A 57671-nucleotide genomic window follows, 5' to 3' on the forward strand; every position below is an offset into this window, starting at 1 on the left:
TCGGCAGGCGGCATGTTGTGGCCGAGCAGCCTTAGCAGGTCTGCGGCTGCTTCCACCACGTTGGTGCCGGGGCCGTAGATACCCTGCACGCCGGCCTTTTTCAGGATGTCGTAGTCCGTCTGCGGGATTACGCCGCCTGCCACCACCTTGATATCGGCGCGGCCTGCATCCTTCAGGTGTTCGATCAGTTCCGGGATCAGCGTCTTGTGACCGGCGGCCAGCGATGATGCGCCCACGGCGTCCACCTCGTGCTCCAGCGCCATCTTCGCCGTTTCCTCGGGCGTCTGGAACAGCGGGCCGCTGATCACCTCGAACCCCATGTCGGCAAAGGCAGATGCGATCACGTTGGCGCCGCGATCGTGCCCGTCCTGACCCATCTTGGCGACGAGGATACGGGGCTTGTGATCAAGGCGGCGGCCCACGGCCTCCACCCCCTCCACCACCTGCGCGTAACGCGCGTCGCCTTCGTAGGCGCTGGAATAGACGCCCTTCACCGGCGTGGGGATCGTGTCGTAGCGACCGAAGGCCTTCTCCATCGCGGCGGAGATTTCGCCCAGTGTCGCATCGTGGCGCGCGGCTTCCACGGCCAGCGCAAGCAGGTTGTCGTTGCTTCGAGCACCTTCGACCAGCGCCTCGAGCGCCGCCTGGCAAGCGGCTTCGTCGCGGCCTTGGCGCACCTTCTCGATGCGGGCGACCTGCGATGCGCGGACCTTGTGGTTGTCGATATCGAGCGTATCGATCGGGTCTTCCTCGGCCTTGCGGTACTTGTTGACGCCGACGATCACCGTCTCGCCCTTGTCGACCTTGGCCTGCTTCTCGGCAGCGGCGGATTCGATCGCCGCCTTGGGCGCGCCGCTGGCGACGTAGGCGGTCATGCCGCCAGCCTCGTCGACTTCGGCCAGCAGTTCGCGGGCCTTGTCGGCGATCTGTTTCGTCAGCGCCTCGATATAGTAGCTGCCACCCAGCGGATCGGCGACGTTGCAGATGCCCGTCTCTTCCTGGATCACGAGCTGCGTGTTGCGCGCGATCCGGGCTGAGAAGTCGGTCGGCAGCGCAATGGCTTCGTCCAGCGCATTGGTGTGCAGCGACTGCGTGCCGCCCAGCACGGCAGAGAGCGCCTCCAGCGTCGTGCGGATCACGTTGTTGTAGGGGTCCTGCTCCTGCAGCGATACGCCCGAAGTCTGGCAGTGCGTGCGCAGCATCTTGGACTTCTCGTTCTTCGCGCCAAGCTCGGTCATCACCTCGTGCCACAGCAGGCGCGCGGCGCGCATCTTGGCGATCTCCATGAAGAAGTTCATGCCGATGCCCCAGAAGAACGACAGGCGCGGCGCAAAGGCGTCGATATCGAGCCCCGTTTCCATCGCGCGCTTGGCGTATTCCTTGCCGTCGGCAATGGTGAAGGCGAGTTCCTGCACCGCCGTCGCCCCTGCCTCGTGCATGTGATAGCCGCTGATCGAGATCGAGTTGAAGCGCGGCATGTGCGCAGATGTGTAGGCGATGATGTCCGACACGATCCGCATCGATGGCGCTGGCGGATAGATGTAGGTGTTGCGGACCATGAACTCCTTCAGGATGTCGTTCTGGATGGTGCCGCTGAGCTTTTCCTGGCTGACCCCCTGCCGCTCTGCCGCCACGATGTAAAACGCCATGACCGGGATCACTGCCCCGTTCATGGTCATCGATACGCTCATTTCTTCCAATGGGATCTGATCGAACAGGATCTCCATGTCGCGCACGGTATCGATGGCGACACCCGCCTTGCCCACGTCGCCGCGCACGCGCGGGTGATCCGAATCGTAACCGCGATGCGTGGCAAGGTCGAAAGCGACCGAGAGGCCTTTCTGACCCATCGCCAGGTTACGGCGATAAAAGGCGTTCGATTCCTCCGCCGTCGAAAAGCCCGCATACTGCCGGATCGTCCACGGGCGGCCTGTGTACATGCTGGCATAGGGCCCGCGCGTATAAGGCGCGAAACCGGGCAGGCCAGGGTCCAGTCCCTCCGCATCGTGCGCCGTGTACAGCGGCTGCACGTCGATCCCCTCAGGCGTGTGCCACGTCAGGTCGCGGCCCGCGACTTCCTTGTCGGCCTTTGCTTGCCAGTCGGATTTGGAAATATCGTCACTCATGAAACCAGTCTCATACAGACGCGGGGCATTGTTTCAACGCGGCGCGGCATCAAGAAGTTGCATCGAATGCAAAAGTGACCTGCACGGACCCTGCGAGGTTCTCCGCGCTGGTGCCCGTGCCGACCGAGAATGCGTTGCGATCGATAGTCGCGCTGCCTTGCACGGAACGGCGGTTGCCGCTGCCCTGAAGCGTGAAGGTGATGCGCTGCGAACGACTGATTCCCTTAAGCGACAAGGTCCCGTCAGCTTCGTAGCGGTTGCCCGACACCCGGCGTACGGCCGTGCTGCGCCACACGCCCTGCGGGAATGACGCGGTATCGAAGAAATCCCCGCCGCGCAGCATGTTGTCCTGCGTCGCGTCGCCGAGACTAGCACTGGCGAGGTCGACGCGGATGGTGATCTGAGCGCTCTGCGGCGCCTCGGGGTCCATCACGATATTACCGGACCACTTACCAAAGCTGCCGTTCAGGGCCGCGCCCGAGTTCGTGGCGGTGAACCGCAGTGATCCGCCAGGCTGGATGGTCCAGTTCGGCGGCGGTCCTGAAGGTTCTTGCGCGGCCGCTTCCGGTTCCGCTTCCGCCTCCTCTACATCTTGCGCCTGCGTCGTCTCCTCTTCGATGGGTGCTTCGGCTTCGCTTTCATCATCGGCCACTTCGCCGGGCAATTCCTCCAAGGCTCCGGCATCGGCCTGCGCCACTTCGGCCTGATCCGGCGTGGCGGTATCCTCCGGCGTATCGCCGCCGACCGAAAACAGCGTGATCAGGCCCACGGCAACAACGGCGCCGCCGGTGCCCAGCGCCCGGTCGGCTTTGCCGTCGAACGTCATGCGCGCCAGCAGGTCGTCGTGAAGCAGGAAGTGATGGCGAAAGGCACCCGCCACGTGCAGCACGAACAGCGCCACGCCGCCCCAGGCAAGCCATTCGTGCGCGCCTTTCGCCAGGTCGTTCAATCCCTCGCTCAGCGGCAGATGTGGCAGGGGCACCACGCCATACAGGATAGTCGGCACATCCAGCGGATCGGTCGATACCAGAGCCCAGCCCGTTAGCGGCATGGCGATCATGAAGACATAAAAACCCACATGGACCGCGCTCGCGAGAACGCCGGTCGCGCCGCCCTCCAACGAGGCTGGCCTGGGGTGGGTGAAGCGCCAACCCAGACGCACCAGACTGAGCGCGAGGATGGTGATGCCGATGCTCTTGTGCAGCTGGTATTCGGCAAAGCCGCTGGCATCTTTCGGCATGGCAAAGCCCAGCGCGATCTCGCCCGCCAGCAGCAAGGCGATCAGCCAGTGCAGTATGATCGCACCGGTAGAGTATCGTTCAACAGCCTGCACTACAGTCTCCCATCTTGGCCGCCCCACTCTTGCCGATCCGGCCATCCCGATCAATCCACCGTGAAAGGAAGTCCTTTCCTACGCAGTTCGACCGGGTGCAGGCCCACCGGCGACTCAAACAGCCAACGGAATCAGATACATGGCCATAATCGAATCGCTCATCGGCCCCATTGCCTCGATCATCGACAAGGTGATCCCCGACAAGGAAGCGCGAGAGCGAGCCAAGATCGAACTCATCAAGCTCGAAGGCACGCAGGAGATGCAGCAGATCGAGGCGCGCCTTTCCGCCATCGTGGCAGAAGCCAGTTCCAGCGACCCGTGGACAAGCCGCGCCCGGCCAAGCTTCCTCTATGTCATGTACATCCTGCTGCTCACCGCTCTGCCGATGGGCGTGCTTTCGGCTTTTTCCCCCATCACGGCTCGGGAAATCGCGCAGGGCATGAATGCCTATCTCGGCGGGCTGCCCGAACCGCTCTACGCACTCTTCGGCACCGGCTACCTCGGCTACACAGCCGCCCGCCAGTGGGGCAAGGTGAAGGGCGTGGAGAAGTAGACCGGCTTTCCTGCCGCTTTCGTGCAATCAGCCCTTGGCCCGCCCCCGTCCAAGCGTCTAAGGGCTGATGCATGACTGATACCATTTACGTACTCAACGGACCGAACCTCAACCTCCTTGGCGTGCGCGAGCCCGACATCTACGGGGCCGATACGCTGGACGATATCGCCTCCCGCCTCGAGGACCGCGCCAAGCCGCTGGGCATCGAGATCGACATGCGCCAGTCCAATCACGAGGGCCACCTGTGCGACTGGATGCAGGAAGCCCAGACCGAGGGCGCGAAGGCCATCATCCTGAATGCAGGCGCTCTCACCCACACTTCCCTGGCGATCTACGACACGATCAAGGGCATCAAGACCCCGGTGATCGAAGTGCATATCTCCAATCCCGCCGCGCGCGAGGCCTATCGCCACAAGAGCTATGTCGGCATGGCCGCCCTCGGCTCCATCGCCGGCTTCGGTGCGTATGGATACGAGCTGGCGCTGGATGCCGCTTCCAAGCTTTAACAAATCTGTCAGACTTGCCTTGCGGCGCGACTAGGGTTAGCGCCGTGGCAATCCAGACAACGGTCGCAGAAACGGGGATTACATGCCTGAACGCAAGGGCGACGCCGCCCGCAAGGGTGGACTTAACGTAGACACCGCGCTGGTGCGCGAACTGGCCGATATCCTGGCCGAAACCGGCCTTACAGAAATCGAGGTTGAGGACGACGACCGCAAGATCCGAGTCTCGCGCGCCGCAATTGCTGCTCCCGCAGCAGCCGCACCCTCACCGGTATCCGTGGCGGCTCCCCCTCCGGTTCCTGCGGAACAGCCCGCAGCCGGTGGCGCTGCCACAGAAGCGGCTCCGGTCGACATGGCCAACGCCGTGAAATCGCCGATGGTTGGCACCGCCTACCTCGCACCCGATCCCGGTTCGGCCAATTACGTCAGTGTCGGCGACAGTGTGAAGAAGGGCGACACCCTGCTGATTGTTGAAGCCATGAAAGTGATGAACCCGATCACTGCGCCCAAGGATGGCACGGTGAAGGACCTGATGATCGGCAACGGCGAACCGGTGGAATTCGACCAGCCGCTCGTCATCGTTGCATAAGGGGGCGCTGGGCAATGGGCATCTCCCGCATCCTGATCGCCAACCGGGGCGAAATCGCGCTGCGCATCCACCGCGCCGCGCACGAAATGGGTATTGAGACGGTGGCGGTGCACTCCACCGCCGATGCCGATGCCATGCACGTGCGCCTCGCCGATGCGGCCGTGTGCATCGGTCCGCCCTCGGCCACGGATAGCTATCTGAACCACGCCGCGATCATTTCCGCTGCCGAGATCACCGGGGCGGACGCCATCCATCCCGGCTATGGCTTCCTGTCGGAGAATGCCAAGTTCGCCGACATCGTGGAAGCGCACGACATCGCCTGGATCGGGCCGAAGCCCGAACATATCCGCACCATGGGCGACAAGGTGCAGGCGAAGAAAACCGCCGGTGCCCTGGGTCTGCCGCTCGTTCCCGGCAGCGATGGTGCCGTCTCCGACTTCGACGAGATGCGCCGCGTCGCCAAGGAGATTGGCTACCCCGTGCTGGCCAAGGCTGCTGCCGGCGGCGGCGGTCGCGGGATGAAGGTGGTTCCCAGCGAGGACCAGCTCGAAGGTCTGGTGAAGCAGGCGATGAACGAAGCCAAGGCCGCGTTCGGCGACGACACCATGTACCTCGAGAAATACCTCGGCAATCCGCGCCATATCGAATTCCAGGTGTTCGGCGACGGGCGCGGCAACGCCATCCATCTGGGTGAACGCGATTGCAGCCTGCAGCGCCGCCACCAGAAGGTTTTCGAGGAAGCCCCCTCCCCCGTCATCACGCATGAAGAGCGGATGCGCATGGGCGGAATCGTGGCGGACGCGATGGCGGCGATGCAATATCGCGGCGCGGGCACGATCGAATTCCTGTGGGAGAACGGCGAGTTCTATTTCATCGAGATGAACACCCGCCTGCAGGTGGAGCATCCCGTGACCGAGGCAATCACCGGCGTCGACCTGGTGCGCGAACAGATCCGCATTGCCGACGGCAAGGATCTGTCGGTCAAACAGGAAGACATCGCTTTCACCGGCCACGCGATCGAATGCCGCATCAATGCGGAGGACCCGTTTACCTTCGCGCCCAGCCCCGGCAAGATCGATTATTACCACGCGGCGGGTGGCATGCACGTTCGCGTCGATAGCGGTCTCTACGCGGGCTATACCATCCCGCCCTATTACGATTCCATGATCGCCAAGCTGATCGTCTACGGTCGCACCCGCGAAGGGTGCCTGATGCGCTTGCGCCGTGCGCTCGAAGAAATGGTGATCTCTGGCGTGAAGACCTCGATCCCGCTGCACCAGGAACTGGTGAAGCAGCCAGACGTCATCAGCGGCGATTATACGATCAAGTGGCTCGAGGAATGGCTTGCCGAACGAGAGGCCGCCGCAGACTAGGTCTGCCCTTCAGACCCGCCCTGTCAACCGGAGTGCCACCCTTGCGTTGGATCACCGTCCCACTCGCCCTTTTCTCACTCTCCGGTCCCGCGCTGGCGCAAGACGTTGCCGAGCAGGCGGTGGAGAAACCCGTCGCAGTTGTGGCTGACGGCATTCCCCCGATCCCGCAATCTCTGGCGGACGAGACGCGTCCCTATTTCGAATACCGTACTGCGGGCTTCATCGGGTGGAATGCAGCCGATCGTTCGATGCTCGTGCAGACGCGCTTCGCCGACACCGCGCAGGTCCACCGCGTGGCCTCGCCGGGTGCAGCCCGCATGCAGATGACCTTCGAGGAAGAGCCGGTCGGCGGGGCCAGCTATTCACCCGATGGCAGCGTCCTGCTGATCTCCAAGGATATCGGCGGCAACGAGTTCGACCAGATTTTTCGCTACGAGAACGGCCGACTTGTCTTGCTGACGGATGGTACGAGCCGCAACGGACTTGGCGCGTGGAGCAACGACGGTTCGCTCGTAAGCTTCAGCTCCACCCAGCGTAACGGGCGCGACACCGACCTCTATGTGATGGATCCGCGCGACGCCTCGACCACGCGGATGCTGGCGGAGCGACAGGGTGGCGGCTGGTTCGCCGTCGACTTCACGCCCGACGACAGCGCCCTGTTGGTCATCAACTATATTTCCGTGCAGAACATGGAACTGTACCTGATCGACCTCGCCACCGGCGCGGAGACACGCATAACCGATCCTGACAACCCGATTGCCTTCAGCGGGATCCAGTATGCGGCGGATGGCCGCCTCTGGGTCTCGACAGACCAAGGTTCGGATTTCAAGCGACTGGGCACGCTCGATCCCGCCACCGGCGCCTTCACGCCGGTGATCGAGGAGGAATGGGATATTGCCGGTTTCGACATTTCCGAGGAAGGTAGCTTCATCGCCTACGAGGTGAATGCGGCGGGCCGCTCGCAGCTAAAAATTTACGACGTGGCAAACGGTGAGACTCGCACCGCTGATCTTCCGCCCGGCGTTATCGGTGGGTTCGAAATCGCGCCCTGGGGCGAGATCGGTTTCACCTTCAGTTCCAACCAGGCATCATCAGATGCCTACAGTCTCGACCCCGAAACGCTCGAATTGACCCGCTGGACCACCAGCGAAACCGGCGGGCTCGATCCCACTGATAATGTGCTCCCCGAACTGGTCGAAATCGAGAGCTTCGATGGCGAGCCCATGTCCGGCTTCCTCTACCGCCCGGACCCGGCGCGCTTCCCCGGCCCGCGCCCGTTGATCGTCGACATACACGGCGGCCCCGAGGGCCAGTCTACGGCGAGTTTCCAGGGACGCGCCAATTACCTCCTCAACGAGTGGGGCGTGGCGATCTTCGAACCGAACGTGCGCGGCTCCACCGGTTATGGCAAGCGCTTCGTTAGCCTCGATAACGGCCCCTTCCAGCGCGAAGATTCGGTGCTTGATATCGGCGCATTTCTCGATGTTCTGGAGGTCGACACCGCCATCGATGAAGGCCGCATGATGGTGACCGGCGGCAGCTACGGCGGCTACATGTGCTACGCCAGCGCCCTGCGCTATGGCGACCGTTTCGATGCCGCCGCATGCGTAGTGGCCATCTCCAACTTCGTGACCTTCCTCGAAAATACCGAGGATTACCGCCGGGATCTTCGCCGTGTGGAATACGGTGACGAGCGCGATCCGGAGCAGCGCGCCAAGCTGATCGAGATCAGCCCGCTTACCCGCATCGACGAACTCGACATTCCGCTGCTGGTGGCGACAGGTGCCAACGATCCGCGCGTGCCCGCGTCCGAAGCCGATCAGGTTATCGAGGCCGTGCGAGCGAACGGCAGGGAAGCGTGGCACTTCTTGGCCGAAAACGAAGGCCACGGTTTTGCGCGCAAGGAGAACGCCGATTACTACTACTGGACGTTCCTGACTTTCGTGCGCCAAAACCTGCTCGGCAACGACTGAGTTATTCAAGAAAGCCCCGATGCCCAACATTACCGATATCGGAATCCTGCTCGCAGGCCTTATCTTGCTGATGATCGGCGGCGACGTCATGGTCCGCGGCGCAGTCGGCATTGCCGAGCGTTTGCGCCTGTCGCCGATGCTGATCGGGTTGGTGGTGGTGGGCCTCGGCACATCCAGCCCGGAACTGGCGGCCAGCGTCCAGGCTGCGCTTGCCGGATCGCCGGGCCTGGCAATCGGCAATATCGTCGGCTCGAACCTTGCCAACCTGCTGCTGGTGCTGGGTGCCGCCGCGCTAATCGCGCCGATGGCGGTAGACCGGTCAGCATTGTGGCGCGATGGCGGCGTAGGACTTGCCGCGTCCCTGGCGCTCGTGGCTGCCAGCTTCACGCTGGGGCTGGACCGGATCGCAGCCTTCACCTTCCTCATCGGACTGATCGCCTACATCTGGTATGCTTACCAGCAAGAGAGGCTTGCGCCCGTAGATCAACCCTACGATCACACGGCCGCGTTCGACAGGGCTGCGGCCTCGGAAGGCTTCGACCCCGCTCTGCACCCGCACGACGAACCTGCACAAAGCCTCGGGAAGGCGCTGGCGTTCTTCATCATCGGCCTCGGCCTGATCGTTGGCGGCGGCACCCTGCTGGTGAACGGCGCGGTGTCGATAGCCTCTGCCATGGGGGTGAGCGAGGAAGTGATCGGCCTCACTATCGTCGCCATCGGCACGTCCGCACCTGAACTGGTGACATCGGTCATCGCTGCATTCCGCGGGCAAAGCGATATTGCGCTGGGCAACGTGCTCGGCTCCAATATCTACAACATCCTGTTTATCGGCGGCGTGACGGGTCTGGTCGCACCCGGCCCGATCCCTGTAAAGATCATCGAATTCGACTTGCCACTCGCGACACTGGCGGCCTTCGTGGTCATGGTCTTCGCCTTCACCGGCGGGCGCCTTTCACGGCGCGAGGGCGGCGTTTTGCTGGCGGCTTACATAGCCTACACGCTCTTCACGGCTGATCTGATCTAGGCCAGCGACATCGCGGCACGTTGAAAGATGGCCGCTTCAGCTTCGAGTGTAGCGGCTGACCGCAGCGGCGTCAGTCTTCCAGCGGAACGCCCGGCATGTGCTTGGAAGTGCGGATGGTGAGCGAGGTCTTTACGCTCGCCACGTTGGGAGCGGGCGTCAGCTTGCTGGTGAGAAACTCCTGGAAGCTCTGCAGGTCCTTGCTGACGATCTTCAGGATGAAATCGATTTCGCCGTTCAGCATGTGGCACTCGCGCACTTCGTCCAGCTTGGCGATGTGATCCTCGAATGCCTTGAGATCCTCTTCCGCCTGGCTGCGAAGCGAAACCATGGCGAACACGGTGATCGCGAAACCCAGTTTCGAAGCGTCGAGATCAGCGTGATACCCGCGGATCACGCCCTCTTCTTCCAGGGTTCGCACGCGGCGCAGGCACGGTGGTGCGGTGAGACCGACGCGGCGTGCAAGATCGACGTTCGTCACGCGCCCCTCTGCCTGCAATTCCGCCAGCAGGCGGCGATCGATCTTGTCGAGTGTGGACATGCAAAAGCCCCCTAGCCCTTTTCCGCAATCTCTAACGTGGACCGCGCAACATCTACCACGCCGGAACGCATCCCTGCAAAATAAAGTTCCTTATGATGGCAATTGTCCCCTTTTGCAACGCATCGGTCCTTAACCATGCTTGCCTGTCGGGACCCGGCTATTGCGAAACTTGGTGATTTTTTAACCTCGTTTTCAGTCGGAGCCCGCCCTAGTGTTCGATGACCGCCTAGCCACCGTGCTGCGCATGCGCGTCGGCAGCAGCGAGGCGGGATTGCGCACACAATTCAGGCAGTTGCTGGACCTTCTGGGCACGCGCGAAATGCCGATGTCCGGCAAGGCCATGGCACGGCTTGCCCGGTCCGCCAATGCGCTCTCTCCTTTGGATCTGAACCGCATCCTCGTCCGTCCCGCGCTCGAGAAAGCCGACAGGCGTTTCGCCACGATCGCGGGTTTCGTACGCCTGAACCATTTGCAGACGACTATTCCGCAGGAAGACCAGTCCGCTATCCTGCGCGAGCCGGGCCTGCGCCTGCGCAATCCCGAATTCGTCGCCTTCCTTGCCGAAGGGGACCCGAAACCCGCCGCTGCGGCGGTTGCCACCGCTCGGCTTACGGAAGACGAATGGCTTGACCTGATCCCGCGCCTTCCGATGACAGCGCGTGGATTCCTCCGGCACCGGCGCGACCTTACTCCCGCGGTCGAACGCCTGCTCGAAAGTCTCGGCGTTCAAGACCTCGTGTTGCCGACCGGTCAGATCGCTGGAGAAGAAGAAGAAGAAGAACCGCCACCGCCGTCCACCGCACCTGCCGCGGCAGAACCCGGAACCGACACGAAATCCTTAGCTCCCCCGCCTCCTCTCGAAGGCATTGGCGAATTGCGGCGAAGGATCACCGCCTTCCAGGAAGGCCGCCGCCAGGGCCGGGCTTCACCGCGCCTGCCACTGGACGACCGCTCCACCCAGGACGATCCCTTCAATCGTGGGGTGATCGATCTCGTCACTGATGCGAGCGGAACTGTCGTGCGCGCAGATGGCGCGGCAGGCCCCATGCTGGCGGGTCTCAAACTGGCCGCGCCGGTGCCGGGTGATCTGGTCAATTTCGACGAGAAGACCTCCAGAAGCCTGCGTCGTCGGCTGCCCCTGCACGGAGCACTGGTTACGATCAGCGCCGCGCCCGAAGTCAGCGGTGAATGGCGGATGCACGGCGCTCCGCTGTTCGCACGCCAGACCGGTGATTTCGAAGGCTATTCGCTGCGCCTCTACAGGCGCAACCGCCCGCCGATGGAAGAACACATGGACACGCCGGGCGATGCCATGCGGCAGGTGTTGCATGAACTGCGGACCCCCGTGAACGCCATCCAGGGGTTTGCCGAGATCATCCAGCAGCAGATCTTCGGCCCGGCCCCGCACGAATACCGCGCTCACGCCGCCAGCATCGCGGGTGATGCAGCGACCTTGCTGGCTGGGTTCGACGAGGTTGACCGACTGGTGAAGCTGGATAGCGGAGCGATGCGACTCGACGAAGGCGCAACCGATCTTCGCGAGGCCCTGGCCGACACGGTGGAACGGCTGGACCGTGTGCTGCGGGCTCGCAGCGCAGGGTTCTCCCTGATGGTATCGGGCTCGCCGTTTCAAGTCGCGCTGGAACGTAGTGAAGCGATGGCACTGTGCTGGCGGTTGCTGGCAACGGCGGCAGGTGCGCTCGGCCCCGGCGAGGAAGCGCAACTGGATCTTTCCGGCGACGGCAAGAGCGTTTGCCTGAGGCTCGACATTCCGCAAGGCCTGAGGGGCGACGCGCCCGATATATCTCGCGATGGCCAGCGCCGACGCGCCATCAGTGCCGGCATGTTCGGACCGAGATTTACGTTCCGACTTGCCGAGGTTGAAGCACGCGCAGCAGGGGGATCACTGGATTGCGAGGAAGACCGCGTCACCTTGCAACTTCCCTCCTTGACCTCGCCAGGCACGGCCCATAGCAGCAGCGAGAACGGGACCGGGGGCTAGCGTGTCCCGCAAACAGGAGAAACCGACGTGGCGATGGGCAACCTGCTCGACCCGCCAACCGCGAGCGCAAGGGCACGCTTTGCGGACGATACGCTGCGTTTCATCCTGACAGTCGATACCGAGGAAGATTTCGACTGGGACCAACCCCTCTCTCGCGACAGCCATGATACCCGTCACGTGCCGAGGCTGCGCAAGTTCCAGCAGTTCTGCGAGAACGAGGCAATCGTCCCCATCTACCTTGTCGACTGGCCCATCGCCACGTCGCGCACCGCGCGCGAAATCTTGCGCGAACCTGTGCTGGCAGGCCGCGCGGAGATCGGCGTTCAGTTGCACCCATGGGTCAATCCGCCGTTCCAGGAAGAGGTGACGCAGCACAACTCATTTGCCGGCAACCTGCCTCCGGAGCTGGAGGAGGAAAAGCTGGTGGCGCTGCGCGATGCGATCGAGGAGAATTTCGGTCTCGCTCCGCTCATCTACCGCGCGGGACGTTACGGCCTTGGTCCGAACACGGCGCAATTGCTGGCAAACCAGGGCATCGCCGTCGATACCTCGGTGCGCCCGCTATTCGACTATTCCAGCGCAGGCGGCCCCGACTACCGCGGCCATCCGCTGCATCCGTACTGGGTTGACGCGGAGAAGTCGCTGCTGGAGCTGCCGCTGACGAGCACATTCTGGGGCATGCTGCGCCGACAGGGCGACATGATCTACCCGCGCCTGTGGCGTATGCCGTCCATGCGCGGTGTTCTGGCGCGGCTGGGCCTGCTGGAGAGGGTGCCCCTTACGCCGGAGGGCGTGAGCGTGGAGGAAGCCATCCGGTGCATCGACATGGCACTGGACGACGGTTTGCCATTGCTAGTGCTGTCATTCCACAGTCCCTCGCTGCGGCCCGGCTCTACACCCTACGTGCGCGACGAGGATGACCTCGATGCACTCTACGACTGGTGGCGCCGAATCTTCGCCTATCTGGAGCAGCGCGGGGTCAGGCCCAGTTGCGTGCGCGACGTGATGGCATCGGTGAAGCGATAGCTCCGGGACCCGCGAAGGCGGAAAAGGTCGGGAAGACAGGATTGGCTTCGCCGATCCTTCTCAACATTCAGATGACTTGCCTTGCAAGATTGGTCGGGGAGACAGGATTCGAACCTGCGACCCTCTGTTCCCAAAACAGATGCGCTACCAGGCTGCGCCACTCCCCGGACCGCGAACGCCCTTAGGTTTTGCGCGGAAACGGTGCAAGCGCGAATGCATGAATGCGTCATTTAAATACCCTTGCCCCACGAGGACACAGGCGTCGCGAACCACTCTTGCACTACGCAGAAACGCGTGGCCTTACCAATCCAGATCGGAACCATCACCGCGCGGAAACATCGGCGAACGCGTCCTAGGCAAGCCGAATGCTTGCACTCACCACCGCTATCGCCCTCACTCTCACCTGCTCTGTCACCGATGGGGATACCATCCGCTGCGGCGACGAGCGTATCCGCATCACCGGGATCGACGCGCCGGAGACGCGCGCGTGCAGACAAGGTCGCCAATGCGTTCCCGGCGACGGCAAGGCCTCCACCCGCACGATGGAGGCGGTTGTCGAAGGTCGGCAACTTACCATCGTCAGACTCGGGCGGGATCGCTACGGTCGCACGCTGGGCGTCGTCTATGCCGATGGCGAGAATATCGCCTGCGCCCAGCTTGCCGCTGGCCAGGCCTATTATGTGGAGCGTTGGGACGACGACGGCCTCGTCGCCGCCGATTGCCCCGACCTCGCCGCACGGCGCACCGTATAGGAAGAAACACGCAAGGTGGTGGGCCCGGCAGGAGCAAAACCCAGCGATATACGTGCTTTTTATTTCAACAGCTTATCATCCTGTGACGGCATATCTGTGTCACATCCTTGTGTCACACTCAACAACAAAGCCGAGAGCCACCCAGTCTCCCAAGGAGCCGAATGACCGTTTTCGGCCAACGGTTGCAGATACCCTCACGGCTAGGATTTGGTGTATAGAGGACGGTAACAGCAAAGTACGCTTTGACCGTTTGTGGGCCGTTTGCCGACAGTCTGCTTTTGGCTTTTCGACACGGATAGCTGACCACCGAATACTCTTAGCGGTTAAACTCAAAATTGGGCAAAAAGACGCTTCCACGCAGCTTTCTAGAGTGCGTGGAGGATTTCTGCTGGTTCTGCCCGGAAGGTTGTAGCCGCCTTCGTCGCGCTTCGAGACTGCAATGATGGACAACGTTGTCACAGCCCGCTAGAGCACGTTGTTGACTGCTAAAATGCAAGCATATGGTTGAGATCTAAAATGAGAATCCTTGCTTCTATATGGCTATTCCTTTCAGCGGCTTTGCTGAGCTCTTGTATCAGCCATTCTCAGCAGACTGTCGCTGAGACACCACGCGAAAGACCTAACGTACTCTTCATCGTCTCGGATGATCTAAACGCCCGTTTGGGAACTTATGGTGCGCAGGTCATCACACCGCATATCGACGAACTCGCCAGCAAAGGTGTGCGTTTCGACCGCGCCTATTCCCAGTATCCCTGGTGCGCGCCCAGCCGGGCCTCTTTCATGACCGGGCTGCGACCTGACACCGTCGGTGTCACCGATCTTTCCACGCCCCTTCGCGCCAAGCACCCGGACCTTGTGACAATCCCTGAACTGTTTCGGCAGAACGGCTACTTCACTGGCCGGGTCGGAAAGATCTTCCATCAGGGTGTACCGGGCGGTGTTGGCCGCCCCGGTCCTGACGATCCGCAAAGCTGGGATATCGCGATAGACCCTGCAGGTCACGATCTCGAGGTACTCGATCGTCTCGAGAACATGACGCCCGGCAATCATATTGGGTCGGCTCTTGCGTTTTACCGAGATGAAGTTGGGGATCTTGAACAGACCGACGGGATGGTCGCTTCAGAAGTTATCGATCTGATCGAGAAACACCGGGATGAACCGTTCTTCATCGCGGCTGGGTTTTACCGTCCGCACGTGCCCGAGGTTGCTCCAGCACCCTATTTCGACCTTTACGATCTAGTCGACATACCGGCTTGGTCGGTCACCGATCACACGACGCCGCCCGAGGCCAGCGCGCTGTTCATTCCGGATGACATGGGCATGACCGAACTGGAGCAACGTCGGTTCATCCAGTCCTATTACGCCGCCACAAGTTTCGTCGACGCGCAGGTCGGCCGGCTACTTGCGGCATTGGAAGAGAACGGTCTGGCAGACAATACCATCGTCGTGTTCGTCAGCGATCACGGTTTCCTTCTGGGTGAGCATGATCAATGGGCAAAGCGCCTGCTGTGGGAGCCATCTGCGCGCGTTCCGCTGGTGATCTATGCACCGGAATCGACAGGTAACGGCAGTGCATCATCGCGCCTTGTCGAACTGGTCGACCTTTTTCCCACGCTTGCCCACTTGGCCGGCTTGTCCGCTCCAGACACACTTGAGGGCCGCAGCCTGGTGCCGTTGCTGAACAAACCGACGCTGGAAGGCTGGGATCGCCCTGTCTACACGCAGATCGCAGGTGGACGCAGCGTGCGCACCGCACGGTGGCATTACGCGGAATTTGAAGCGGGTCGCAAAGGCACGCAGCTTTTCGACCATTCCGTTGACCCCCATGAGACCCGCAATCTGGCCGGCGATCCGCGCTATGCGGATGTCGTGGGACGGCTGAGCGCTCTCCTGCCTGACGATGTTGAGGAGCGCCCAGATCCGCTGCGTTATGACCCGGAAAATGATTGTTTGCACCAGCCCGAAAGAGCCTCGATCACGCTCGGCACCCCGTGTGCCAGGTACATCGATCCGTAAGAGTCACCGAGACAAACTGCAGCACCCTCGCTAGTGCCCGATCGGGCGGGGTTGAAATACGGGCGAGGAACGCAAGCAATGTATTCTGCTGGCTGGAAAGCGGTTGCACTACTGGCGTCAGTGCAAACGCTCGCCTTTTTCCACCGCACCCTCGCAACACTCCTGGCGGAGCCGATCCGACTTGAATTCGGGGTCAGCGATACGCTGATCGGGATGTTCATCGGCGCCGCATTCTCGATCAGCTTCGTGATCGCCGCTCTGCCCTTGGGACATCTGGCGGATCACGAGGACCGGTTCCGCTTGCTCGGCATTTTTGTCGCGACCTGGAGCCTGCTGACCAGTCTTGCGGCTGCTGCGTCCAGCTTCGCCGCCCTGCTACTGCTGAGGGTCGGTTCGGCAGCCGCCATGTCCGGGATAACGCCCGCAGCCGGCTCGCTCATTGCCGAACGCTACGCAGGTCCGAAGCTTGCCAAACCGATGGGAATCTACGCCAGCGGCATATATTTCGGTGTGGGAAGTTCGATGCTGATAGGCGGCGCCCTTGCCGCCGTTTTCGATCCCTTCGGCAGTTTTGCGATCGGGCCCCTGCCATCGCTAAGCGGTTGGAAAATCATCTATCTGCTCGCAGGGTTGCCGGGGCTCATTCTCGCCGCGGTGCTGCTCAGGCAGACCGACCATGGCCGCAGGGAAAATCGCCCTTTCTCTCGCAAGCCCCTCAAACCGGTGTTCGCCTTCCTCTTTGCGCGACCATCCAATTATCTGCGCGTGATGCTGGCTTTGACGATGCTTGTCTTCGTGGCGACCGCGGTCGGAGCCTGGCTGCCAGCACTTTTCCTGCGCAAGCATGGTTGGGCCATAGAGGACATCGGGTTCTGGGCAGGCGCGATCACGATTGCAGCCGGACTGCTTGGCACTCTTGGTAGCGGCTACCTCGTCGAATTCATCGAGCGGATCGTGCGAACCGGCAAGCCACAGGTTCTCCTGTTGATCGTGGCGGCCACAGTTTCGGCACCGCTCGCCATCGCCTTGCCCCTCGTCGCCTCGCCATACGTGTGCCTGGCCCTGTTCTTCTGCAGATCGTTACTGGGCGGTATCATCGTCTCGCTTGGATATGCGATCATGCTCAGTCTCGCGCCGGAGGACCAGAGGGCACGCCTTACCGCGGTGGCAGGCATTACCCTGAACCTGGTTGGCGGGGCGCTGGCACCCGTCGCAGTGGCTCTGACGACAGACTTCGGTTTTGCCGATCCGGGCAGGCTGGCGGATTCGCTGGCTATCGTCACCGCCGTCGGCTCGATTGCGGCGCTGGCCGTCCTGCTGACAGGTATCCGGAGCCTCTTCTATCCGGACATCCAGCTTGGCAGGAACGCCCGCTAACCGAGCTGCGGGTTCAATCGGCCCTGTTGCCCGGAGCGGTGCCGCAGCCCACGACCAGCGGATCGCCACCCTCAACGCTGGGCTCCAGCCCCGCACACCAGGGATAACGTTCCGGATCGAGTGGAACCGTATCGGCATCAAGAATAGCCTGGAACCGCGCCAGCCGTGCCCGATCTTCATCGGTGAGGGATTGCCGGTCCAGCTCGCGCTCTTCGCCAAGCGAAAGGTCGAGCGCAACGAAGCGGCCATCTTCGTAGAGCTTGCGCTCGAGGTCGAAGACGAAGCGGGTCGACGGCCATCTCCACACAGGGGCGTAGTGCTGGAAGATCGTCTCGCGTGCCGACTGCGATCTGCCTTGCGCCACGGCCAGTTGGCTTACACCGTCAACATCAGCGGCCACAGGCAGAGATGCTGCGTCGGCAATGGTGGGCAGCACGTCGGTAAAGTCGAAAAGTGCGCTGCGTCGTTCGCCTGCGGGAATTCGGCCCGGCCAGCGCATCATCAGGGGAACGTGGGTACCTGTCAGCGTGGGCAGACCCTTGCCGCCCCTGATCCGCTCGCCATTACGCACCGAATGGATGCGCCGGTTGGTGCCGTTGTCGGCGGTGAAAATCACCAGCGTGTCCTCTGTCAGGTCGAGCGCATCCAACCGGTCGAGCAGGCGCCCCACCATTCGATCCATGTATTGCATCAGCAGGCCGAAGTTGTGCTGCTCGTTCCCACCCACGCGCTCTGCCGGCGTCGCGACGAAAGGATCGTGCACCAGCACCATCGGATAGTAGAGGAAGAAAGGACGGTCGGCGTGCTCGTCCAGGAACGACAGCGCGTAGTCACTCAGGTAGTCGGGACCAAACCCCTCTTCGGGGATCAGCCAGCTACCGTCTCGCCACAGCGTCGGCCCCCAGTATCGGGAGCCCTTCTGCGGGCCGGGCTCCAGTTGCCAGAGCAGAGACTGGCCAAACCCCGCCTGTGTTGGACTGATACCGGTGCGTCCATCGAACCCATTGCCACTAAGTTGCCACTTGCCCACGATGCCGGTGGCGTAGCCGGCATCGCTGAAAAGATTGCCGAATGTCCGCTCATCAGGACCGAGGTATCCGAACGCCTCGTAATTGCTGGCGTTCTCTTTCCCGGTCATCAGGCGCGTGCGGCTGGGCGAGCACAGAGGCGTGGAGAACGCATGGTCGAACGTTACGCCCTCGCGGACGAGACGATCGATATTGGGCGTGTCGTGTTCCCCGCCATAGGCGCGGAACGCCTCGACGCCGACATCGTCGGCAAGGATTACGACAACGTTCGGCCGCTCGCGTGAAGAACTTTCCTGAGCGGAAGACGTGGCTGGGGCAAGCGCCGTGACGATCATCAGGACTGTCAGCGCAATGGTGCGCAGATGGGAATTGCGGATCATCATCACTCCAGCCCCTCACTGGCCCCTTCCACGCTGTTGCTGCCGGTGCCCAGCACTGGAAATTCGGAAAGGGCTTCCCCTCGTGCATGCGCGGCTGCCTTGGCTGGGCTGTCAGGGAAAATATCGTCGAGGCGGTCCAGGCGGTTCGGCTCGACGTACCAGTCAGCAGGGAAATCGGCGGCACGGGTGCCGCCTTCCATGCGTCGCACGCTGCCGCGCGAGTGCCGCCGTGTGTAGGGAATGACGTGACGACCGTCGCGGTCGGCCAGCTGTTCGAACAAGGCCTGACGCAGTTCGATCTTGGCGTCGAGGTAGTCCGGATCGTCGATGAGGTTGTTCATCTCCTCCGGGTCTTCCGACAGGTCGTACAACTCCTCGATATCGTAGACGCCGTAGTACTGGATATACTTCAGGTTGTCGCGCACGATGGCGAAAGTTCCCGGTGTCATCGGGAAGGTCCATTCCCAGTAGTATTCGTAGATGAAGTCGTCGGGCTGCCACTCGGCTGTTGTCGTCGCGCCGGTCATCAGCGGCCAGGCATTGTGCCCCTCGAACTGTGGCGGCAATTCCAGGCCTGCGAGGGATAGGAACGTGGGCGCAAAGTCGAGATTGCGGATGCGGCCGGGGTTCACCACACCTGCTGGCACCGCGCCCGGAGCGTAGACGAGCATCGGGACCTGAACCGACGGCTGGTAGGCGTTGCGCTTGTCGATCAGGCCGTGATCGCCGATCAGATAGCCATTGTCCGAGGTAAAGACGATCAAGGTGTCGTCTTCCAGATCGTTCGCCTCCAGATAGGCGAGGATTCGCGCCACACTGTCGTCCACGGAAGACAGGGTCGAATAATAGTAACGCAGGTACTCCTGCATCGACATGTCGGAATTGTAGAAGAAGTCGAGACCGTGCCAGGTGTTGCGCTGGTTATAGACCCAAAGTGGCTTGCCTTCGTAATTCTCGGGCGTGTTGGCGGCACTGTCGGGAAGGTCGAAGACGACGTTATCATACTGTCCCGCATGACGCGGAGCCGGCAACGGATCGGAATGGACGGCCTTGTGGCTGAGATAGAGCATGAACGGTCGGTCGGGGTCGCGCTCGCTCTCAAGCCAGTTCATCGCATAGTCGGTCAGCTCATCGGTGATGTAGCCGCGCTGCGGGACCACCTCTCCATCGACGTTGTACGTCGTTTCGCGTCCTGGTGGGGCATCGGGATCGGGGTAGTAGCTTCCCTGCCCCTTGAAGCTGACCCACTTGTCAAACCCGGCCCGCGGTTCGTCAGAGGCCGCGCCCATGTGCCACTTGCCGATAAAGGCCGTGCTGTAGCCCGCCTGTTGCAGGTAGGCCGGGAAAAATGTCAGGCCTTCCTCGCTGGAATCGTTGTTGTCCACGATACCGTGATTGCGCGCTGTCATTCCGGTTAGGATCGTTGCGCGACTGGGGCTGCAAAGCGATGACGTGACCAGCGTATTGGGCATGTAGGTGCCGCCGCGCGCCAGGCGATCCAGTGCCGGCGTCTGCAGTTCCGGCTGAAGGAAACCCATCCCGTCGAAACGCAAGTCGTCGACAAGGATGAAGATGATGTTGCGCGGCTGGTTCTGGGCGACGGAAACATCTGCGGGCCCTGCCTGCTCGGCAGAGAGCGGATGGGCACACGCGCCTGTTAGCAGCGCCAGCCCTGTGAAAAGGGCCTTGGCTCTCGGTGCAAATTTCATGACGTCCTCTAGTATTCCTGTGTTGGGCTGGCCGCCGCGTTCAGATCGCCGCAAAGGAAGCGCGTTCGACGAAGCGATAGGGATGGTTCACAACCTTGCCTTCGGCCATGTCGCGCATGGCCACCGAGTTGATAAGCTCGGTGGCGGCGTCCCGGCTGATCTCGATCGTCGGTTGCCGGATGGTGGTCAGGCGCGGGAAGCACTGGGACGCGACAGCAAGGTCGCCGAAGCCAATCACGCTGAGGTCCCCCGGAATATCGAGGCCGATACTCTTGGCATAGGCGATGACACCGGCGGCCATCTCGTCGTTGGCGGCGAATATTGCGGTCGGTCGCCAGTCGGAACTCTCATTCAGGAATTGCGCTGCAGCTGCCCATCCGCTGTCGAAGGTGAAGTTCCCGTCAAGGTCACGCAGTTCGACTTCTGGCTCCTCGGAAAGCGTACGCGAAAAGCTTTGCCGGCGCAGGTGGTGAGAACCGTGGTTAGGAGGCCCTGCGATATACCCCACCTTGCGATGATTGTGCCGCAGGATGTAACTGGCCACGTCTGCGCCTGCCGCCTCGTTGTCGAAGCCGATGGAAATCGTCCGCTCGTGCGCCTTGCCCGGGTTTATGCGCACGCATGGCATGCCCTTGTTGACCAGATGGTCGACCAGCCAGAGACGATCGCACAACGGGGGGACGAGGACGAGTCCGTCCAGCGTCATATCTTCCAGCAGCGCGTCGATAGCTTCCGCTCCGGCCTCGATCTGGTCGTTAGTGATGGGCTCTATCAGCAAGTGATAGCCTGCCCGACCGCACGACTGGAGAAGACCGGTAATGACGTCGGTGATATATGTCGGGATCGAGCGGTCCGAGCCCGGTTCGATATATCCGGTGAGCGGCCCGAGGATAAGCCCGATGGTGTAGGACTTGCCGCCCCGCAAGAGACTGGCGGCACGGTTGGGCCTGTAGCCCAGCGCCGTCATCGAAATTTCGACCTTTTCGCGAAGGTCCTCCCCAACGCTCGGGTTCTTGTTGATGACGCGCGATACCGTCTTGAACGAAACGCCTGCGTGCTTCGCAATATCCTTGATAGTGACTTTTGCCATCGGCTAGCCTCTCCCGCTAAAGTCCGCAGTTTCTATCCTGCTTTGTATTGACTGGAGACAACGTTGTCTATAGCCAATCGGGCAAAAGTTGTCGTTGCGACATGGGACGACATTGAGAGGATCGCGAGATGACCTGGTATCGAGATACTACGAGACTTTGCAGGAGCGGAGGATATGTCCTCGGCTTTCTGCTGGCAATGCAGACTTCGGGCGCAGCAGCTTCGGCACAAGAAGCAGAGCACCCGCCGCGTCCCAATTTCGTCGTGATTTTCGTCGACGACCTTGGCTGGGGCGACCTGTCGTCTTCCGGCGCGGAATACATAGAGACGCCGCACATCGATTCCATCGGAGCGGACGGGCTTGTCATGTCGCAGTTCTACGCCGGGTCAAACGTGTGCTCGCCAAGCCGCGCGGCGCTGTTGACCGGTCGATATGCGCCGCGATCCGGCATGCAGTTCGTGACGAGGCCTCATTCCGATTGGGGTCTTCCCGGTGAGGAAATTACCATTGCCGAGATGCTACGCGATGCGGGTTATGCCACAGGCATGGTCGGCAAATGGCATCTCGGCCACCGACTGGAATATTGGCCCACCCAGCAAGGCTTCGAAAGCTTTCTTGGCGTCCCCTACTCCAACGATCTGGAGCCGTTCAGCCTCTATCGCGGAACCGAAATGGTCGAACGCGAAATCGATCAGACGACACTGGAGGATACCTACGCGACGGAAGCCGAGCGCTTCATCGCCTCTCACGCTAGCGAACCATTCTTCCTCTACTATGCCACCAACTTCCCCCACCGCCCGCTTTTCTTCCCGCCCGAGAACACTGGCCGCAGCGGACCCGCTGGCGATTATGGCGACACCATCGAAACACTAGACGATGCGGTCGGACGCATTCTCGCGGCTCTCGACGAGAATGGTCTGCGAGACAACACGGTAGTCATCTTCACAAGCGACAACGGTCCATGGTTCCAAGGCAGCAGCGGCCCCTTCAAGGGCCACAAGGGCGATACCAACGAAGGCGGTTACCGCGTGCCGTTCCTGTTGCGCTGGCCTGCTGGCGTGGCTCCCGGAACCCATAACGACGCGATGAGCATGGGAATCGACATGCTCCCTACCTTCGCCCGGCTCGCTGGGGCGCAGGTTCCGCAGGACCGCATCATCGACGGACGTGAAGTGACTGCGATGTGGACGAGTGGTGCACCCAGCCCCCACGAAATACTCTATTTCATCAACAACAACGGCCTCGCTGCTGTCCGTAGCCCACGTTTCAAACTGCTGCTGAGCGAGTACTACCGCGCCTCGCATATAGATTTCCGCCGCTACACCGCCCCCAAGCTGTTCGACATGCTGGCCGACCCGCAGGAGCGCTATGACATCGCCAACAGGTACCCGGACGAGTACGCCCGTTTGCTGGCGCTGGCAGAGGCGATGAGCGCCGAAATCGCACCAATGGCGGTGGATCGTGGCGGAATTTATCCCGAGGATCCCGCAGCCATTCTTGGACCGGTCCTCGAAGGCGGTGAATTGTATGGACATTAATAAGACTATCGGCCTCACCGCTCTGGCCGCGTGCCTGGCAGTTGCGGGGTGCGAGGGCGAAACCGACACGACCACTGCTCAGAGCGAGCAGGTTGCCCGCACCTGCGCAGCGATCGGAGACACGCCAGTCAGGCTTGAAGGCGGCACTTTTGCAATGGGCCAGGCTGAGGTTTACGCCGAGGAAGGCCCTGTTCGGCAGACGACTGTAGACGGTTTCTGGATCGATCCGCACGAGGTTACAAACAGGCAGTTTGCGGCGTTCGTTGAAGCCACCGACTATGTAACCCTGGCAGAGAAGCCTGTCGATCCAGCGGCCTTCGGTGTATCTGAAGAGCAGATCCCGCCAGAATTGCTGCTGCCAGGCTCAGCAGTCTTCACCCCGCCCGAAAGGCCGTCGAACCGCTATTCCGACTGGTGGAAATATGTGCCGGGCGCGAACTGGAAGCGGCCATATGGTCCAGGCGGTCCCGAAGCACAGCCCGATGAGCCGGTGGTTCACCTGGGCTGGGAGGACATGCAGGCCTATGCCCTATGGAAAGGCGGGCGAATGCCAACCGAAGCAGAATGGGAGTATGCCGCATCAGCCGGACAGCCTGCCACCACCGAGCAGCCGGAGGAAGCCAACAGCTGGCAAGGCGTGTTCCCCGCCGTCAACCGTGAGACGGACGGCTTCAGGGGCATCGCTCCCGTCGGCTGTTATGCGCCCAATCCGAATGGGCTTTACGACATGGTCGGCAACGTTTGGGAAGTAACGGCGGACCTGTTCCGCCCCGGACACGATCCGGCGGATACAGACAATCCGCGCGGCCCAAGCGAGAACCAGGCCTATGACCCGCTGAACCCCGGCTTCCCTAGCCGCGTGATGAAAGGCGGTAGCTACCTGTGCGCTCCGAACTATTGCCAGCGCTATCGTCCCGCGTCCCGCCAAGGCCGCGACCCCGGTATGGGAGCGAGCAATGTCGGCTTCCGCCTCGCTTACGATATGCCGCCAGCCTGATGCTGGCCCCAACCCTTTCTGAAATACAGGAATCTTTCATGAAGACCGCAAAGCTACTGGCAACCTCGATGCATGTTTTGGGCGCCGTCGCATTGAGTGGCTGCGTCCACGGCAACGCGCAACCCTCGCCACCGACGCAGCCCGATCTCGGCTTGCGGGTGAAAGAGGCAATCGCGATTGATGGGCTACAGTTCCGCGATGCCGATGGCGACGGGCAACTGTCTCCTTATGAAGATTGGCGCTTGTCGCCAGAAGAGCGCGCTATCGACCTTGCTGGTCGCATGACACAGGCCGAGAAGGTCGGCACGTTGATGCATTCGACAATGCCGGGCCTTGGTGGCGAACTCGGACGCGCCGACAGCTACGACCTTGAAGCACTCGGCGCCCTGGTGAGTGACAAGCATGTCACCAGCTATATCACGCGCCTGACTCTGGCCCCCGCCCAGCTGGCAGAACAGAACAACCTCGCGCAGGAAGTCGCAGCCGGCGGTCGGCTGGGTATACCACTGACGATCAGCACCGATCCGCGAAACCACTTCAGCTATGTGCTTGGCGCGGCAGAGGCTGGTAGTGGCACGACCCAGTGGCCAGAGCTTCTCGGATTTGCGGCGCTGAGAGATCCGGCTCTGGTCCGCGAGTTCGGTGAAATCGCCCGCCGTGAATATCGTGCCCTCGGCATCCACATGGCGCTCTCGCCGCAGCTCGATCTGCTGACCGAACCACGCTGGCCGCGCGGTAGCGGCACTTTCGGCAGCCAGGCCGAACTCAGCAGTGAACTGGGCGGTGCCTATGTCGAATCCTTTCAGGGCAGCGCCAATGGCTTGCAGGCAGATGGCGTGATGACGGTGGTGAAGCACTGGGTGGGTTACGGCGCGCAACCAGAAGGGTTCGAGGCGCACAATTACTATGGTCGCTTCGCGGACCCGGGCGACTATCTCTCGCAGCACATCGCGGCCTTCGATGGCGCGCTGGAGGCGAAAAGCGCCGGAATCATGCCCGCCTACCCGATCCTGCGCGATGCAACGCTAAACGGAGAGGCAATCGAAGCCGTCAGCCCCGGTTACAGCGCACAATTGCTCGACGGCCTGCTGCGGCAGCGCCGGGGTTACGAAGGCATTATCCTGTCGGATTGGGCCATCACCCGCGATTGCAACGAGAGGTGCATGAATCCCACCGACGAGGCGCCGCAGCGCCCCCAGGACATCGCGACGTCATGGGGGGTGGAAGGCCTGACTGTGCAGCAACGTTACGTCAAAGGCGTGCAGGCCGGGATCGACCAGTTCGGCGGCACCGACGATGTACTTCCCCTGCTCGCAGCGATGGAAGCGGGTGAGATCGACGAAGCCCGCGTCGATCAGTCGGTGATCCGCGTGATGGTGCCCAAGTTCCAGCTCGGTCTTTTCGAAAATCCCTATGTCAGCCCCGCAGCAGCGACGGCAGCGATCGGCGGTGCAGAAGATATCGCCAAGGCCGACAGACTACAGCGTGAATCGCAGGTCCTCCTACGCAATGAAGGAACCACCCTGCCCTTTTCGCCCGGTGCAAAGGTCTGGCTGCAAGGCATGTCACACGACGCGGCTCAGTCAGCTGGCTTGCAGGTAGTGGAAGACATTGCCGACGCTGATTTCGCCATCGTGCGTACCGATACCCCATCGGAAATGCTCCATCCGAACCATTTCTTCGGTAGCCGTTACAAGGAAGGGCGCCTGAACTTCGAGCCCGGAGATCCTGCTTACGAAGCCTTGGCCCAAGCGAATGCCGCTGGGGTGCCAACAATGCTGGCGATTTTCCTCGACCGGCCTGCCGTGCTGACCGATGTGCTGCCACTTACCGACGTAATACTGGCCAACTTCGGAGCGAGCGACGCCGCCGTGCTGGACGTCGCGCTGGGCCGCGCCGAGGCGCGTGGACGTCTCCCATTCGAGTTGCCGCGTTCGATGGAAGCCGTGCGAGCGCAGGATCCTGCGGCACCAGATGACAGCGCCGATCCTCTCTATCCGTACGGCGCCGGACTGTAATCGTCAGCCTCCCTCGGTTCTGCCCCTCGTTTCGAAAGATGCCCTCATGAATGATCGCGCTGGCGCAAGCCCCGTGCGCACGGCCTTCCTCGCCGTAACAACACTCTTCTTCGCATGGGGGTTTATCACCTCGCTGATCGACCCATTGGTTGCCGCTGTGAAAGGGATCTTCACGCTGACCAACCTGCAGGCACAGTTGTCTGCTTCAGCGTTCTTCATCGCTTATGGGCTCGTCTCGTTCCCAGCCGCCGGCCTTATCGCCAGACTTCACGCAGCGCGTGCGATTTTGCTCGCTCTCACAATGATGATCGGGGGATGTATGGTGATGCTGGTGGCGGCCAATCTCGCGGTCTACCTGCTGGTGTTGCTCGGCCTGTTTGTACTCGCCAGCGGCATAACGGTATTGCAGGTTGCAGCGAACCCGCTCGCTGCAAACCTGGGCTCGCCCGCAGGGAGCCACTTCCGGCTGACACTCTCACAGACGTTCAACAGCTTTGGCACTTTTATCGGCCCCTTCATCGGCGCGGTGCTCTTTCTCGAAGGCGTCGAGGTGGCTGACGGGGCGGCGATCAACCCCGAAGCGCGCGACGCTGCGCTTGCAGGGATCGACCGGGCCTATTTCTGGATCTGCGGCCTTCTAATCCTCCTGCTGCTCTTTTTTTTCGTTAGCCGTAAGACGGTGAGCCGGGCGGCGCCGCCGGCCCCGAGCGCAGGTGGTACGGTTGCGATGATGCGCGACGCCTTGTCATCCCGCTGGGCGCTGCTGGGCGGAGCGGCAATCTTTCTCTACGTCGGCGCAGAGGTCGCGATCGGCACCCAGCTTGCGCTCTTCCTGAACTCAGGAGAAATTTGGGGCAATTCCGATGCCGCGTTCGCCGTGCCATTCCTCGGCACTGCGATGGGAAGCGACGGCATCCCCGGCGTGTCGCTGCAGGAGGCTGGTAAGGCAGTTTCCTTCTATTGGGGCGGCGCGATGGTGGGGCGTGCCATAGGCTCCGCGCTGCTTGCGCGTTTTCGCGCTGCACGACTGCTGATCGCATTCACGGCGATCGCAGCACTGATGTGCCTTTACGTGGTTCTGATTGGTGGCGTGGGCGCGGGCTTCGTCGCTCTTTCAATCGGACTCTTCAATTCGATCATGTTTCCCGTCATCTTCACTCTTACACTGGAACGGTCCACGGCCTCCGCAGAGGCGACCTCCGGTCTCCTATGCACCGCCATCATCGGGGGGGCGTTCGTACCGCCGCTCGCGGGCGCCATTGCGGATAGCGCAGGCCTTGCCGTCGCCTTCCTTGCGCCAGCGACATGCTACGTTGTGCTTTGCGTGTTCGCTTTTGCTGCCGGTCGTTCGGACGTTTCTAGCAAGGTTGAGGCGAGGAGCGCGCACTGATGGCGCTCCCCGCCCAACAAGAGATTGAAGGCTAGCCTAGGCTCTCATTCGCCGACTTTAGTCGTCGCCGAACTCTCGGCGAAGCCGTAGCGCACGGCCTTCGCTTCGAGCGTCTCACCCTCGCCGAGAGCGATCGGTTCGACATAGATTTCCCATGGTCCGCCATCGATCCGATAACCGATCGAGGCTCCTGGTGTTCCGGAGGTTAATCTGACGAGGCCGCCCTGCGTTACCTGCGCGGTAGGGGCGGCCGTCACCGGCTGCTCGAGACCCGGCCACATGCGCTCCACCATTGCAAGTTCACCGCCGATAGACCGGTCGTCGAACCTGTTCTGGTAGCGTGCCAGTGCGGCACGCATCTGCTCAAGCACACGTGCGTAACGCTGGTCTTGAGCAAGATTGGCCATCTCATATGGATCGGCCCATGTGTCGTACAACTCCTCCTCAGGACGGGGCGCGGTGAAGTACTGCTCGATCCGGGGCGGCAATTCGCCTGCTTCGTGCAAGCGCCACAATTCCTGCATCGATCGCTGCATGTCACGAAAGCCGAGGTGGCGGAAGAACGGCCTTTCAGGCTCGTAGTTGCGAATATATTTCCACCTGTCGTCGCGTACCGCGCGAGAGAAGTCCTGCTGCTCGTCGTGTCGGTCCATCGCCGCGTAGACAAACCTGCGCTCAGGCCCAGTTTCGGGACCCAGAAAAACGCGTCCAGCAAGCCATCCTGGCACATCCTCGCCTGCGAGTTGAAGGATCGTGGGCGCCATATCTACGAAGCTGACAAGCTGGCCGTCGCGCGTTCCCGCGCCGTGCCCGTCGGGCCACCGCACCATTAGGGGCACTTGCAGCCCGCTATCGTACAGCGATCGTTTGGCGCGCGGAATACCGTCACCGTGATCGGTGGTGACGATCACGATGGTGTCATCCGCCAGACCGTCTTCCTCGAGTTCTTCCAGCAGGCGCGCCACCGTCCGCTCGTAGTAGTGAATATTGTCGAGCATCTGCGACAGCTCTTCCCGCACGAGCGGGGTGTCAGGCAGGAACGGCGGAACCACCACGTCGGCGGGATCATGCACGCGTGGACGCCCCGTCAGCGCCTCGCGCAACTGGGCACCCAGCCGCTGCGCCATCGGGTGGGCATCGGGATCGAGATCAAGCGGAAAAGTCCAGCTTTCGTGGGTCTCCATGATGTTGACCATGGCGAAGAACGGCTGTCCCTCCGCCCTCCCGCGCCAGGGATGCGCGGCATCGCTATCATCCCAGATCGTGAACGGACCGCCGCGATAACTGTCCAGCCCGAGCTGGTAATCGGTCTTGCCGTTGTTGGTGGTGTAATACCCGGCCCGGCGCAGAAGTTCTGGATAGGCCTTCACATAGGATGGCGGCACCGCGGTGTACGGCAGGCGCGACCCGTCTTCGAGTTCCACGCCCGAAGAGACCCGCATCTGCTGCGCGCCGATCGCCTGCTGCGGAACGCCCATCGCCAACGCCGCACGACTGGGTGCGCAAACACCTGCCGTGGTAAATGCCCGTTCATAGAGCACTGCGTCTTCGGCAAAGGCATCCAGCACCGGGGTTTGCACCACCGGATCGCCGTAGGCACCGATATGCGGGCTCATGTCCTCGAACACGATGAGCAGGAAATTGGGCCGTTCCCCGCCCTCACCCTGTGCGAGGGATGAAAGGGGTGCAATGGCAGCCACGAGGGCGACACAGATGGCGATCTGTTTCTTGAACAATGCGATTCTCCCGCGTCAAAACAATATGGCGGCAGCGACAGGAAATGTCGCTGCCGCCATTGAACACGGGCGATCCAGAGTAGGAGGAGCGACCGCCCGCGTCGGCGTGATCAGAAGCTGAAGCGCCCCTGGATGCCGAAGTAGCGTTCCTGATTGCGCCAGACCTGCGCGGTAACGCGGCCGCCCGTGGCGCTTGAAAAGCCAATACGCTGCGGCAGGTTCTGGTCGAACAGGTTGCGGACGAAGAGGCTGACCGAATAGTCATCGTCCTTCGATTCCACGCCAATCGAAGCGTTGACCAGCCAATAGCCGTCAAGCCGTGACAGCGGGTTCTGATCGAGATCGAACTGGACTGAAGACTGGTAGCTGAAGTTGCCTTGCACGAAGCCATCGACAGGCGCATCATCGCCAAAGGGGACGATCTGGCGGGCAAAGCCGGTCAGGCGCCAGTCGGGCGCATTGGGCAGATCCGCACCGGACAGATCCTGCGCGTTATTCACGCAGCCTTGCGCTTCGGTCTGGCCATCAAAGCAGGGACCGCCGGGGAAATCGTCGATCTTCGCATCCATATACGTCGCGCCAAGACGGAACGTCGTCAGGTCGGTGGGCTGGAACACGGTCTCGATCTCGATACCCTTGGTCGAAATATCGCCCGCGTTGGTGAGTTCGAACGTGATGTCGTTCGGCCGCTGCGCCTGCGCCTGGTAGTTCTGGTACTGCGTATAGAACAGCGCCAGGTTGACGGAGAAGACATCGTCCCAGGTGGAAAGCTTCGCACCCACCTCGAACGCGTCGACCGTCTCGGCCTCGACCGGCTCGCTGCCTTCAAGCGAGGCGAAGGCGGTGTTGAAGCCCTGCCCCTTGTAGCCGCGCGAGTAGCTTGCATAGACGTTGCCCGCACCGAAATCGTAGCGCGCACCGATGTTGCCGGTGAAGGCGGTATCGTCGGTGGAGCCGCTGAAGTCGGCAGGCTGCCCGGCCGCGCCCGGCAAGGCGATGTCACCCGGCACGACGACGTTGGCAGGATCGCGGAACACTTCCCACTCCAGCTTCTCGTGGATCACGCGAAGGCCGCCGAACAGGTTCAGATCGCCGAGATACACGTTGCCACTGACGAAAGCTGCCAGATTGGTCGTCTGATTGCTGCTGTTGAACTGGCCGCTGCGCGGCACTTCGTTACCTGCGGCATTGCGGAATACCCAGCGACGCTGGAACGTGCTGTCGAGATCGACATAGTAGGCAAAGGCACCGACAAGGAAATCGAAACCGCCAAGATCGGGCGATTCCAGGCGGATTTCCTGGCTGTACTGCGTAAGCTGCGTCGTGCCGTTGTTCAGGTCCCACAGGAAGAAGCTGCGATCTGCGGGCGGGGCTGACAGCGGCGTGGAGTCGACGTCAATGTTGTTCTCGAAATCATAGCTGCGCACCGCAGTGGTAGAGTTGAGGACGAAATCGTTGCCGAACAGATACTCGGCATTCATCTGCGCGCCCCGCTGCTCGGAATCGCTGCGCGGCGGGGTGTTGATGTTCACGTCCGTATTTGAAATCCCCAACTCGAGCGGGGCGACGGCCTCGACCACGGTCGGGTTCAGCGCGTCGGCAAGAACGAATGTTGGCGTGCTAGTCGAATCTCGATAGTCGCCGATGAATTCCAGCGAGAGGCTGTCCGTCACGTCGGCCTGCAATTTGCCGCGCACGCCCCAGGCTTCGTAGCCATTGTACTCGTCACCATTGAACAAGTTCTCGGTGATGCCGTCATACTGCTTGTAGAATGCGCTGACGCGGGCGGCGATGCCATCGGACAGCGGGCCTGAAACGGAGCCGCGCACCTGGTATTCGTTACCTTCGGCATACATAGCGTCGAATTCGCCGCTCAGATAATCGGTCGCGTCCTTCGTGGTGACAGAGACCACGCCGGCGGAGGCGTTCTTGCCAAACAGGGTAGACTGCGGGCCACGCAGAACCTCGATACGCTGCACGTCGATGAAATCCTGAAAGCCCTGCCCCGCACGCGCCATGACCACATCGTCGAAGACAATGGATACGGAAGGCTCGACGCCGGACGAGAAAACATTCGTGCCGATGCCGCGAATGTTGAGCGAGCTGTTATTCTCGTTGTTACCCTGCGTGAAGGTCACGCTGGGAACGGCTTGGGAAATCTGGTCCACACCGCTAACACCCGAATCGTCGAGAAGCTCGCCCGAAACGACAGATACAGCAACCGGAACTTCCTGCAGCGTCTGCTCACGGCGGGTGGCGGTGACGACGATGGCGTTACTGTTTGCGCTGCGCTCTTCGGCGGCGCTCTCGTCAGCTTGGTTCTCCTGCGCAATGGCAGGCGTGGCGACTCCAAGCGCCACAAACGACGCCGACAGCATTAAACTCTTGGTGACTTTCATAACTCTCTCCCTGTGCTTTTCGCGATTGGGCGCGCGATTTACGGCTGCCTTAGAGACAACGTTGCCTCAGGTCAATACAACGTTGTCTCTAAGGCAGCTAAAAGATTGCCGGAAACTTGCTAGACCGATGATCAAAGGCGAATCTCGCTTGTCGAAAATCGCGCTATGCGGACATCATCAACAGTGGATCATCCGGTTTGGCATCCGTGAATGTCCGCAACAAAGGCGTGAAGGATAGAACGCGAATGACCGAGATGAGGGCGCAAGGCTGCCGTCCCGCCAATGTCCGCAATCGGGTCGTTTGCCGACAGGCAGGTTTTGGGCCGTGAACAGGGCAAGGCTGCCACTCCACTTCTGGGCATAGAGGAAAATGAACGGCGGCAAGCGACCGCCCGCGACATCATCAACAGCGAACTTCAGCACCACCGCGCTGCCGAGAAGCGCCAGCGCGATCAAAGCTGCCCAGACAGACTTGCGCGGGGGGAGACGAGAGTGAAAACGGGAAGCGAAGTCCCACCGTTGCCCGGAAAGTATGGTCTCAAGCCGATTGAGCCGTTCAGGCATTGGTTCTTCTCCTCCACCTCGCCCGATCCAAGCGCCTGATTTTGAAACGCGTTCCCCTCAAATCTCTAGAGATGAGAATATGGCACTCTGCAAGCACGGCAGACAATCAAGAACTCCCGCCAGAACGGATGAGCTGGATTCAGTAAAGGTCAGATTGTCTCAACGAGGTGAACCAGCTCAGCCTGTCTATGAACTCCAGTCTTGGAGTAGATTGCTTCCAGGTGGGACCTGATGGTGCTGGAGGACAGACCGCATCGCATTGCAATTTCCCTTCTCCCGCCACCTGCGCAAGCCTCCATAGCAATTCTCGTTTCCGCGGGGGTCAAGGAGAAAGCTTCACTTAATCGCTTCATTCGCTCCTTCTTTATTCGTTCGTCTGACGTCAACCAAATCAAGGCAGCAGGTCGATCAATAATCACCGGGCTGAGACTCTTTCCGGGGGAGCAGGGGATGACAACCAGCCGCATCTGAGAGCCTTCGCGGTCGCTAAGGTTCATCGCAGAGCCCTCGGCCTTTTCAATGGCGCGCTGGAGCATAGCCTTCACTGGGCCCGGAGCGATCTGAACCTTGTTTCGACCTTTCTGTATGAGATCGAGCGCCTCTAACCAGGTCAAAGTCTGTGAGTGGGAATGCAAAACGGTGCCGCTCCGGTCGACAACGAGAAAGCCGCAAGCCATCTCTGCTTGCGCCTGATTGGTGATGAGCTGCGCCATCTGGAGGCGGCGAAGTATCGTCACAGAGCGGGTCAGATGCTGGACAATTTCGCCGAACAGTTTCTTCTCACCTCTCTCGAAACCGATCTTCGAAATTGGAGCATGCACGGTTACCGAGGCAGTTGCACCGCTGTGCGAGACGACATTCGCGGCGAGTGAACCACCTCCGACTCCCTGTGGGAGCCACCACTCATTGTAGAACTCGGTGCTTCTGAGCCAGTGCACATCAAACATCTCTTCATAATCGATCACTCTTCCGACGGGATAAAGCCGCAACTTCTGAGCAATCGTGAACTTCTTCTGCCAGTGAGAGAAGAAGGAAGCGCGATCATCTTCGCGCCACATGGGTGTGATAACTTGCGCTTCACCGCGTAGGGGATCGACCATCACGAAATTGCATTGCTCGCAATTCATTGAACGTGCGACGCGGGTTAGCATTGCCGGCCACTCATCAGGATCAAGGGCTGCATCATAGATGCTTCGGATCAGGCTATCCCGCTCACTTCGCTGCATGGCACGGTGTCCCGAAAAGCGATGGCTCAACCAATATCACATAAATTTTGCCACCGCATCGGACATCTGTCCGATGCGCCGGCTGATGATGATCTTCATTCTCGGGAAGTCGACAAGATAGCCCGAAAGGAATCTCGCATGCAGAAAAAACTATGTCTGGTTGCCTTCGCAGCGCTAACTCTGGGTTCAATATCCCAATCTGTTGGAGCTCAGGAGGCAGCCAGTGAGCAAGTGCATTACTTTGATCTAGATCTGCGATCGGATGCTGGTGTGGTTGCGTTAGATAACCGTATCAGAAAAGCCGTTCGTAAAGTGTGCGCCGGTTTTTCAAGAGCTGGGTATTTCGAATGGATGATCCAGAACGATTGTAAATTCGCCACCCTCGCCAGCGTAATGCCTTTAAGAGATGCCGCGATTGAAAGAGCTAGGACGCAAGATGGCCCGGTCGAGGTCTTGGCGATCTCGGTCGTTCCGAAATTGCCTGACAATTTACAAGAGGTGACCGCGAGGAGAAAGCTGCGGACCCAGCGACGCCAACTCCTGTTACGAATTCCCCAAAGTTTGCAAATCTGAAAGGCTATTTTCTCGAAATCGGATTGCGTGAACTCCGAGTCTGATGGCGTCTTTGGCGAATGGTCGCTTTCGTCCCATCGGAGTGCAAAACACTTCACCGTAACAATGGGGCTTTCGGGACGTTAGCGGCTCGCGCGCTCCTCGATCACCGTCAACCTGATGAGACAGGCGCCAGATGGGTGGGAAGCTGTCGCCAGTCCAAGCCTGAGTGTGCCAGCCGACCCCGCGCCAAGCACGATGATTTCTCTGGGCTGCGAAGTGGGAAGAGATTAAACTGCAGGGGCACGGAGATTCTAGCCAATGGCGAGCTTTTGCTCTTCAGGTGGTCCAACTCTCGGCCGCTTGACACTCGCGCTCCTTCTGGCGCTTCAGGTTCTCTTGGCGATGGTGGTAGACCAAGTTCTTGTAAGGCTTTGGTCGGGAACGACATCACTCTTCAATCTGGCATTTCCTCTTACCCTCTGTGCGCTGGTGGCATATTTCGCGACCGTCGCATCTGTACATCGAAATGACGCAAGCCGGGTTGCTTGGCGACACTGGCGCTGGCTGCCAATATTTTGGCTCTTTGCGTTTCTGACGATTGGGTCTGGAGGGGGCGCCCTCGAGACAAGCGTGGCCCTTTGCCCCGCAGGAGATTCCCAGTGGGTGCTTTGCTGACCCGGCCCTCGTGAGCAATCGGCGCGTTAATTGAATTAGGATCACCTGCGGCTAAGCCGGTCGAGCATAGGCCCTGCTGAGGGCTGGACAGCTTACCCCTTTAGTCTCTTGCGCCGTGCGCCGCATATGGTTGAGGACGCCATCTAATGGCCGCAATCGGATCGTTAGCGGCTGGTCAGGTTCTGGCACGCAGCCAGGTTGAGGAAGTCAGCCCCCTTTGGGTGGAAAGCCGACGCTCAAAAGAACTGCGAGACGCTACGGCCTGCTAAAAGGGACGAAATCACCAAGAAAGACTGCGCCGGTGGTGAAGCCGAGCGTGCGATCCAGCGTTCGAATAACATCCTGCTTGCAAATGCGGCTGCCGAAGCGGTCGATGACGAGGACGTCCGACGCGTCGAGAGATTCCGGGTTTTCCGGTCGGGCGACGTAGATCGTCGATCCTGCGTCATAGACGACGGCTGTCTCGTCGATCACTTCAAGCCGATTGCTGAGAGGTGCATTGATGCACGACTGCGGTTCACCGGCAACCCGGCCTTCCAGCATTGCAGCGAGGCGCGCTTCGCCGTCTGCTGCGGACTGGCCGGTGGTGGCGCAGCCGGACGTCAAGGCCAAGGCTGCGGCGGCTGGTGCGATCATTGCGGTGCGGAATAGGGAACCCATGAGAATTCTCCTTTCGTTTACTCAGGTCGAGGCTTCGAACCGAAGCCATCGGACCATCACCTCTCCAATGGATACGCTGATGCAGATGTTCCGAAAAGTCCGATGACGCTATCCGGATGGGGTTTGGGGTTGGGAACACCCAGGTTCCCCTGCGCGGCTAATCCTACAGGCCAAAGGGATAGAGGTCATCCGCACTTCCTCTGCGAGGCTCGCGCTCTGCAAGCGGCTGCAAGGCATGAGTTGTGTCAAACCAGCAATAGGCATCGAACTGTTCCGGAAGGACTGCATCGGTGTAGTGGCTCCACCTCTCTGTCTCGGGCCGATAGATCACTCCGATGAACCGTTCCAGCCGGGGCTTCGCGAGGCGCCGGGCAACTGCCGACGCGTCCTTGAAATCGAGCAGCATCGGTGACTTCCCGCTATCGTGACAAAGCCTCTCGTAGCTGTCGCGGCGCGAGGGATTGATCGTCATCGTCTCGTGCTCGCCGTCCCAGTCGCTTGCGGCAGTTACTGTCCCGTCGTGTGTCCCGAAGCCGATGAGAGCGACCTCGTCGCCCCATTTCTCGCGCGCAAGCTGGCCGATGTTGTGCTCCGAACGCACCCGCCCCATTTCGGTCGCCCGGGCATCGCCGATATGGCTGTTGTGCGCCCAGACCAAGGCCTTGGCATCGGGTCCGCGTTGCTCGAGCAGGTATTCCAGCGTTTCCGCCATATGGCTGTCCCGCAGGTTCCAGCTCTCGGCACCGCCGTAATACATGATGCGGTAATAACGCTCTGCCGAGGCGACCAGCCGCGCGTTCATGGCTGCATCGAAGCTCGCGCCATCGTTCTGGAGCGCTTTTTCCAGTAGCTCCCGGCATTGCTCGATGACGGGTTGCTCGCATTCGGCAAAGCCCGGTCGCATGGCAGCCCGGCCGTAGGTGGCAGGGTCCGCCTGCCACGGAGTAAGGCATCCGTAGCGCTCGCGTGCAACTTCGGCCGCCTCCGGATCATTCTCCTCCAGATAGGCGAGGATGGCATCGATCGACGCGTGCATGTTGTAGATGTCGAGGCCATAGAAGCCGGCCTGCATTTCAGGAGATTTGCCGGCATTGATCGTCTTCAGGTCCCGCAGGAGATCCGGCATGACGGTGTTGCGCCACATCCAGGTGGGGAAGCGCTGGAACGGCTCTTGGCCGCTCCCGCTTGCCGGTTTGTCCCGGATCAGGCGGTCGTAGGCGGCGGCATCGGGCCAGTCGCCCTCCACCGCGACGATGGTGAAGCCATGCTTCTCGACGAAACGGCGCGTAATCGCGGCGCGGGCGCGGTAGAACTCTTCCGTCCCATGGCTTGCCTCCCCCAGCATCACCACGCGCCTATCCGCAAAGCGATCGAAAGCGGCGGCGAAACCGGGATCGTCAATATCCTTCAGCTCTTCGCCTGCTTCAGCCAGGAGTTTCGGCGTGGTGAGATTGGACGAAGCATCGTGATTGCTGGCTGCGCGCGAACCGTCCTCGGCCACGGAACCGGGGAGGAGCGGCACGAAGCGCACGGGCGCGATCTCGCGTGTTTCCCATTCGTCTGTCTGCTTCCGGGTGATGCACGTGAGTTGCTGGAGACCCTCGTCGCCCACGGGGATGATCAGGCGTCCCCCTATCGCAAGTTGCCGCTTCAGTGCGGCGGGAACCTCCTCGATACGGGCCGCGACCAGTATGGCGTCGAAAGGTGCCTCGTCCTCGAAGCCATTCATACCGTCGCCGGCGATAATGGTGCAGTTGTCGTAACCGAGTGCACTGATCCTTTCCCGCGCAGTGCGGGCGAGCTTTTCGAAACGTTCGACGGCGAACACCTCAGCCGCGATGCGCGACATGACGGCAGCGGCGTAGCCGGAGCCCGCCCCCACTTCCAGAACCCGGTGGGTGGGTCCGATTTCCGCCGCATCGATCATCGAGGCGACGATAAAGGGCTGCGAGATCGTCTGGTCTTCACCGATAGGCAGAGGACCGTCGTCGTAGGCGAATTCGGAAAGGTTGTCGGGCACGAAATCTTCCCTCGGCACCGTGCGGAACGCCTCCAGAATGGCGGTATCGGTTATTCCGCGAGCCTCTATTTGGCTTTCGACCATCCGGTTCCGGCGAATTTTTGCATTGTCCATCTGCTATCCTTCCCGGACGCAGCGGGAAAGCGCCTGCTGCGCCCTTCCTCTTTTCCTGCTGAAACAATGGACGGCGCTCAGCTTTGTGCCGAAAATCCGAAGGGGGAATTGTGCTATACCAGCCCCAGCGCCAGCGCGAGGGCAAGCCCCAGCAGAAGGATGCCCGTGGCGATCTTGGCGGCCTGACGGTGGCCGGACCGGGCCAGATTTCCTAGACGCAGACCGATATAGGAGAACGCCATCGCAAAGGCCGCGATCGAGGCAGCCAGCACCAATGGCTCTCTATTGCCAAGGCCCAGGCTGAACCCGGCTACCATGTTGTCAAAGCTCAGTCCGGCGGCCAGTGCGATCAGACCCTGCCAACGGGTCACCTGGCGCGCCATTCGTTCTGCATCCTTTCGGGACGTGAGGGCAGCAATGATGGTCCACAGTCCCAGCAATCCGAGAAGCGAGGGCCCGAGCCATGAAACGATATCGCCGAAATTGCGGGCGGTCTGCTGTCCGGCCCAGAGCCCGAGCAAGGGGACCACGAACTCGAAGACACCGAATACGGCGACGATGCGCCATTTGCGATTGACCTGCCCAAGGGAACCCAGAGCCAAGGACGCCGCGAAATTGTTACTGCCTATGACAACGCTTAGAAGGAGGAGTTCGAGAGACATGCGCGAGCGGACCTAGACCATGTCTTGCGGCCTTACGAGACGGTCGAAAGTTTTGCCATCGACCAGCCCGAGTTCGGCAGCCGCCTCTTTCAGCGTCTGTCCCTGATCCAGCGCATGCGTGGCGATCTTGGCCGCATTGTCGTAGCCGATTTCCGGAGCAAGCGCGGTGACCAACATCAGCGAGCGGTCTACCAATTCGGCGATCCGGTCCTCGTTTGCCTCGATCCCAACCACGCACCTGCGTGCAAAGCTGTCCATGCCGACCGAAAGCAGCTCGATCGAATTGAGGACGTTAGCCCCGATTAGCGGCATGAAGTTGTTCAATTCAAACTGGCCCTGCATTTCGCCGATCGTCGTCGTCTGGTTGTTCCCGATCATTTGACTTCCTTCTCAACGTCCGCAATCGGGTCGTTAGCTGCCCGTCTGCTCTTGGCATATCGCTAGCTCGGTGAAAGCGTCATCAGATGAGTGGAACGCGGACATTGATGTTGGCCACCAAAACGTTCCGTCTTCGAAAGTGATAATTACTGGTTAGTGCTCGGTTTGAAGGATGGTTACGTGGTCATGGCTGCGATACCGTGACCTTCGTTGCCGAAACCGAGTTGAGGTGATCGGCCTATGCTTCCACCGATATGCCCCGAAGCCACATAGAGCCTCGATTTGATCGAAGTTATGATCGACTTCGCTGAGACTCAGCCTCGCACGCCTGACATATTGACGAACCGTCACCTCCTCAATCTCATCATCGATCAGGCTCGCGAGGCTCTCCAGCGTCAGTCCGCGCCCTTTTGCACGAACAAGAGCCTGCACGACCTCATACTGGGTCCTCGCCAATTCTACAGATTCGCCGTTGAGGTAGATTAATCCATCCTCGTACAGCGCGACGTTTCCATAGGTCAGAGGCCCGGATTGGCGCAGCTGATAACCACAGTTCGGACAGTTATGAAAATTCATTCCAGTTCCTTACTCAGCTGAAGCAATGAGCTAGCCATGGCCGAACCAGAGCCTTCCCATGACGGGATCGAAGATATGCGGGTTGAGTTCGCGCGCCTTTTGGGCAGCTTCATCCGCCGCCGCTTCGTTCCCAAGCAATTTCTCCGCGTCGGACAATCGCGCGTAGAGGGGCGCGCTACGCCAACCTTGAGCCTCAGCTTCCATTAGGTGCGCGCGCGCCTCAGCCGGTCGGTTCGTCTCCAGCATGGCTTCTGCAACCAGGATGTGAGCGTCCCCGTAAGGTCGATGCGACAGGTTCTCCAATGCCAAAGCTAAGGCTCTTTCTGGATCGCCGAACGCTAGCTCGTTCTCAAATGCGTGGGCTATGTAGGCCATCGGCATCATCTCGGCCCTCTCTCGCCAGATCCTCGCGGACCGGATTGTCAGTTGCCGTGCCGACGCTTCATCGCCCTGCGCAAGATATAGCGAAGCCGCCGCATCCATGGCTTGCGGATCGCCCATGGCTTCGGCAATCCGTTCTTGCGTGGCAATCGCTTCATCGAATTTGCCGGCAACGCCTTGGGCCTCGGCAATGTAGAGATGCGTCAACCAATGGCCTGGGAAGAGCCGATCGGCTTCGCGAAACCGCTCCGCCGCTGCCGCAAAGTTGCCGCGTGCGCTCTCGACCATCCCGATTTGTAGCGCGTAAGACGCCATGCCCCTGGGGGTGCGCAAACTGTCCCTCCGGCTCGCCTCGACCAATAGCCTGATCGCCTCGTCGAATTGACCCTGCGAGCGATGCAAGAGTGCCCGCCTCACGGCGGTGCCTGATGTCGGTTCGATATCGTCGGCGCGCTGATATGCAGCCTGAGCGGCTGCCATGTCGCCGCGGTAGAAAGCTATGTCGCCGCGCAGCGCTGCAGCCGTCGCGCGTTCCGTCCGACTAGGCGGGACCACTGCGGTTTCGAGCGCGTCGAGACTTGCTTGGGCGCCGTCCAGATCATGTCCTGCCATCGCTATTTCAGCCGAGGAGAGCAACGGTCCGGCGCCTTCAGGTGCCATGGTGCTTGCGAGTTTGATGCTGCTAGTAGCTGCGGCGAGCTCCGCCGGATCAGCCGTTAGTTTGAAGCGTGCAAGCTGCGCACGCGCGAGCGCTTCAAGCGGCAGCCATTGCGGGCCTGCGATCTCGACTCTTTCGTTGGCCAGAGACATCCGGCGATCAGCGGAAGCAAGTTCCTCGCCGAAATTGCCGGAACCGAAGCTGGCAGGGGGCAAATTCACAGCAGCTATAGCTGTTTCGCCGCCACCCCATATAGCGTCGGCTCCGGCAACGACCAAGACAGCAGCCCCGGAAAGGGCCAGCGCCTTGAGCGCCAGCCCCCTCCAATGGGTGCGGTCTTTCGCGGCGACGGGGTCTTCCCCTGTTGATCCGCCGCTCACGATCAGCTCGCCGTCGCGCAGGGAGTCAGGCCCGCAGCGGTCAGATCGTCCGCCAGTGCATTTGTGAGGCCGGTAAGCTGTTCCGTAAGTTCGGGAACGAATTGTCCGGTCACATCGTCCTGCGGCCTTGCATCGTTATAGGCGATCTTCTGGTCCGAACCGATCAGCACCGTTGCCACTGCCGGCATGCCCATGCGGTCGACGCGAACGTAAGTGCCGGGCGGATCGTCTCGGAAGGAGAAGTTCGATCCACCGGATGAAGCGAGGGGAGGAGAACCTTGCGGCGGTGCCAGGAACGGGAAATCATCCCGGAACGACACGTCGTTCGACGGAGGATTGAGTGGAAGGTTTGCCAGCGTGAACGGGCTATGCACAGACAGGTCCAGGAAAATCACTGCCAGTGTCGCATCGACGACCGGATCGGCGGGTTGGCGACCGTTGGGGAAACCTGCCGCAGCAGCGAGATTGAGCGTCAAGGTGTCAGGCACCACCGCGTCTGCCACCGTGAAGCCGCCAGTTCCGGGAATCTCCTGCTGCAGGCATGGCGTCACGTCGAACGATGCCTGGGTGGGAGTAGGGGACGGTGTCGGTGACATTGTCGGTGTTGGGGTGGGTGCCACTACCATGTCGTCGTCATCGTCATCGAAACAGGCCGGAAGCAGCGCGATGGCTGCGAGTGCGGGGGCCATGGCGAGCGTGCGCAAGGTTTTGCGAGTTGTGTGGATCATCAGAGTTGTCCTCCAAAGCGCGAGGTGTCTGCCCAAACGTCGATGAGATTGTCACCGTTCTCGATTCGCTGTCGCGGTATAGAGATGACAACGGCCGTCAGGTTGAGCCCGGCAAAGAAGTCACGGTCGGCTGAAAAGCTCAGGTCGCCCGTGCTCGCGGTTTCCATGAAACCTTGCAGATCGAAGAAGAACGGGTCATCGAACAGGCCGGCGCGGACCATCACGCCATCCTGCGTGAGGTTGGTTTCCACGGGGCCCTCGATTGCGCCTGATACGCCAGGGACATTGGAGACCTGAACGCCGAACTCGTCGGTCATTGAGCCGGTGCCGAAGCGAACGCGGATCGGGATTTCCGTGCTGGCCCTATCGCCCGCGTTGGAGATGTAGATCTGATAGAGGACGTCGGGGTCGTATGTGGCCGGCTGGTCGGTCGCCTGCGGGCCGGAGAAAGTAAGGACAAGATTGATCCTGTCGTCGGTGTGCCAGGCGTAAAGATCGGCGATGTCGGCCGCACGGTCCGGCGTGCTGTCAACGCTGGGGTCAGTTCGGCCCGGCGGATCAAGGTGATCTGCTGCATTTAGGCCGAGGCCCGGCAGCAATTGGGTGGCACCGACGGCCAGGATCAGCCCTGCCGCCCCCGCCATCAGTTTTGCATTCCTTCTCATCTGTGAACTCCCCGTGTCAGAGCGCGCAGTCGCGCTTGGGAGCGGGAACGATTGTTGCCGCTCTATGATGGATACGTGGCGTTTCAGAATTCGGATTTCGGGTTGGCCGATTTCTTTCCCGTAATCGGAAAAGGATCAGGAACTTTGTGAATGCGAGGCGGTTGGTGGTCGTGGCCGAGAACACGTCAGAGAGCCTTGTTGCAGGGCATCTAGAGCGCATCGCGCGCCGTGACTTGTCGACATTTCCGCAGTTCTACGAGGCGACCTCCGGGAAACTCTACGCGATAATTCTCGGTATCGTGAGAAACCGCGAGGCAGCGGAAGACGTATTACAGGAACTATACATCAAGGTTTTGAACCGGGCAGAGGCGTTCGATCGCGAACGCGGCAAGGCTATCCCCTGGTTGATGATGATGGCGCGCCACACCGCGATTGATCGGGTTCGGGCCCGCGGCCGGCGTGACAATCTCGATGGAGAGAAATATCTTATTGCGATCGAGGAGGACGAAGGTGATCTGCTGGATGATGCGCTGGCAACGCAGGTAGAGGGTGAACGCGCAATGGAGGAAGTAGGCCAATACGATAGCGCCTGCACTCAATGCATTCGCGCCGCTTTCTATGAAGGACTGACATACTCGGAAATAGCTGAGCGGGAGAATCTCCCCCTCGGCACGGTCAAGAGCCGTATCCGGCGCGGCATCCGGCATTTGAAGTCAAAGATGCAACCATGAGCAACAGGCCTCTCACTGACGCGGAACGCAACCTGCTTGCAGCCGAGTTTGCTCTCGGCTTGCTTGAAGGGGCAGACCACGCCGAGGCGGAGCGGCTTTACTTGACCGACGCCGCGTTCGCGCAGGAAGCAGATCGGTGGTTGGCCGAAGGCTCCGGCTGGATTGATGAGCTCGCTACTGAGGGACCGTCCGCAGATGCCTACGAGCGCATTTCCCGCGGACTGGGATTGCAGAGATCGGAAGCATCGGAAGCATCGGGAGTTACGGCGACTAGGAATAGTTTCCAATCCGCTCCTGCATCCCGCTTCTGGCAATACTCCGCCTTGGCGGCTTCCTTCGCTGCGATCGCATTCGCTGGTCTATGGTTGTTCGACCGGCCTGCCCTGCCGACTGACACGCCCGCTGTCGCCGAAGCACCTGTTCCGCCCTACGAGCAGGGGAACCTCAGCATAGCCCAGATCAGTTCCGGCGATGCGACATCCCTGGTATCTGCTCTTTACGACAACGACACCGGCACGCTCTATGTAAAGCTGTCCGATATTCCTGATCCCCAACGCGTCCCCCAGCTCTGGTTGCTCGATAGCACCGGTAATCCGCGCTCACTTGGTTTCGCTACCCGCAGTGCAAACTCAGAGATCGCTCTGTCCAGCGAACAACGCCAGATCGCCAGAGAAGGCGGCACCTTGGCGATCTCGCTGGAGCAACCTGCGGCGGAGCCGCATGCGTCTCCAAGTGATGTTATTGGTGCTGCACAATTGGCGCGCCTCGATCAGCAGCGTTAGGCTTGGTTACGAACTGTCCGCAATCGGGTCGCTTGCAGCCTATCCGCTCTTGTCAGGCTTTGAGCCAGCCGCAAGGGCTAATCTTGGGTGGGAAGCGGCCTCTCCTGTCTCGGTTGAGCCACGTTTGAAATTTTCCAGAGAGAAGGCCCGAGAATAAAGCAGACTGAAATGCCCGGCCGTAGGATAAAGAAGGTGGTAGTCAGGTCGATTTCGTCAATCGAATAGAGCCAATTGCCCCTGGCTGCCGCTTGCTTCACCTTCGGCCCGCGCAACAAGGTTCGCCTCCTCCTCAATCGAGGCTTTGGCCTCATTGACCGTCTGCTCCTCGGACCAATCGGGTTCACGAAAAGCTTCGCGCCCTGCCCACCAATTCGCCACGAGGGACTCTAGTGCCTTCCTGCCAAGGTCTTCGATCCTTCCCCTCGCGAGCGCTGTCTGCATAGCGGACGATTTCTGCAACTAATCACGAAGGGCATCAAAACCCGCCTCAATTTCGGCTAGCTTTAGAGGATAGCGCCGTATCGCCTCGCGCTTCTCCTTTGTACCGAGGCTTAGGCGAATCGATTGTCGTTGATCGAGATGTGCGAGGTCCGCTGGCACGCGCTTCCGCAGTTGCTACACGCCATCCTTGCCGCGCTTTATCAATCCGGGAAAGTTCGCCATTTCGTCATCCATATGTCACGCATATGTGTCACAGTTCGACGAGAAAAGCCTTGAATCTACAATAATCTACGCTTTTCTGCGGCATTGCACGCAAGGTGGTGGGCCCGGCAGGATTCGAACCCGCGACCTAGCCGTTATGAGCGGCCAGCTCTAACCGCTGAGCTACAGGCCCACATTGCCTTGCGTGCAGACGCGCCACTAACCGCCCGACCACCATCGGGCAAGCGGATAGAGCGCCTATTTGCCTGTCTATTCGCCGGTCTGGATATCGCCGGACTCGTTGGCGAGGATGCCCACCACTTGCGTCCAAACGGCCACGTTCTGGCGCAGCTGGTCCGGGTCCACCTTGTCCAGCGTATCGTCCGGCGTGTGGTGCAATTCGAAATAACGGGTGCCGTCCTGCTGCAGGTCGATAATCGCCCCGCCCTGGTCGCGCGAGATGTTGATGTCCGCACCGCCGCTGGCGACGATGGTGGAATTGGCAACACCGAAACGCGCGACCGACTGGGCAAGCAACGCGTGGAGACCGGGATTGCTCTCGCGGAAGTTGCTTTCGAAACGCCACACTCGGTCAGCACCGAAATCGCTTTCGAGCCCCACGGCAATAGGCTCGTCGATATGCGCGGCGCTGTAGGCCTCGCTGCCCCACAGGCCGGTTTCTTCCGCGCCTGCCATCAGCACGCGGATCGTGCGCAGCGGCTGGCCAGCTTCCGCCACGTTGAGCGCGGCGGATGCGACGATCCCGCAGCCTGCCGCATCGTCGATAGCGCCAGTGCCTAGGTCCCAGCTGTCGAGGTGGCATGCCACCAGCACCGGCGGCAGCGAGGGATCGCGGCCCACGATCTCGCCCACAACATTACCGCTCATGGTCTCACCCAGGAATTGCGGCGTCAGCGTCAGGTGCATCATGATCGGCTGACCATCGGCGCGGGCGAACATGCGCTCCAGATTATCGGCATCGGGATTTGACAAGGCGCCAGCCGGGGTCGCTTCCACGCCTTCTGCAAAGCTAGTGCCGCCCGTGTGCGGCGTGCGATGGTTCTCCGTGCCGATGGAGCGAATGACCGTGGCGATAGCGCCCTTCCCTGCAGCCACTCCCGGCCCGGTCCAGCGGGCAGGCCCGGCAAAGCCATAGCCGGAGCCATCCTGCGTCGGGCGCATGTCATGGCTGATGAAAGCGATCTTTCCATCGAGGCTGCCGCCTGGCGCGGCGACCAGATCGGCGTAGCTGGGAAAGTAGACAACCTCCGCCGTGATCCCGTCAGGCCCGGTCGAGGCCGTGTTTCCAAGTGCGGTGATATGCATGGGTTGTGCGAACGGGGCGGTGATGCGCGCCTCTTCCTCGCCGCGCACCCACGTCTGCATGGCGAACGGCTCGTCCGCCACATTGGCGAAGCCGCGCTCGGTCAGCCAGTCCATCGCCCATGCGCGCCCGCGCGCCTCGGCCTCGGTGCCCGGCTGGCGAGGGCCGACTTCGGTAGTGATCCCCTCCAGGAAATCCCACGCCGTCGTATCATGGTCCAGCGCGTGATCCGCCTGCGCAGCGACGGTGTTCTGGTGGTGGTCTGCCTGCGCAGCGGCGGGCAGGACAAGCGATACGGCGGCAACCGCCGCAAGATAATATTTTTGCATGGCAGCCGCGCTAACGCCGCGCGCGCCGCTTGCCAAGTTTTACCAGAAACGACTTCCGGGAATGCCCTTGAACGGCCCGGCGACCTTGCTGGTGATCCATCCACCGTAGAATTCGCCCGGCTGTGGGATCACTTCCTCGCCATCGACAAGGCAGCGATCGAACGGCGCTGCATAGAAGGCGACGAAATTGGCGAGCATGGCAAAGCCGGGCGTGGGACTGGGATAGGACCAGCCGACGCGTTCCAGAACGTCGTCGTCCACCACCACGTCCCAATAACGGGCCGCGCCCTTCCACTCGCAAAAAGACGTGCCACCTGCGCGCCGCAGCACACCTTCGGCAATATCCTCGGGCGGGATATAGTAGTTCGGCGGATGGCTGGTCTCCAGCACGCGCACGGCATTGCGGGTATCGGCGATCACCCGGCCGCCGTGCTCGATCACGATATGGGCACGGGTCGGCTCGGCGATCGCGGGGCGCGGATAGTCCCACACGCTTTCCTGGCCGGCCTTCACCGGATCGGGTTCGGGGTGTCTCATGCGGCATCCTTTCTGGCGAAATAGCTTTGCAAACGCGGGCGAATGAGCAGGAACCGGCGATAGAGGCGCTCCAGTAGCCTGAGCAACGGCGGGAAGCGCGCAGCCTCGCCCAGCGGTCTCAGCAGCGGGATGGCGCGCCACATTGCGGCAAACGCCGCGGCACCGCTGAGAATGCGACCGTTCTCCCGTGCATGGAAGCGCGCCAGCAGTTCCTCCTGCGACAGCGGACAGGCTTCCGACGCCTCTTCGCTCACGTCCACGAATTCGATGGCCCCGCGCTTGTCGAGTTTACGCATTCCGGAAATCTCGCGCCGACACAGGGGGCAGGCGCCATCATACCAGACGACGAGATCAGGCACTATCGAGCACCCGCTGCGCCAGTTCCCAGCCGGATAGATAGGCGTTCTCCACACGCGGGCCATGCAGCCAGTCTCCGCAGGCACCGATATGGCGTGACGCGTCCCAAAGCGCCCCCTTCCCCGCATCACCGCACATGGCGTAGCGCCAGCGGTGGGCGTCGCTGTGGAGCATTTCCGGCAGAGTTCCACCTGCGTGCTGTTTCAATTGCTCGAGCAGCAACATGGCCACCACTTCGCGCTCTTCTTCCAGATTGGTGCGAGACCATTGGTGTGACCCCTGCACCACCCAGCATTCCGGTTCGCTGCGGCCGGGCTTCGAAACATTGCGCGCCGCCCAGCCGATGGCCCCTGCATCGCGCAGGGTATCGGGCAAGTCAGGCCGTTCGGCGAACACCGCCATCACTGTCCAGCACGGCTCCGACACGGTTTGCTCGGCCAGAGTGGCCATTTCCGGCGCGCTGGCGGCCAGCAGCGCGGGAACCTGCTCAGCCGGGATCGCGGAGATAACGGCGTCGAAGATTTCGCGCGGCGCGTCAGGTCCGCAAAGCTTCCATCCGGTGCCCACTGCACGGATACCTTCGATGCGCGCGCCGAAGGTGACGTCCGCACGCTCCGCCATCGCCTTGACCGGTGCGTTCATCGCGGGCGTGCCAACCCAGGCGTCTTCCCTCGCAGCTGGCCACGGCGCGACGATGCCGTCGGCCTCCCACATTTCTACCTGACGCAGGAAACGTTCGTCGCGGGCTGTGAAATACTGCGCTCCGTGATCGAACTGCACGACCGTGCCGTCCACTTCGGCGCGGCGCGACGACATGCGCCCTCCAGGCCCGCGTCCCTTGTCGAAAAGACGCACGCCGTGGCCTGCGGCATTAAGCCTTTGACCGCAGCTAAGACCAGCCATGCCAGCACCGATAATCGCGAATTCCATCAGACGCATGTGGCGACTCGCTCTTGCCGCTCCAATACCGGATTTCGGCCTATGCGGTGGCAGCCCTCTGCGCGCGTGACAGGGGCGTGACGACATTTTCGGCCTCGTGTCCCCAGTCGGGCTGACCTGCGCCGCCCTCGCTGGCCACTCGGTTTCGTCCGCCGTTCTTGGCGCGATAGAGCTCCGCATCGGCGCGTGCGAACATGCCATGATAGCTCTCGCGCGGAGCACGCTCGACCACGCCGAAACTGGCGGTAAGGCAGATGCCTTCACCAAGTGCGGGATGCACGGTCAGCGAGAAAGCTCGCCGTATCCGCTCTGCGAGCCTTGCAGCGGCGTCGCCTTGGCAATCCCAGACAAGGATGCAGAACTCCTCACCGCCCACGCGGCCGGCCACGTCCTCGTCACGGATCATGTTGCCGAGTAGCTTCCCGAATGCGGCAATTGCCTCGTCGCCCGCCTGGTGGCCCCACAGGTCGTTGACCTGCTTGAAGTGATCGATATCGGCCACGACCATGCTGACCGGCAGGCTGTCGCGCGCGGCGATGGTCAGCCGGGCATTGACTTCCCGTTCGAACGCGTGGCGCATCCTGAGGCCCGTCATCGCGTCGAAGTTGCCACGGTCGCGCACGCTGTTTACGAGGTCCACGAAGCAGGCCCCGATCAGCACCATGGCAACGCCCAGCGCCTTCACCGTCAGCACGAGATTGATTACCGAGTAATAGATCGACTCGCGGTATTCGGCAACCGGGATCGCTCCCTCTGCCAGCAAGGTGAGACTAGGACGCAGCAGGAAATCCGCCGCATTGATTGCCAGGGCGGCGATTATGAGGCGGTCGATCCATTCCCGCTTGGCGGAGCCGAGCAGGGTTACGGTCCCGATCACGAACATCACGCCGTAGCCGGTATTCACGATCACAAGCCGCGGCCCGGCGTCGCTGGACAAGAGCACAGCCACCACGAGCGCAAAGGCCGCGCCAATGTAAGTGATGGCAAGTGCGGAAACGCTCAGGTGGACACCGGCGCGGTCGCACACGCCCCAGATGAGACAACCGGACGCCAGCGCGTAGAAAAGCTGTGTCGTGTGGAACAGGAATGGCGAATCTGTCGGCAGCAGGTGTGTGACACCGAAGCCGAGACCGAAGAAGCCGTAGCCCACGGCAAAGGCGAGCACATGCCGCCCCATGCCTCCGCGCTGCCACATGATCAGCAAGGTCGCCATGAAGACGACCGCCGTCAGCGGTGTAATCAGCCCGAGAATCTGTTCGCGCATGTAAAGAAACCTGCTCCCTTGTGCGAGGACTAGGAAGCAAAGGTAAATGCTCTGCTAAGCTGTTGCACGATCGGCCGAATTTCAGCCCAACTTAACTATACGAATTCCACTTCGACGCCCTGGGATACGGCCTCGGCCAGCGCCTGCGCATCCCAGTTCGTCAGGCGGACGCATCCGTGGCTGGCAGTCTTACCGATCAACTGCGGATCGGGGGAGCCGTGAATGCCGTAGCCGTCCTTGCCAAGATCGATCCAGATTCCGCCAACAGGGTTGTTCGGGCCGGGCGGGATGATGAAGGTCTTTTCCGGCCCCCAGCGCTGGTCTTCAGGATCGAAAGTGTAATTCGCTTCGGGGGCCACCGCACTCACGGTCATGCGGCCACTGGGACTGGGAAACTCGCTGCTGCCGATGGTGGCGGGAAACGTCGCCAGTTCCGCCCCGGACGCGTCCAGCGCGGCAACCTCACCGCGCTCCTTGCGCACTTCGATCCGGGCGACCTCTCCCGCCAGGTTTCGTCGTCCGCGCGCCACGATGACGATCCGCTCGCCCGCGCGGGAAAAATCCGCATCGGGATTGAGCGCAGCGAGGAAACCCTGGTCCATGTGAAAACGCTCCGCCAGCAATTCGCGCGGCGTTTCGTATCCCACACGCTCCATATCGGCCTGCTCGGCGAAATCGGATGGGACATCGTAGAAAGGCCCATCAACATCGTCCTGCGTGATGGTGTAGGTGCGGAACATCTCGCCGGTTTCCTGCTCCAGCAAGGCTCGCAGGAACTCGGTGTCCATCCCGCCGCCTTCGCTCATGCCATGATTACGGCGAAAGGCCGCGACCGCGCGCTGCGTGTTGCCCCCGTTGAAGCCGTCAATGACGCCGGGCGAATGGTTCGAGCGGTCCAGCATGATCTGCACCGCCAGCACTTCCATGTCGCGCTCGCCCAGCTGATCCTGCGTGATGCTTTTGGGCAGCGTCACCGATAGCCCTGGACCGCCCTGCGCCATGGCCGACGCACCCATCGCCAGCAGAGGGAGGGAAAGGATGGCGGCGAGGATCGGGCGGTTCTTCATACCCTTGTAAACCGCCGGCGCACCCGCCCGTTCCTCTGGGTGCTTGCCCAGCGCAAGCCAAACCCCTATCTGCGCCCCAAATCCAATTCACATCCAGATTCCCGCGACAAGGACCGAAAATGGCCGCCCAATACGCATATGTCATGAAGAACATGACGAAGACCTTCCCCGGTGCGCAGAAGCCGGTGCTCTCCAACATCAACCTGCAGTTCTATCGCGGGGCGAAGATCGGCATCGTCGGGCCAAACGGCGCGGGCAAGTCCACGCTGATGAAGATCATGGCCGGTATCGACACAGACATCACCGGCGAGGCATGGCCGGGCGAGAACATCACGGTCGGCTACCTGCCGCAGGAACCGCAGCTGGACGAAAGCAAGACCGTGCTCGAAAACGTCAAGGACGGCGCCCGCGAAACGGCAGACAAGGTGGACGAGTACAACGCCATCGCCGCGCAGATGGCCGAACCCGATGCCGACTTCGAAGCGCTTGGCGACAAGATGGCCGCCCTTCAGGCAGAGATCGACGCTGTCGACGGCTGGACGCTGGACAACCAGCTGGAAATCGCGATGGAAGCCCTGCGCTGCCCGCCGTCCGACGCCGAGGTGAGCAACCTCTCCGGCGGTGAAAAGCGTCGCGTCGCCCTCACCCGCCTGCTGATCCAGAAGCCGGACATCCTGCTGCTGGACGAGCCGACCAACCACCTCGACGCGGAATCCGTGCAGTGGCTGGAAACGCACCTCAAGGAATACGCGGGCGCCGTGCTGATGATCACCCACGACCGCTACTTCCTCGATAACGTGGTGGGCTGGATCCTCGAACTCGACCGTGGTTCGTACTATCCCTACGAAGGCAACTACTCGACCTACCTAGAAAAGAAGGCCAAGCGCCTGGAGCAGGAAAGCCGCGAGGAATCGGGCAAGCAGAAGGCCCTGCAGCGCGAGCTGGAGTGGATTAGGCAGACCCCCGCCGCCCGCCAGACCAAGAGCAAGGCGCGTATCCGCAAGTTCGACCAGTTGCAGGACGAGATGGGCAACCGCAAGCCGGGCAAGGCGCAGATCGTCATCCAGGTTCCCGAACGCCTTGGCGGCAAGGTGATCGAGGCGAAGAACATCTCCAAGGCCTATGGCGACAAGCTGCTGTTCGAAGACCTGTCCTTCATGCTGCCGCCGGGCGGTATCGTGGGCGTGATCGGGCCAAACGGCGCAGGCAAGTCCACCCTGTTCAAGATCATCACCGGGCAGGAAGAACCCGACAGCGGCACCATCGAGATCGGCGAGACCGTGCACCTTGGCTATGTCGACCAGAGCCGCGACGACCTGAACCCCAAGAACAACGTCTGGGAGGAAATCTCCGACGGGCTCGACTACATGAAGGTGAACGGTCACGACACCAGCACCCGTGCCTATGTCGGCGCATTCAACTTCAAGGGGCAGGACCAGCAGAAGAACGTCGGCAAGCTGTCGGGCGGTGAACGCAATCGCGTGCACATGGCCAAGATGCTGAAGCAGGGCGGCAACGTGCTGCTACTGGACGAACCGACCAACGACCTCGACGTGGAAACGCTGGGCGCGCTGGAAGAGGCCATCGAGAACTTCGCCGGCTGCGCCGTGGTGATCTCGCACGACCGCTTTTTCCTCGATCGCCTCGCCACGCACATCCTCGCGTTCGAAGGCGACAGCCACGTCGAATGGTTCGAGGGTAACTTCGAAGCCTACGAGGAAGACAAGCGCCGTCGCCTGGGCGATGCGGCGGACCGGCCTACGCGGGTGCAGTACAAGAAGCTGACGCGGTAACTGCTGTAATCGGGTCGTTAGCAGACTGACCGCTAACGACCCGATTGCGGACGTCAGGATGACTGATCTTTTTCGTATAGGTGATACAGCCACGGTGCGGCGGCAATCAAAAGCATGATCGCAGAAAACAAGGGCGGATCAAAACTTATGATCTGCCCTACGGCCCGCCATCCCACAAACAGGATCGCAGAGCCCCATGCTAAGATCGCAGCGAGCACGAAACAGAAAAAAGTTACCCTCATGGGGACGCGGTAGCACGAGCATCTTTTTTCGTCATCTCTCCACCCAAAAGCGGCTACTGTCGCCACGCTGCGGCATCGCTGTTAACCGACCGTCTGCTTGCTGCCGCCCTGGTCCAAAACCGGACCAGCCGGTAACGACCCGATTGCGGACATGGGAAAGGCTGCTAGTTTGAAGTATGCGCAATTGCATCAAACCTGTCGCGCCATTTGTGATCGCTGCCTTTTGCGTGAGCTGCGGCGGCAAAACGCCCGAAACCATCTGCAATATGCCCCACAACCCACATTTTTGGCAGGGTGTTGACATCGACTGGACAGGTGAGGTCATGGAAGTCGTATCGGGTCATGGAAGTGTAACGGGTTTTATTGACAAGCGATGTGGCTGGGCAGTCGGCTTGGGAGAAGATAGGTGGATCAACCTTTATCCTGCAGACAATTACGAAGAATACATGGTGGTTGCGGAGTTCTCGATTCAGGGGCGGATCGTATTAGCAGATGACAGGCTCACAATTATCCCATCCAAGATCGAGAGGTTGGGGCCTTGGATGACAGAGGATAATGGCTTGCTCGACACGTATTGGGACGAAAGCCTTAAATTGTACGAGGAACGACACGTTCAGGAAGCACCGTAGTGGTGTAGCGGGCGAATGTCCGCTTCCCACCCATAATCAGACATTGAGCTTTTCGAGAGAATTTCCCAAAAGCGGACGTTGCCGATGCCAACCCATCTCATCATCCACGGCCGCGTGCAGGGCGTATTCTACCGCGACTGGACCGTGTCCACCGCGCGCCGACTCGGCGTGAGCGGTTGGGTGCGCAACCTGCCCGATGGGACGGTGGAGGCGCATCTCGAGGGGTCGCCTGATGCTGTCGAGGCCATGATCGGCAAGATGCGGGATGGCCCGCCCGCTGCGCGGGTGGAGCGGATCGAGCGTAGTGAGGCCAAGGCGCAGGGGGCCGAAGGCTTCAAGCGGCGCTGACCACTCCCGTCACCCCGGCCACAGAGCCGGGGTCCGCCGTTCAGGTGGGCGCGAGTGGGAAGCGGGATTCCGGAGCAAGTCCGGGATGACGGAATTGGATGTCCTACACCCTCCCAATCATCGGACAGCCTCGCGCCATGCACACCGCCCTTCCCTTCTCGCAAACCCGCAGGAAACCGCCGGAAACGCCCCGCCGGTTTTTCACCCTTGGACAGTGTTCCATGTGTTCCAGGTTAGGGCGAAACCCAGCGCCCCGCGCCGCTTGCAAGCTGGATGATCGCGCGGCGGTGGCCGGTGTGGGCAAGGCTGAACCAGTCGGCCTCCTCCAGCTCCACCAGCAGCACGGCGAAATTCTCTCGCGCCGGATTCAGCTCCTCATCCGATGGCTCCGTCCCCTCGAATTGCGCTGGCAGGCCCGAGGTCGGCGTGTCGGAAATAGCACCGGGCCCTTCTCCCAGATAACAGCGGCGCGCGAAGTTGGTGCTGTTCGCCCAGGCATCGTCCACCAGCGGCGTATCGCGCTCTATCCAGCCGCGCCCACGGCAGCGCACCTGCAGCTTTGCCTCCCGATCGTAGAACAGCACCCCCACCGGCGCGCCGCTTCCGATCACATCCACCTTGGGAGAGCGCGCATCGGTGTGAAATCGCAGCCGCCAGCCGACCCTGTCGAACTGTCGCAGCACCATCACCCGCGCGTCGGCATCGGCAGTTGCCACAACCGGCGTATGCATCGCCGACTTCCGACTGGTTGCGCCCTCGTTCAGCCGGAATGCGATATCGTCGCGAATGTTATCGAGCGTTTCGATGGTCATATCCTTCTCGAAACCTTGTTCAGGAAAGTGATCGTTAACATGAACGTTAAGCAAACAAGGTGGTTCAGTTAACGCTCATGACGACTCGTTACAACTTGCGACATCGAATGAAACGTAACGACTTTTGCAGCCGCAGCGCTCGGGCGGCAGTGGTCCAGTCCAAGGGAGATGTTGCGATGCAACTCACATACCTTTTCAAATCCGTTGGCCTTGCTGCCCTTGCCGTCGCCATGGCTGTGCCGATGCTGCCCGATACGGCCGAGGCGTCCGAGGAAGCACAGCGCTTCAATGACGGCCAGCAGCGCAGTGAACGCGGGAATCGCGGCGAGGCACGGCAGGAACGCCGTGAAGCGCGCCAGGAAAGGCGCGGCAACCGCGGCGAAGCCCGTACTGCCCGCCGCGACAACAATCGCCAGTACGACCGTTCCGAAATGCGGCAGGCTCGCGAGCGTCGTGAGAACGTCCAGCGCCAGGCAAGGCAGGTCGACCGCCGCAGCGAGCGTCGTGCCGACCGCGTCGAAAGCCGTGGCGACCGCGCCGCCGAACAGGCTCGCCGGAATGGCGACTATCGCGCCGCGCGCCAGATCGACCGTCGTAGCGAGAACCGTGCCGAGCGGATCGAGCGTCGCGGCGATCGCCGGGCGGATAACATCCGCAGCGGTGACCGGTACGTAACATCGCGCAATACGAGCTACCGCGACCGGGATCGTAACCGCAGCTACAGCGATCGCGACCAGCGCCGCTATCGCGATCGCGACCAGCGCCGCGACTATCGTGACCGGCGGGATTACCGCGGTGACAGGGGCGATTATCGCCGCGATCGTCGGGAGGCGCGCCGTGACTATCGCCGCTGGAACCGTAACTCCTGGCGCAATGACCGTCGGTACAACTGGAACTACTACCGCTCCCACAACCGCAGCCTCTATCGTTTGGGTCGCTACTACAGCCCCTATCGCAACTACAGCTACCGTCGCCTGAGCATCGGCTTCTATCTCGATAGCCTGTTCTTCGGCAGCCGCTACTGGATCAACGACCCTTGGCAGTATCGCCTGCCGGAAGTCTACGGCCCCTATCGCTGGGTCCGCTACTACGACGACGTGATCCTGGTGGATGTCTACACCGGCGAAGTGGTGGACGTGATTTACGACTTCTTCTGGTAAGCCAGAACAAGGGATTGCCGGAGCGAGTGGCCGGCAATGGACCCCCCGCCCTCCCTGTGGGCGGGGGGTTTTCCATGTCCGGCATCCGGCATTCCGGTCTTGCCTAAGGTGCCGAGGAATGGAAAAGCGGTGGCATCATGGCAAGCGAGACGAAGAGCAAGTTCCCCCCCAATACGGATCAGGCGCGGCTGAAATCCCTTGGCGCGAAAGTGCGGGACCGACTGGCTGCCAACCCGGCCATCTACAAGGTACCGTCCGACGATGTGGAACTGTTCGCACTGGGCGATTTCATGTCGCCTGCCGAATGCACGAAGATGATGGAATTGATCGACGCGACGGCAAAGCCCAGCAAGGTTTTCGACCTGAGCTACGATTCCGGATTCCGCACCAGCTATTCCGGCGATGTCGATCCGCACGATCCCTTCGTGAAGAAGATCGGAAGGCGGATCGACGATCTGCTGGGTATCGAACCCGAGTGGGGCGAAACCATCCAGGGCCAGCGATACATGCCGGGCCAGGAATTTCAGCCGCACCACGACTGGTTCCATCCCGGCACCAGCTACTGGGACTTCGAGATGGGCCGCGGCGGACAGCGCAGCTTCACCACGATGGTATTCCTGAACGACGTGGAAGCGGGCGGCACGACCGACTTCGTCGATCTCGGCATTTCACTGGAGCCGAAGCCCGGCGTGCTGCTCATCTGGAACAACGCCAGACCGGATGGCACGACCAACCCGATGACGATTCACGCAGGACGCCCGGTCCAGGCGGGCGCCAAATACATTATCACGAAGTGGTATCGCACCCGCCAATGGAACTAGGCCAGGGGAACTAGGCCAGTAGAACTAGGCGCTAGCGAACAAGCGCCTCTGCAATAAGCTTGCGAGTGTTCTCGACGCCGTAAAGCGCGATGAAGCTGCCCATGCGCGGGCCTTGCGAGGAACCGAGCAGAGTCTCGTACAGCGCCTTGAACCAGTCGCGCAGGTTCTCGAAGCCGAAAGCCTCGTCCTTGCCGATCTCGTAGACGATCGTCTGCAGGTCCTCTGCAGCCATGTCGGCCGGCACTTCGGCCAGCTTCGCGTCCAGCGCCTTAAGCGCCTCCGCCTCGCTGGGCTCGGGCGCGCGCTTCACGAGAGTGGGCGCGATGAAGTCACGATTGTAGGCCAGCGCCTTCTCGACCAGCCGGAACAGGTCGGGATGATCGTCAGGGTCCATGTCGTGCATGTAATTGCCGAGATAGGCCCAGACCTGCTGGTGCGTCGCCTCGGCACCCAGCACGCCGACAAGGTTCAGCAGCAGGCCATAGGTGACAGGCAGGCTGTCGCCCGCGCCGATGGGCGGCTGCGACCCGCTGGAATCCTTCACCCGCAGCAGGTTCCATGCAGGGTTGCCTAATTGCTTGTCGATATCCTGCTCGGGGATACGCTCGCGGAACTGCCAGTAATCGTCCACCGCGCGCGGGATCACGCCGACGTGAAGCTGCTTGGCGCTCTTGGGATTGGGGAAGATGTAAAAACCGAGGCTCTCTTCGGAGCCGTAGGTCAGCCATTCCTCGATCGTCAGGCCGTTGCCCTTCGACTTTGAAATCTTCTCGCCCTTCTCGTCCAGGAACAGCTCATAGATCAGCCCTTCCGGCTTCTGCCCGCCCAATACGCGGGCGATCTTGCCGCTTTGCACGCCGGTATCGGTCAGATCCTTGCCGTACATCTCGTAATCGACGCCCAGCGCGACCCAGCGCATGGCGAAATCGACCTTCCATTGCAGCTTGGCCATGCCACCCAGCGCGCTCTGCTCGATCACCTCTCCGTCACTGTCGGTGAAGCGCACGATGCCTTCGTCCGCGTCCACCACTTCGACAGGTACCTGCAGCACGTGGCCGGTCTTGGGCGAGATCGGCATGATCGGCGAGTAGGTCGCCGCGCGTTCGGCGCGAAGCGTGGGCAGCATGATGTCGAGGATCGACTGGTTGTTGCGCAAAACGCCGCGCAGCGCATCGTCGAACCCGCCGGAGTTGTACTTGTCCGAGGCGGCGATGAACTCGTACTCGAAGTCGAAGCGGTCGAGGAATTCGCGCAGCATCGCGTTGTTGTGCGCGGCAAAGCTCTCGTACTTCTCGAACGGGTCGGGAATGCGGCTCAGCGGCTTGTGCAGGTTTTCTTCCAGCAGCGCCTTGTTGGGCACGTTGTCCGGCACCTTGCGCAGGCCATCCATGTCATCCGAAAAGGCAACCAGCCGCGTGGGCGCGGGCGTGCCGTCGTCGGCAGCCGCCACGATCTCGTAGGCCTTGCGCACCAGCGTGGTGCGCAGCACTTCCTGGAAGGTGCCAATATGCGGCAGGCCCGAAGGGCCATAGCCGGTTTCGAACAGCACGGGCTTTCCGCCGGGTTTACCCTGCGGGTAACGCTTTGCTAGGCGCTGGGCTTCCTGAAAAGGCCATGCCTTGGACTTGCGGGCGGCGTCGATGAGATCGGTGCTGAACATGGGCTGCGCCCATCGCCCAAGCCGAAAGGTTTCGCAAGCGCGAAGTCTTCACCGGAACCTGAACGGCACCGCAACATTTGATAACGAAAGAACGAAAAACCGGGGGTTCATTTGAACTATATCGAGATTTTGCAGAACCAGGTCATGGGCATGTGGACAGGCTTCATCGCCATCCTTCCCAACCTGGCCATTGCCCTTGTTGTCCTCATCATCACCTGGATCGTAGCCAAGTTTGCGGTGCGCATCGCCAACAAGGCCACCGGCAAGTCCAGCATGCGCGAAGATCTGCGGCAGTTGGTGGAAACCGTGGTGCGGCTGGCCATCTGGATCGCTGGTATCATCCTCGCGCTGATCGTCGCCATTCCCGGTTTCACGCCTGCGGGACTTATCGCGGGCCTCGGCATCGGCGCGCTAGCCATCGGCTTTGCCTTTCAGGACATATTCGAGAATTTCCTCGCAGGCGTGCTTATAATGCTGCGCGAGAAGATGCGCATCGGCGATCTGATCGAGGTCGAGGGCGTG

General features: G+C 61.2%; 51 protein-coding genes, 2 tRNA genes and 1 pseudogene (1 of these 54 running past the window's edge). 24 read left to right on the top strand and 30 right to left on the bottom strand.

The features are described from left to right. Positions 1–2126, bottom strand: a 2126-nt coding sequence (scpA, locus tag D4Q51_RS04335) for a methylmalonyl-CoA mutase (protein ID WP_120076539.1), incomplete at its 3' end; no start/stop codon positions are given. A gap of 49 nt (positions 2127–2175) precedes the next feature. Then, a complete protein-coding gene (locus D4Q51_RS04340) occupies positions 2176–3459 on the bottom strand; it encodes a cytochrome b/b6 domain-containing protein (RefSeq protein ID WP_240624562.1) in 1284 nt (427 codons plus the stop codon). Positions 3460–3598: 139 nt separating this feature from the next. On the opposite strand from D4Q51_RS04340, the gene D4Q51_RS04345 reads away from it, so the two are divergent. The 6 genes from D4Q51_RS04345 to D4Q51_RS04370 all read left to right on the top strand — a co-directional run bounded on the left by D4Q51_RS04345 (position 3599) and on the right by D4Q51_RS04370 (position 9474). Next, a complete protein-coding gene (locus tag D4Q51_RS04345; protein ID WP_120076541.1) occupies positions 3599–4012 on the top strand; it encodes a holin family protein in 414 nt (137 codons plus the stop codon). A 71-nt stretch (positions 4013–4083) separates the two neighbouring features. Further along, entirely contained in the window at positions 4084–4518 is a 435-nt protein-coding gene (gene aroQ, locus D4Q51_RS04350) for a type II 3-dehydroquinate dehydratase (protein WP_120076542.1), read from the top strand. An 82-nt stretch (positions 4519–4600) separates the two neighbouring features. Beyond that, on the top strand, positions 4601–5104 hold the full coding sequence (accB, locus tag D4Q51_RS04355) for an acetyl-CoA carboxylase biotin carboxyl carrier protein (RefSeq protein ID WP_120076543.1): 504 nt from the start codon (positions 4601–4603) through the stop codon (positions 5102–5104). A 14-nt stretch (positions 5105–5118) separates the two neighbouring features. Further along, on the top strand, positions 5119–6477 hold the full coding sequence (accC, locus tag D4Q51_RS04360) for an acetyl-CoA carboxylase biotin carboxylase subunit (protein ID WP_120076544.1): 1359 nt from the start codon (positions 5119–5121) through the stop codon (positions 6475–6477). Positions 6478–6518: 41 nt separating this feature from the next. After that, positions 6519–8450, top strand: a complete 1932-nt coding sequence (locus tag D4Q51_RS04365) for a S9 family peptidase (RefSeq protein WP_240624563.1) — start codon at positions 6519–6521, stop codon at positions 8448–8450. 19 nt (positions 8451–8469) lie between these two features. Next, positions 8470–9474 (top strand): calcium/sodium antiporter, encoded by a 1005-nt coding sequence (locus D4Q51_RS04370; RefSeq protein ID WP_120076546.1) that lies wholly within the window; start codon positions 8470–8472, stop codon positions 9472–9474. A 70-nt stretch (positions 9475–9544) separates the two neighbouring features. On the opposite strand, the gene D4Q51_RS04375 is transcribed toward D4Q51_RS04370, so the two are convergent. Next, entirely contained in the window at positions 9545–10012 is a 468-nt protein-coding gene (locus D4Q51_RS04375) for an Lrp/AsnC family transcriptional regulator (RefSeq protein WP_120076547.1), read from the bottom strand. 211 nt (positions 10013–10223) lie between these two features. Between D4Q51_RS04375 and D4Q51_RS04380 the strand changes: the two genes are divergently transcribed. After that, positions 10224–12014: a sensor histidine kinase gene (locus D4Q51_RS04380; RefSeq protein WP_120076548.1), complete on the top strand. Its 1791-nt coding sequence runs from the start codon at positions 10224–10226 to the stop codon at positions 12012–12014. Between the two features lie 27 nt (positions 12015–12041). After that, on the top strand, positions 12042–13040 hold the full coding sequence (locus D4Q51_RS04385; RefSeq protein ID WP_120076549.1) for a polysaccharide deacetylase family protein: 999 nt from the start codon (positions 12042–12044) through the stop codon (positions 13038–13040). A gap of 90 nt (positions 13041–13130) precedes the next feature. On the opposite strand, the gene D4Q51_RS04390 is transcribed toward D4Q51_RS04385, so the two are convergent. Next, a tRNA-Pro gene (locus D4Q51_RS04390) sits at positions 13131–13207 on the bottom strand. Positions 13208–13405: 198 nt separating this feature from the next. Here D4Q51_RS04390 and D4Q51_RS04395 point away from each other — a divergent pair. From D4Q51_RS04395 to D4Q51_RS04405, 3 genes are all read left to right on the top strand, one after another. Beyond that, positions 13406–13792, top strand: coding sequence for a thermonuclease family protein (locus tag D4Q51_RS04395; protein WP_120076550.1), 387 nt, complete (start codon positions 13406–13408; stop codon positions 13790–13792). Positions 13793–14308: 516 nt separating this feature from the next. Next, positions 14309–15808 carry a sulfatase gene (locus D4Q51_RS04400; RefSeq protein ID WP_120076551.1) on the top strand — a complete coding sequence of 500 codons (1500 nt, stop codon included), beginning with the start codon at positions 14309–14311 and terminating at the stop codon, positions 15806–15808. Between the two features lie 120 nt (positions 15809–15928). Beyond that, the gene (locus D4Q51_RS04405) at positions 15929–17185 is read left to right on the top strand and encodes an MFS transporter (RefSeq protein ID WP_205689434.1); all 1257 of its coding nucleotides are present in this window, start codon (positions 15929–15931) and stop codon (positions 17183–17185) included. A gap of 13 nt (positions 17186–17198) precedes the next feature. Here the strand turns inward: D4Q51_RS04405 and D4Q51_RS04410 are convergent, their stop codons facing one another. From D4Q51_RS04410 to D4Q51_RS04420, 3 genes are read right to left on the bottom strand one after another with little or no spacing between them, the layout of a single operon-like run. Then, positions 17199–18593 (bottom strand): sulfatase-like hydrolase/transferase, encoded by a 1395-nt coding sequence (locus tag D4Q51_RS04410; protein WP_162925136.1) that lies wholly within the window; start codon positions 18591–18593, stop codon positions 17199–17201. A gap of 2 nt (positions 18594–18595) precedes the next feature. After that, positions 18596–20302 (bottom strand): sulfatase family protein, encoded by a 1707-nt coding sequence (locus tag D4Q51_RS04415; protein ID WP_120076554.1) that lies wholly within the window; start codon positions 20300–20302, stop codon positions 18596–18598. A 40-nt stretch (positions 20303–20342) separates the two neighbouring features. Then, complete coding sequence (locus D4Q51_RS04420; RefSeq protein ID WP_120076555.1) at positions 20343–21392, bottom strand: LacI family DNA-binding transcriptional regulator; 1050 nt, start codon at positions 21390–21392, stop codon at positions 20343–20345. A gap of 128 nt (positions 21393–21520) precedes the next feature. On the opposite strand from D4Q51_RS04420, the gene D4Q51_RS04425 reads away from it, so the two are divergent. The 4 genes from D4Q51_RS04425 to D4Q51_RS04440 are packed head-to-tail and all read left to right on the top strand — an operon-like array spanning position 21521 to position 27335. Then, positions 21521–22930 (top strand): sulfatase family protein, encoded by a 1410-nt coding sequence (locus D4Q51_RS04425; RefSeq protein ID WP_120076556.1) that lies wholly within the window; start codon positions 21521–21523, stop codon positions 22928–22930. Further along, positions 22920–23927: a formylglycine-generating enzyme family protein gene (locus D4Q51_RS04430; protein WP_120076557.1), complete on the top strand. Its 1008-nt coding sequence runs from the start codon at positions 22920–22922 to the stop codon at positions 23925–23927. Before D4Q51_RS04425 ends, D4Q51_RS04430 begins: the two co-directional genes overlap by 11 nt. A gap of 38 nt (positions 23928–23965) precedes the next feature. Beyond that, a complete protein-coding gene (locus D4Q51_RS04435) occupies positions 23966–25945 on the top strand; it encodes a glycoside hydrolase family 3 protein (RefSeq protein WP_240624564.1) in 1980 nt (659 codons plus the stop codon). A 46-nt stretch (positions 25946–25991) separates the two neighbouring features. Then, positions 25992–27335 carry an MFS transporter gene (locus D4Q51_RS04440; protein WP_120076558.1) on the top strand — a complete coding sequence of 448 codons (1344 nt, stop codon included), beginning with the start codon at positions 25992–25994 and terminating at the stop codon, positions 27333–27335. Between the two features lie 44 nt (positions 27336–27379). Here D4Q51_RS04440 and D4Q51_RS04445 read toward each other — a convergent pair whose 3' ends face one another. The 4 genes from D4Q51_RS04445 to D4Q51_RS04460 all read right to left on the bottom strand — a co-directional run bounded on the left by D4Q51_RS04445 (position 27380) and on the right by D4Q51_RS04460 (position 33260). After that, a complete protein-coding gene (locus D4Q51_RS04445) occupies positions 27380–29071 on the bottom strand; it encodes a sulfatase-like hydrolase/transferase (RefSeq protein ID WP_120076559.1) in 1692 nt (563 codons plus the stop codon). 110 nt (positions 29072–29181) lie between these two features. Then, positions 29182–31431: a TonB-dependent receptor gene (locus D4Q51_RS04450; RefSeq protein ID WP_162925138.1), complete on the bottom strand. Its 2250-nt coding sequence runs from the start codon at positions 31429–31431 to the stop codon at positions 29182–29184. A 216-nt stretch (positions 31432–31647) separates the two neighbouring features. Beyond that, positions 31648–32034: a hypothetical protein gene (locus D4Q51_RS15630; protein WP_162925139.1), complete on the bottom strand. Its 387-nt coding sequence runs from the start codon at positions 32032–32034 to the stop codon at positions 31648–31650. 149 nt (positions 32035–32183) lie between these two features. Then, positions 32184–33260, bottom strand: a complete 1077-nt coding sequence (locus D4Q51_RS04460; protein WP_120076562.1) for a helix-turn-helix transcriptional regulator — start codon at positions 33258–33260, stop codon at positions 32184–32186. A 138-nt stretch (positions 33261–33398) separates the two neighbouring features. Here D4Q51_RS04460 and D4Q51_RS04465 point away from each other — a divergent pair, with 138 nt between their 5' ends. Beyond that, a complete protein-coding gene (locus D4Q51_RS04465) occupies positions 33399–33833 on the top strand; it encodes a UrcA family protein (RefSeq protein WP_162925140.1) in 435 nt (144 codons plus the stop codon). Between the two features lie 912 nt (positions 33834–34745). Here D4Q51_RS04465 and D4Q51_RS04470 read toward each other — a convergent pair. The 8 genes and pseudogenes from D4Q51_RS04470 to D4Q51_RS04505 form a co-directional block, all read right to left on the bottom strand. Further along, on the bottom strand, positions 34746–35150 hold the full coding sequence (locus D4Q51_RS04470) for a hypothetical protein (protein WP_120076564.1): 405 nt from the start codon (positions 35148–35150) through the stop codon (positions 34746–34748). A gap of 163 nt (positions 35151–35313) precedes the next feature. Beyond that, positions 35314–37284 carry a protein-L-isoaspartate(D-aspartate) O-methyltransferase gene (locus D4Q51_RS04475; protein ID WP_120076565.1) on the bottom strand — a complete coding sequence of 657 codons (1971 nt, stop codon included), beginning with the start codon at positions 37282–37284 and terminating at the stop codon, positions 35314–35316. A 113-nt stretch (positions 37285–37397) separates the two neighbouring features. Further along, positions 37398–37946 (bottom strand): manganese efflux pump MntP, encoded by a 549-nt coding sequence (locus D4Q51_RS04480; RefSeq protein ID WP_120076566.1) that lies wholly within the window; start codon positions 37944–37946, stop codon positions 37398–37400. Between the two features lie 12 nt (positions 37947–37958). Then, positions 37959–38330: pseudogene (locus D4Q51_RS04485) on the bottom strand (class II fumarate hydratase); the annotation flags it as partial. Positions 38331–38477: 147 nt separating this feature from the next. Further along, positions 38478–38900: a winged helix-turn-helix domain-containing protein gene (locus D4Q51_RS04490; protein ID WP_120076568.1), complete on the bottom strand. Its 423-nt coding sequence runs from the start codon at positions 38898–38900 to the stop codon at positions 38478–38480. A gap of 30 nt (positions 38901–38930) precedes the next feature. After that, positions 38931–40319 carry a tetratricopeptide repeat protein gene (locus D4Q51_RS04495; protein WP_120076569.1) on the bottom strand — a complete coding sequence of 463 codons (1389 nt, stop codon included), beginning with the start codon at positions 40317–40319 and terminating at the stop codon, positions 38931–38933. Positions 40320–40321: 2 nt separating this feature from the next. After that, positions 40322–41047, bottom strand: coding sequence for a DUF4331 family protein (locus D4Q51_RS04500; protein WP_120076570.1), 726 nt, complete (start codon positions 41045–41047; stop codon positions 40322–40324). Beyond that, positions 41047–41691 (bottom strand): DUF4331 family protein, encoded by a 645-nt coding sequence (locus D4Q51_RS04505; protein ID WP_240624566.1) that lies wholly within the window; start codon positions 41689–41691, stop codon positions 41047–41049. Before D4Q51_RS04505 ends, D4Q51_RS04500 begins: the two co-directional genes overlap by 1 nt. A 191-nt stretch (positions 41692–41882) precedes the next feature. Here D4Q51_RS04505 and D4Q51_RS04510 point away from each other — a divergent pair, with 191 nt between their 5' ends. Then, a complete protein-coding gene (locus D4Q51_RS04510; RefSeq protein ID WP_162925141.1) occupies positions 41883–42443 on the top strand; it encodes an RNA polymerase sigma factor in 561 nt (186 codons plus the stop codon). Continuing rightward, positions 42440–43225, top strand: coding sequence for an anti-sigma factor (locus D4Q51_RS04515; protein WP_120076573.1), 786 nt, complete (start codon positions 42440–42442; stop codon positions 43223–43225). The genes D4Q51_RS04510 and D4Q51_RS04515 overlap by 4 nt, the downstream gene beginning before the upstream one ends. A gap of 213 nt (positions 43226–43438) precedes the next feature. Here the strand turns inward: D4Q51_RS04515 and D4Q51_RS04520 are convergent, their stop codons facing one another. The 9 genes from D4Q51_RS04520 to D4Q51_RS04555 all read right to left on the bottom strand — a co-directional run bounded on the left by D4Q51_RS04520 (position 43439) and on the right by D4Q51_RS04555 (position 49684). Then, positions 43439–43666 (bottom strand): hypothetical protein, encoded by a 228-nt coding sequence (locus D4Q51_RS04520; RefSeq protein ID WP_120076574.1) that lies wholly within the window; start codon positions 43664–43666, stop codon positions 43439–43441. Positions 43667–43684: 18 nt separating this feature from the next. Then, on the bottom strand, positions 43685–43825 hold the full coding sequence (locus D4Q51_RS16100; RefSeq protein WP_420807526.1) for a DUF6538 domain-containing protein: 141 nt from the start codon (positions 43823–43825) through the stop codon (positions 43685–43687). A 159-nt stretch (positions 43826–43984) separates the two neighbouring features. Then, positions 43985–44060, bottom strand: a tRNA-Ile gene (locus D4Q51_RS04525). A 77-nt stretch (positions 44061–44137) separates the two neighbouring features. Next, positions 44138–45520: a M28 family peptidase gene (locus D4Q51_RS04530; protein WP_120076575.1), complete on the bottom strand. Its 1383-nt coding sequence runs from the start codon at positions 45518–45520 to the stop codon at positions 44138–44140. A 39-nt stretch (positions 45521–45559) separates the two neighbouring features. After that, positions 45560–46057, bottom strand: coding sequence for a DUF427 domain-containing protein (locus D4Q51_RS04535; protein ID WP_120076576.1), 498 nt, complete (start codon positions 46055–46057; stop codon positions 45560–45562). Continuing rightward, positions 46054–46416 (bottom strand): thiol-disulfide oxidoreductase DCC family protein, encoded by a 363-nt coding sequence (locus D4Q51_RS04540; protein ID WP_240624567.1) that lies wholly within the window; start codon positions 46414–46416, stop codon positions 46054–46056. The genes D4Q51_RS04535 and D4Q51_RS04540 overlap by 4 nt, the downstream gene beginning before the upstream one ends. Then, positions 46409–47353, bottom strand: coding sequence for an NAD(P)/FAD-dependent oxidoreductase (locus D4Q51_RS04545; protein WP_338068450.1), 945 nt, complete (start codon positions 47351–47353; stop codon positions 46409–46411). The genes D4Q51_RS04540 and D4Q51_RS04545 overlap by 8 nt, the downstream gene beginning before the upstream one ends. 40 nt (positions 47354–47393) lie before the next feature. Continuing rightward, positions 47394–48617, bottom strand: coding sequence for a GGDEF domain-containing protein (locus D4Q51_RS04550; protein ID WP_120076578.1), 1224 nt, complete (start codon positions 48615–48617; stop codon positions 47394–47396). Positions 48618–48712: 95 nt separating this feature from the next. Next, positions 48713–49684 carry a L,D-transpeptidase family protein gene (locus D4Q51_RS04555; protein ID WP_240624568.1) on the bottom strand — a complete coding sequence of 324 codons (972 nt, stop codon included), beginning with the start codon at positions 49682–49684 and terminating at the stop codon, positions 48713–48715. A 119-nt stretch (positions 49685–49803) separates the two neighbouring features. Between D4Q51_RS04555 and ettA the strand changes: the two genes are divergently transcribed. The 3 genes from ettA to D4Q51_RS04575 all read left to right on the top strand — a co-directional run bounded on the left by ettA (position 49804) and on the right by D4Q51_RS04575 (position 52696). Continuing rightward, positions 49804–51477, top strand: coding sequence for an energy-dependent translational throttle protein EttA (gene ettA / locus D4Q51_RS04560; RefSeq protein WP_120076579.1), 1674 nt, complete (start codon positions 49804–49806; stop codon positions 51475–51477). Between the two features lie 418 nt (positions 51478–51895). Beyond that, positions 51896–52348, top strand: a complete 453-nt coding sequence (locus D4Q51_RS04570; protein WP_162925142.1) for a hypothetical protein — start codon at positions 51896–51898, stop codon at positions 52346–52348. An 84-nt stretch (positions 52349–52432) separates the two neighbouring features. Continuing rightward, positions 52433–52696: an acylphosphatase gene (locus D4Q51_RS04575; RefSeq protein ID WP_120076582.1), complete on the top strand. Its 264-nt coding sequence runs from the start codon at positions 52433–52435 to the stop codon at positions 52694–52696. Between the two features lie 233 nt (positions 52697–52929). On the opposite strand, the gene D4Q51_RS04580 is transcribed toward D4Q51_RS04575, so the two are convergent. Beyond that, positions 52930–53508, bottom strand: coding sequence for a PNPOx family protein (locus D4Q51_RS04580; RefSeq protein ID WP_240624569.1), 579 nt, complete (start codon positions 53506–53508; stop codon positions 52930–52932). 176 nt (positions 53509–53684) lie between these two features. Here D4Q51_RS04580 and D4Q51_RS04585 point away from each other — a divergent pair, with 176 nt between their 5' ends. Both D4Q51_RS04585 and D4Q51_RS04590 read left to right on the top strand, forming a co-directional pair. Beyond that, positions 53685–54668, top strand: a complete 984-nt coding sequence (locus D4Q51_RS04585) for an RcnB family protein (RefSeq protein WP_162925143.1) — start codon at positions 53685–53687, stop codon at positions 54666–54668. 137 nt (positions 54669–54805) lie between these two features. Further along, the gene (locus D4Q51_RS04590; RefSeq protein ID WP_120076583.1) at positions 54806–55489 is read left to right on the top strand and encodes a prolyl hydroxylase family protein; all 684 of its coding nucleotides are present in this window, start codon (positions 54806–54808) and stop codon (positions 55487–55489) included. Positions 55490–55520: 31 nt separating this feature from the next. Here D4Q51_RS04590 and D4Q51_RS04595 read toward each other — a convergent pair whose 3' ends face one another. Next, on the bottom strand, positions 55521–57149 hold the full coding sequence (locus tag D4Q51_RS04595) for a lysine--tRNA ligase (protein ID WP_120076584.1): 1629 nt from the start codon (positions 57147–57149) through the stop codon (positions 55521–55523). Positions 57150–57260: 111 nt separating this feature from the next. On the opposite strand from D4Q51_RS04595, the gene D4Q51_RS04600 reads away from it, so the two are divergent. After that, positions 57261–57671, top strand: partial view of a mechanosensitive ion channel family protein gene (locus D4Q51_RS04600; RefSeq protein WP_120076585.1) — the 5' portion only. It continues 465 nt past the right edge of the window; only the first 411 of its 876 coding nucleotides appear in the window; the start codon lies at positions 57261–57263; its stop codon lies beyond the right edge, outside the window.

The organism is Aurantiacibacter odishensis (assembly GCF_003605195.1).
Taxonomy (GTDB): Bacteria; Pseudomonadota; Alphaproteobacteria; order Sphingomonadales; family Sphingomonadaceae; genus Alteraurantiacibacter; species Alteraurantiacibacter odishensis.

Bases quoted from the DNA above. Each gene is read 5' to 3' on its own strand.
- D4Q51_RS04595 (WP_120076584.1), bottom strand. From the start codon at position 57,149: ATGTTCAGCACCGATCTCATCGACGCCGCCCGCAAGTCCAAGGCATGG.
- D4Q51_RS04580 (WP_240624569.1), bottom strand. From the start codon at position 53,508: ATGACCATCGAAACGCTCGATAACATTCGCGACGATATCGCATTCCGG.
- D4Q51_RS15630 (WP_162925139.1), bottom strand. From the start codon at position 32,034: ATGCCTGAACGGCTCAATCGGCTTGAGACCATACTTTCCGGGCAACGG.
- D4Q51_RS04535 (WP_120076576.1), bottom strand. From the start codon at position 46,057: ATGAGACACCCCGAACCCGATCCGGTGAAGGCCGGCCAGGAAAGCGTG.
- D4Q51_RS04545 (WP_338068450.1), bottom strand. From the start codon at position 47,353: ATGCGTCTGATGGAATTCGCGATTATCGGTGCTGGCATGGCTGGTCTT.
- D4Q51_RS04395 (WP_120076550.1), top strand. From the start codon at position 13,406: ATGCTTGCACTCACCACCGCTATCGCCCTCACTCTCACCTGCTCTGTC.
- D4Q51_RS04400 (WP_120076551.1), top strand. From the start codon at position 14,309: ATGAGAATCCTTGCTTCTATATGGCTATTCCTTTCAGCGGCTTTGCTG.
- D4Q51_RS04370 (WP_120076546.1), top strand. From the start codon at position 8,470: ATGCCCAACATTACCGATATCGGAATCCTGCTCGCAGGCCTTATCTTG.
- D4Q51_RS04460 (WP_120076562.1), bottom strand. From the start codon at position 33,260: ATGCAGCGAAGTGAGCGGGATAGCCTGATCCGAAGCATCTATGATGCA.
- D4Q51_RS04415 (WP_120076554.1), bottom strand. From the start codon at position 20,302: ATGAAATTTGCACCGAGAGCCAAGGCCCTTTTCACAGGGCTGGCGCTG.
- D4Q51_RS04345 (WP_120076541.1), top strand. From the start codon at position 3,599: ATGGCCATAATCGAATCGCTCATCGGCCCCATTGCCTCGATCATCGAC.
- D4Q51_RS04490 (WP_120076568.1), bottom strand. From the start codon at position 38,900: ATGAATTTTCATAACTGTCCGAACTGTGGTTATCAGCTGCGCCAATCC.
- accC (WP_120076544.1), top strand. From the start codon at position 5,119: ATGGGCATCTCCCGCATCCTGATCGCCAACCGGGGCGAAATCGCGCTG.
- D4Q51_RS04420 (WP_120076555.1), bottom strand. From the start codon at position 21,392: ATGGCAAAAGTCACTATCAAGGATATTGCGAAGCACGCAGGCGTTTCG.
- D4Q51_RS04575 (WP_120076582.1), top strand. From the start codon at position 52,433: ATGCCAACCCATCTCATCATCCACGGCCGCGTGCAGGGCGTATTCTAC.
- D4Q51_RS04425 (WP_120076556.1), top strand. From the start codon at position 21,521: ATGACCTGGTATCGAGATACTACGAGACTTTGCAGGAGCGGAGGATAT.
- D4Q51_RS04375 (WP_120076547.1), bottom strand. From the start codon at position 10,012: ATGTCCACACTCGACAAGATCGATCGCCGCCTGCTGGCGGAATTGCAG.
- D4Q51_RS04430 (WP_120076557.1), top strand. From the start codon at position 22,920: ATGGACATTAATAAGACTATCGGCCTCACCGCTCTGGCCGCGTGCCTG.
- D4Q51_RS04505 (WP_240624566.1), bottom strand. From the start codon at position 41,691: ATGGCGGGGGCGGCAGGGCTGATCCTGGCCGTCGGTGCCACCCAATTG.
- D4Q51_RS04585 (WP_162925143.1), top strand. From the start codon at position 53,685: ATGCAACTCACATACCTTTTCAAATCCGTTGGCCTTGCTGCCCTTGCC.
- D4Q51_RS04515 (WP_120076573.1), top strand. From the start codon at position 42,440: ATGAGCAACAGGCCTCTCACTGACGCGGAACGCAACCTGCTTGCAGCC.
- aroQ (WP_120076542.1), top strand. From the start codon at position 4,084: ATGACTGATACCATTTACGTACTCAACGGACCGAACCTCAACCTCCTT.
- accB (WP_120076543.1), top strand. From the start codon at position 4,601: ATGCCTGAACGCAAGGGCGACGCCGCCCGCAAGGGTGGACTTAACGTA.
- D4Q51_RS04520 (WP_120076574.1), bottom strand. From the start codon at position 43,666: ATGCAGACAGCGCTCGCGAGGGGAAGGATCGAAGACCTTGGCAGGAAG.
- D4Q51_RS04550 (WP_120076578.1), bottom strand. From the start codon at position 48,617: ATGCGCGAACAGATTCTCGGGCTGATTACACCGCTGACGGCGGTCGTC.
- D4Q51_RS04555 (WP_240624568.1), bottom strand. From the start codon at position 49,684: ATGAAGAACCGCCCGATCCTCGCCGCCATCCTTTCCCTCCCTCTGCTG.
- D4Q51_RS04480 (WP_120076566.1), bottom strand. From the start codon at position 37,946: ATGTCTCTCGAACTCCTCCTTCTAAGCGTTGTCATAGGCAGTAACAAT.
- D4Q51_RS04530 (WP_120076575.1), bottom strand. From the start codon at position 45,520: ATGCAAAAATATTATCTTGCGGCGGTTGCCGCCGTATCGCTTGTCCTG.
- D4Q51_RS04570 (WP_162925142.1), top strand. From the start codon at position 51,896: ATGCGCAATTGCATCAAACCTGTCGCGCCATTTGTGATCGCTGCCTTT.
- D4Q51_RS04590 (WP_120076583.1), top strand. From the start codon at position 54,806: ATGGCAAGCGAGACGAAGAGCAAGTTCCCCCCCAATACGGATCAGGCG.
- D4Q51_RS04435 (WP_240624564.1), top strand. From the start codon at position 23,966: ATGAAGACCGCAAAGCTACTGGCAACCTCGATGCATGTTTTGGGCGCC.
- ettA (WP_120076579.1), top strand. From the start codon at position 49,804: ATGGCCGCCCAATACGCATATGTCATGAAGAACATGACGAAGACCTTC.
- D4Q51_RS04440 (WP_120076558.1), top strand. From the start codon at position 25,992: ATGAATGATCGCGCTGGCGCAAGCCCCGTGCGCACGGCCTTCCTCGCC.
- D4Q51_RS04500 (WP_120076570.1), bottom strand. From the start codon at position 41,047: ATGATCCACACAACTCGCAAAACCTTGCGCACGCTCGCCATGGCCCCC.
- D4Q51_RS04470 (WP_120076564.1), bottom strand. From the start codon at position 35,150: ATGGGTTCCCTATTCCGCACCGCAATGATCGCACCAGCCGCCGCAGCC.
- D4Q51_RS04465 (WP_162925140.1), top strand. From the start codon at position 33,399: ATGCAGAAAAAACTATGTCTGGTTGCCTTCGCAGCGCTAACTCTGGGT.
- D4Q51_RS04410 (WP_162925136.1), bottom strand. From the start codon at position 18,593: ATGATCCGCAATTCCCATCTGCGCACCATTGCGCTGACAGTCCTGATG.
- D4Q51_RS04475 (WP_120076565.1), bottom strand. From the start codon at position 37,284: ATGGACAATGCAAAAATTCGCCGGAACCGGATGGTCGAAAGCCAAATA.